This is a genomic window from Actinomycetospora sp. 2LY8.5 (assembly GCF_057180585.1).
Genome location: NZ_JBXUHE010000048.1, coordinates 1 through 41,653, shown reverse-complemented (window position 1 = coordinate 41,653; position 41,653 = coordinate 1). Strand labels below are relative to the sequence as shown.

General features: G+C 73.9%; 42 protein-coding genes. 18 read left to right on the top strand and 24 right to left on the bottom strand.

All coding sequences use genetic code 11. From position 1 onward, the window contains the following. Window positions 1-1,745: beta strand repeat-containing protein (locus AC2A1K_RS31240; RefSeq protein ID WP_483900250.1), on the bottom strand; the 1,745-nt coding region annotated here is incomplete at its 3' end. 218 nt (window positions 1,746-1,963) lie between these two features. Then, window positions 1,964-4,612, bottom strand: coding sequence for a helix-turn-helix transcriptional regulator (locus tag AC2A1K_RS31235; RefSeq protein WP_483900249.1), 2,649 nt, complete (start codon window positions 4,610-4,612; stop codon window positions 1,964-1,966). A gap of 380 nt (window positions 4,613-4,992) precedes the next feature. Between AC2A1K_RS31235 and AC2A1K_RS31230 the strand changes: the two genes are divergently transcribed. Genes AC2A1K_RS31230 through AC2A1K_RS31220 form a run of 3 tightly spaced genes read left to right on the top strand, consistent with a single transcriptional unit; the run spans window position 4,993 to window position 7,869 of the window. Beyond that, window positions 4,993-5,739: a (Fe-S)-binding protein gene (locus tag AC2A1K_RS31230; protein WP_483900248.1), complete on the top strand. Its 747-nt coding sequence runs from the start codon at window positions 4,993-4,995 to the stop codon at window positions 5,737-5,739. Window positions 5,740-5,789: 50 nt separating this feature from the next. After that, window positions 5,790-7,241 carry a LutB/LldF family L-lactate oxidation iron-sulfur protein gene (locus tag AC2A1K_RS31225; RefSeq protein ID WP_483900253.1) on the top strand — a complete coding sequence of 484 codons (1,452 nt, stop codon included), beginning with the start codon at window positions 5,790-5,792 and terminating at the stop codon, window positions 7,239-7,241. Next, entirely contained in the window at window positions 7,228-7,869 is a 642-nt protein-coding gene (locus AC2A1K_RS31220; RefSeq protein ID WP_483900247.1) for a LutC/YkgG family protein, read from the top strand. The genes AC2A1K_RS31225 and AC2A1K_RS31220 overlap by 14 nt, the downstream gene beginning before the upstream one ends. 41 nt (window positions 7,870-7,910) lie before the next feature. On the opposite strand, the gene AC2A1K_RS31215 is transcribed toward AC2A1K_RS31220, so the two are convergent. Both AC2A1K_RS31215 and AC2A1K_RS31210 read right to left on the bottom strand, forming a co-directional pair. Further along, a complete protein-coding gene (locus AC2A1K_RS31215) occupies window positions 7,911-9,431 on the bottom strand; it encodes a class I adenylate-forming enzyme family protein (protein WP_483900246.1) in 1,521 nt (506 codons plus the stop codon). Further along, the gene (locus tag AC2A1K_RS31210) at window positions 9,428-10,399 is read right to left on the bottom strand and encodes a phosphotriesterase family protein (RefSeq protein WP_483900245.1); all 972 of its coding nucleotides are present in this window, start codon (window positions 10,397-10,399) and stop codon (window positions 9,428-9,430) included. The genes AC2A1K_RS31215 and AC2A1K_RS31210 overlap by 4 nt, the downstream gene beginning before the upstream one ends. 88 nt (window positions 10,400-10,487) lie before the next feature. Between AC2A1K_RS31210 and AC2A1K_RS31205 the strand changes: the two genes are divergently transcribed. The 4 genes from AC2A1K_RS31205 to AC2A1K_RS31190 are packed head-to-tail and all read left to right on the top strand — an operon-like array spanning window position 10,488 to window position 12,575. Further along, window positions 10,488-10,823, top strand: a complete 336-nt coding sequence (locus AC2A1K_RS31205; protein ID WP_483900244.1) for an ArsR/SmtB family transcription factor — start codon at window positions 10,488-10,490, stop codon at window positions 10,821-10,823. Further along, window positions 10,820-11,323, top strand: coding sequence for an SRPBCC family protein (locus AC2A1K_RS31200; RefSeq protein WP_483900243.1), 504 nt, complete (start codon window positions 10,820-10,822; stop codon window positions 11,321-11,323). The genes AC2A1K_RS31205 and AC2A1K_RS31200 overlap by 4 nt, the downstream gene beginning before the upstream one ends. Next, window positions 11,320-12,066, top strand: coding sequence for an SDR family oxidoreductase (locus AC2A1K_RS31195; protein WP_483900242.1), 747 nt, complete (start codon window positions 11,320-11,322; stop codon window positions 12,064-12,066). Before AC2A1K_RS31200 ends, AC2A1K_RS31195 begins: the two co-directional genes overlap by 4 nt. After that, complete coding sequence (locus tag AC2A1K_RS31190; protein WP_483900241.1) at window positions 12,063-12,575, top strand: class I SAM-dependent methyltransferase; 513 nt, start codon at window positions 12,063-12,065, stop codon at window positions 12,573-12,575. Before AC2A1K_RS31195 ends, AC2A1K_RS31190 begins: the two co-directional genes overlap by 4 nt. Here AC2A1K_RS31190 and AC2A1K_RS31185 read toward each other — a convergent pair. From AC2A1K_RS31185 to AC2A1K_RS31170, 4 genes are all read right to left on the bottom strand, one after another. Continuing rightward, window positions 12,563-12,775 carry a hypothetical protein gene (locus AC2A1K_RS31185; protein ID WP_483900240.1) on the bottom strand — a complete coding sequence of 71 codons (213 nt, stop codon included), beginning with the start codon at window positions 12,773-12,775 and terminating at the stop codon, window positions 12,563-12,565. The two genes, AC2A1K_RS31190 and AC2A1K_RS31185, sit on opposite strands and share 13 nt — an antisense overlap. Before the next feature lie 487 nt (window positions 12,776-13,262). After that, window positions 13,263-14,066, bottom strand: coding sequence for a thioesterase family protein (locus tag AC2A1K_RS31180; protein ID WP_483900239.1), 804 nt, complete (start codon window positions 14,064-14,066; stop codon window positions 13,263-13,265). Further along, window positions 14,056-14,334 (bottom strand): hypothetical protein, encoded by a 279-nt coding sequence (locus AC2A1K_RS31175; protein WP_483900238.1) that lies wholly within the window; start codon window positions 14,332-14,334, stop codon window positions 14,056-14,058. Before AC2A1K_RS31175 ends, AC2A1K_RS31180 begins: the two co-directional genes overlap by 11 nt. After that, a complete protein-coding gene (locus tag AC2A1K_RS31170) occupies window positions 14,331-14,810 on the bottom strand; it encodes an Lrp/AsnC family transcriptional regulator (protein ID WP_483900237.1) in 480 nt (159 codons plus the stop codon). Before AC2A1K_RS31170 ends, AC2A1K_RS31175 begins: the two co-directional genes overlap by 4 nt. Window positions 14,811-15,096: 286 nt before the next feature. Here AC2A1K_RS31170 and AC2A1K_RS31165 point away from each other — a divergent pair, with 286 nt between their 5' ends. Further along, complete coding sequence (locus tag AC2A1K_RS31165) at window positions 15,097-18,546, top strand: indolepyruvate ferredoxin oxidoreductase family protein (RefSeq protein WP_483900252.1); 3,450 nt, start codon at window positions 15,097-15,099, stop codon at window positions 18,544-18,546. Here AC2A1K_RS31165 and AC2A1K_RS31160 read toward each other — a convergent pair. The 8 genes from AC2A1K_RS31160 to AC2A1K_RS31125 all read right to left on the bottom strand — a co-directional run bounded on the left by AC2A1K_RS31160 (window position 18,513) and on the right by AC2A1K_RS31125 (window position 23,527). Continuing rightward, the gene (locus tag AC2A1K_RS31160; protein ID WP_483900236.1) at window positions 18,513-19,031 is read right to left on the bottom strand and encodes an OsmC family protein; all 519 of its coding nucleotides are present in this window, start codon (window positions 19,029-19,031) and stop codon (window positions 18,513-18,515) included. The two genes, AC2A1K_RS31165 and AC2A1K_RS31160, sit on opposite strands and share 34 nt — an antisense overlap. Next, on the bottom strand, window positions 19,031-19,423 hold the full coding sequence (locus tag AC2A1K_RS31155) for a DUF3224 domain-containing protein (RefSeq protein ID WP_483900235.1): 393 nt from the start codon (window positions 19,421-19,423) through the stop codon (window positions 19,031-19,033). The genes AC2A1K_RS31160 and AC2A1K_RS31155 overlap by 1 nt, the downstream gene beginning before the upstream one ends. A 36-nt stretch (window positions 19,424-19,459) precedes the next feature. Beyond that, on the bottom strand, window positions 19,460-20,293 hold the full coding sequence (locus AC2A1K_RS31150; protein WP_483900234.1) for an SDR family NAD(P)-dependent oxidoreductase: 834 nt from the start codon (window positions 20,291-20,293) through the stop codon (window positions 19,460-19,462). 176 nt (window positions 20,294-20,469) lie between these two features. After that, a complete protein-coding gene (locus tag AC2A1K_RS31145; RefSeq protein ID WP_483900233.1) occupies window positions 20,470-20,751 on the bottom strand; it encodes an antitoxin in 282 nt (93 codons plus the stop codon). 159 nt (window positions 20,752-20,910) lie between these two features. Then, complete coding sequence (locus AC2A1K_RS31140) at window positions 20,911-22,062, bottom strand: DUF3500 domain-containing protein (protein ID WP_483900232.1); 1,152 nt, start codon at window positions 22,060-22,062, stop codon at window positions 20,911-20,913. A 49-nt stretch (window positions 22,063-22,111) separates the two neighbouring features. Continuing rightward, complete coding sequence (locus tag AC2A1K_RS31135) at window positions 22,112-22,444, bottom strand: putative quinol monooxygenase (RefSeq protein WP_483900231.1); 333 nt, start codon at window positions 22,442-22,444, stop codon at window positions 22,112-22,114. 59 nt (window positions 22,445-22,503) lie between these two features. Continuing rightward, window positions 22,504-23,016 (bottom strand): DUF308 domain-containing protein, encoded by a 513-nt coding sequence (locus AC2A1K_RS31130; protein ID WP_483900230.1) that lies wholly within the window; start codon window positions 23,014-23,016, stop codon window positions 22,504-22,506. 16 nt (window positions 23,017-23,032) lie between these two features. Further along, window positions 23,033-23,527: an inorganic diphosphatase gene (locus tag AC2A1K_RS31125; protein ID WP_337712761.1), complete on the bottom strand. Its 495-nt coding sequence runs from the start codon at window positions 23,525-23,527 to the stop codon at window positions 23,033-23,035. A gap of 151 nt (window positions 23,528-23,678) precedes the next feature. Here AC2A1K_RS31125 and AC2A1K_RS31120 point away from each other — a divergent pair, with 151 nt between their 5' ends. Next, window positions 23,679-24,713: a YihY/virulence factor BrkB family protein gene (locus AC2A1K_RS31120; RefSeq protein WP_483900229.1), complete on the top strand. Its 1,035-nt coding sequence runs from the start codon at window positions 23,679-23,681 to the stop codon at window positions 24,711-24,713. Here AC2A1K_RS31120 and AC2A1K_RS31115 read toward each other — a convergent pair. After that, window positions 24,631-25,386, bottom strand: coding sequence for a hypothetical protein (locus AC2A1K_RS31115; protein WP_483900228.1), 756 nt, complete (start codon window positions 25,384-25,386; stop codon window positions 24,631-24,633). The two genes, AC2A1K_RS31120 and AC2A1K_RS31115, sit on opposite strands and share 83 nt — an antisense overlap. A gap of 183 nt (window positions 25,387-25,569) precedes the next feature. Here AC2A1K_RS31115 and AC2A1K_RS31110 point away from each other — a divergent pair, with 183 nt between their 5' ends. Continuing rightward, complete coding sequence (locus tag AC2A1K_RS31110) at window positions 25,570-26,835, top strand: protein kinase family protein (RefSeq protein WP_483900227.1); 1,266 nt, start codon at window positions 25,570-25,572, stop codon at window positions 26,833-26,835. Window positions 26,836-26,954: 119 nt separating this feature from the next. On the opposite strand, the gene AC2A1K_RS31105 is transcribed toward AC2A1K_RS31110, so the two are convergent. Together AC2A1K_RS31105 and AC2A1K_RS31100 are read right to left on the bottom strand one after the other, a co-directional pair. After that, complete coding sequence (locus AC2A1K_RS31105; RefSeq protein WP_483900226.1) at window positions 26,955-27,509, bottom strand: YceI family protein; 555 nt, start codon at window positions 27,507-27,509, stop codon at window positions 26,955-26,957. Window positions 27,510-27,621: 112 nt separating this feature from the next. Next, window positions 27,622-28,053, bottom strand: coding sequence for a hypothetical protein (locus tag AC2A1K_RS31100; protein WP_483900225.1), 432 nt, complete (start codon window positions 28,051-28,053; stop codon window positions 27,622-27,624). 200 nt (window positions 28,054-28,253) lie between these two features. On the opposite strand from AC2A1K_RS31100, the gene ilvD reads away from it, so the two are divergent. From ilvD to AC2A1K_RS31085, 3 genes are all read left to right on the top strand, one after another. Continuing rightward, entirely contained in the window at window positions 28,254-29,948 is a 1,695-nt protein-coding gene (ilvD, locus tag AC2A1K_RS31095; RefSeq protein WP_483900224.1) for a dihydroxy-acid dehydratase, read from the top strand. Next, entirely contained in the window at window positions 29,941-30,357 is a 417-nt protein-coding gene (locus tag AC2A1K_RS31090) for a GNAT family N-acetyltransferase (protein ID WP_483900223.1), read from the top strand. The genes ilvD and AC2A1K_RS31090 overlap by 8 nt, the downstream gene beginning before the upstream one ends. 130 nt (window positions 30,358-30,487) lie before the next feature. Further along, on the top strand, window positions 30,488-31,234 hold the full coding sequence (locus AC2A1K_RS31085) for a hypothetical protein (protein ID WP_483900222.1): 747 nt from the start codon (window positions 30,488-30,490) through the stop codon (window positions 31,232-31,234). Between the two features lie 127 nt (window positions 31,235-31,361). Here AC2A1K_RS31085 and AC2A1K_RS31080 read toward each other — a convergent pair whose 3' ends face one another. Then, the gene (locus AC2A1K_RS31080; protein WP_483900221.1) at window positions 31,362-31,673 is read right to left on the bottom strand and encodes a protealysin inhibitor emfourin; all 312 of its coding nucleotides are present in this window, start codon (window positions 31,671-31,673) and stop codon (window positions 31,362-31,364) included. Between the two features lie 37 nt (window positions 31,674-31,710). Next, the gene (locus tag AC2A1K_RS31075; protein WP_483900220.1) at window positions 31,711-32,811 is read right to left on the bottom strand and encodes a M4 family metallopeptidase; all 1,101 of its coding nucleotides are present in this window, start codon (window positions 32,809-32,811) and stop codon (window positions 31,711-31,713) included. A gap of 198 nt (window positions 32,812-33,009) precedes the next feature. On the opposite strand from AC2A1K_RS31075, the gene AC2A1K_RS31070 reads away from it, so the two are divergent. Then, window positions 33,010-34,617 carry a DEAD/DEAH box helicase gene (locus AC2A1K_RS31070; protein WP_483900251.1) on the top strand — a complete coding sequence of 536 codons (1,608 nt, stop codon included), beginning with the start codon at window positions 33,010-33,012 and terminating at the stop codon, window positions 34,615-34,617. 329 nt (window positions 34,618-34,946) lie between these two features. Here AC2A1K_RS31070 and AC2A1K_RS31065 read toward each other — a convergent pair whose 3' ends face one another. Continuing rightward, window positions 34,947-35,453 (bottom strand): Hsp20/alpha crystallin family protein, encoded by a 507-nt coding sequence (locus AC2A1K_RS31065; RefSeq protein WP_483900219.1) that lies wholly within the window; start codon window positions 35,451-35,453, stop codon window positions 34,947-34,949. Window positions 35,454-35,634: 181 nt separating this feature from the next. Then, the gene (gene xylB / locus AC2A1K_RS31060; RefSeq protein ID WP_483900218.1) at window positions 35,635-37,032 is read right to left on the bottom strand and encodes a xylulokinase; all 1,398 of its coding nucleotides are present in this window, start codon (window positions 37,030-37,032) and stop codon (window positions 35,635-35,637) included. A gap of 80 nt (window positions 37,033-37,112) precedes the next feature. Here xylB and AC2A1K_RS31055 point away from each other — a divergent pair, with 80 nt between their 5' ends. Continuing rightward, window positions 37,113-37,415, top strand: coding sequence for a hypothetical protein (locus AC2A1K_RS31055; protein WP_483900217.1), 303 nt, complete (start codon window positions 37,113-37,115; stop codon window positions 37,413-37,415). Between the two features lie 51 nt (window positions 37,416-37,466). Next, window positions 37,467-37,940: an SRPBCC family protein gene (locus AC2A1K_RS31050; RefSeq protein ID WP_483900216.1), complete on the top strand. Its 474-nt coding sequence runs from the start codon at window positions 37,467-37,469 to the stop codon at window positions 37,938-37,940. On the opposite strand, the gene AC2A1K_RS31045 is transcribed toward AC2A1K_RS31050, so the two are convergent. Beyond that, window positions 37,937-38,935 carry a LacI family DNA-binding transcriptional regulator gene (locus AC2A1K_RS31045; protein ID WP_483900215.1) on the bottom strand — a complete coding sequence of 333 codons (999 nt, stop codon included), beginning with the start codon at window positions 38,933-38,935 and terminating at the stop codon, window positions 37,937-37,939. The two genes, AC2A1K_RS31050 and AC2A1K_RS31045, sit on opposite strands and share 4 nt — an antisense overlap. 277 nt (window positions 38,936-39,212) lie before the next feature. Between AC2A1K_RS31045 and AC2A1K_RS31040 the strand changes: the two genes are divergently transcribed. Both AC2A1K_RS31040 and AC2A1K_RS31035 read left to right on the top strand, forming a co-directional pair. Then, entirely contained in the window at window positions 39,213-40,535 is a 1,323-nt protein-coding gene (locus tag AC2A1K_RS31040) for an ABC transporter substrate-binding protein (protein ID WP_483900214.1), read from the top strand. Between the two features lie 52 nt (window positions 40,536-40,587). Further along, a complete protein-coding gene (locus AC2A1K_RS31035) occupies window positions 40,588-41,535 on the top strand; it encodes a carbohydrate ABC transporter permease (RefSeq protein WP_483900213.1) in 948 nt (315 codons plus the stop codon). Window positions 41,536-41,653: the final 118 nt, after the last annotated feature.

Below are 41,653 nucleotides of genomic sequence, written 5' to 3'. Positions count from 1 at the left end.
CCGCCGCCGGAGCTGCCGGTGTTGGCCTGGTTGACCCCGCCGCCGGTGCTGCCGGTGTTGGCCTGGTTGACCCCGCCGCCGGTGCTGCCGGTGTTGGCCTGGTTGACCCCGCCGCCGGTGCTGCCGGTGTTGGCCTGGTTGACCCCGCCGGCGCTGCCGGTGTTGGCCTGGTTGACCCCGCCGGTGCTGCCGGTGTTGGCCTGGTTGACCCCGCCGGCGCTGCCGGTGTTGGCCTGGTTCACGCCAGTGCCGCCGCCGGTGTTGGCCTGGTTGACCCCGCCGCCGGTGCTGCCGGTGTTGGCCTGGTTGACCCCGGCGCCGCCGCCGGTGTTGGCCTGGTTGACCCCGCCGCCGGTGCTGCCGGTGTTGGCCTGGTTGACCCCGCCGCCACCGGCACCGGTGTTGGCCTGGTTCACGCCACCGGTGCCGCCGGTGTTGGCCTGGTTGACGCCACCGGTGCCGCCGGTGTTGGCCTGGTTCACGCCACCGGTGCCGCCGGTGTTGGCCTGGTTGACGCCACCGGTGCCGCCGGTGTTGGCCTGGTTGACCCCGCCGCCACCGGCACCGGTGTTGGCCTGGTTCACGCCACCGGTGCCGCCGGTGTTGGCCTGGTTGACCCCGCCGGCCCCACCCGTGTTGGCCTGGTTCACGCCAGCGCCGCCACCCGTGTTGGCCTGGTTGACGCCACCGGTGCCGCCGGTGTTGGCCTGGTTGACCCCGCCGCCGGCCCCACCCGTGTTGGCTTGGTTGACCCCGCCGCCGGCCCCACCCGTGTTGGCCTGGTTGACCCCGCCGCCACCGGCACCGGTGTTGGCCTGGTTCACGCCGCCGGCCCCACCCGTGTTGGCCTGGTTGACCCCGCCGGCGCCGCCGCCGGTGTTGGCCTGGTTGACCCCGCCCTGGCCGCCGGTGTTGGCCTGGTTGACCCCGCCCTGGCCGCCGGTGTTGGCCTGGTTCACGCCACTCTGGCCGGCGGTGTTGGCCTGGTTCACGCCAGCGCCGCCACCCGTGTTGGCCTGGTTGACCCCACCGCCACCGGCACCGGTGTTGGCCTGGTTGACGCCACCGGTGCCGCCGGTGTTGGCCTGGTTGACCCCGCCGCCACTGGCACCGGTGTTGGCCTGGTTGACCCCGCCGGCGCCGCCGCCGGTGTTGGCCTGGTTGACGCCGCCGCCGGCCCCACCCGTGTTGGCCTGGTTGACCCCGCCGCCGCTGGCACCGGTGTTGGCCTGGTTCACGCCGCCGCCGGTGTTGGCCTGGTTGACGCCGCCGGCGCTGCCGGTGTTGGCCTGGTTCACGCCAGTGCCGCCGCCGGTGTTGGCCTGGTTGACGCCGCCGGCGCTGCCGGTGTTGGCCTGGTTGACGCCACCGATGCCGCCGGTGTTGGCCTGGTTGACCCCGCCACCCTCACCGGTGTTGGCCTGGTTCACGCCACTCTGGCCGCCGGTGTTGGCCTGGTTCACGCCGCCGCCGTGCTCGGCGTCCCACTCCTGCTTGTTCTCGCAGGTACCGGGGCACATCGAGTACACGGTGTGGATCGGGCAGGTGTAGCCGGCCAGGTCCGGGGCGAGCCCGGTGTTGGCCTGGTTGATCCCTGCATCGATGGCCGCGTTGGCCTGGTTGACCCCGGTGCCGCCGGTGTTGGCCTGGTTGACCCCGCCGGCGCCGCCGGTGTTGGCCTGGTTGACGCCGCCGGCACCGCCGGTGTTGGCCTGATTGACCCCGCCGCCCACGGTCTCCGTCATGTCTGTTCCTCTCGTCGTGTCGGGCCGCAGACCCCGCGCAGCGCGTCGGCGCTGGTCGGTGGCGCACACGACCCCCGAGGGGGGAGCCGGTCCGGGCCGCTGGTGACACCTGAGAGCTTGGGCACTCGGGGGAGAGGGGTCATGAGTACTGCGGTACTCAACTCGCGGTGCAGGGCCGCATTGCCCTACTCGGCGGATGCGGCAACGCCCTGCTCATCTCAGCGGGAGGTGCGGATGCCGCTGACCTGCGCGAGGTCGCCTCGCCCGGACACCCCGAGCTTCGCGTAGACCATGCGCAGCGTGTTGTCGACCGTGCGCACGCTGACCACGAGCTGGCTCGCGATCGCCTTGCTCGTCAGACCGGAGGCGGCGAGCGACGCGATCTCCATCTCGCGGCGGGTGAGGTCCGCGACGCCTTCGAGCTGCTCGAGGGCGGGCGTCGAGGCGCCCTCGCACTTCTCCGCCCACGCCCGGGCGCGCGAGGCCGAGCCGCCGGCCGAGCCGCCGGCCCCGGCTGCGCGGTAGGCAACGGCGGCCTGGGCGGCCGCGTCGGCGGCCTCGAGGAGCAGACCGCTGTCCGCGAGCCGGTCGGCGACGTCGTCGAGCGCCTCGCCGTCCCCGCCCGCGAGGGCACGGGCGTGGTCGGCGTAGAGCAGGGCCATCGGATTGGTCGAGTCCTTGGCGAGGGTCTCCAGACAGTCGGTGACGGCGCCGGTGATGCCCAGGCGGACCGCGGTGTGCAGGGCGCGCAGCCGGAGTCCGAGCGCCGTGCGCCCGTCCGCCGTCTCGAGCGCGATCCGCTCGGCTTCGGTCGTCTGCCCGACCACACCGGCCAGCCAGACCTGGGCCGGGCCTGCCCAGCCGGGAATCGGACCGTCGAGGGCGAGGTCGCCGGCCTCCTCGAACACCGACCTCGCCCGCGCGGCTTTACCCACCGAGGCGACCGCGACGGCGAGCTCGCTGACCAGCGGCACGGTGAACACGAACTGCTCCGAGGGGACGCCGGCCGCGGCCTCCAGCAGCCAGCGGGTCGCCGTGTTCATGTAGCCCCGCCGGGCGGTCGCGATGCCGACCCACGTCGCGCTGAGAGCGGTGACGGTGCGTTGCTCGTCGACGATCGACCGGGCGTGTGTCTGCAGGGCTACGGCCTCGGCGTCGTCGAGCCGACCCTCGCTGAGATCGGCGTACCACCGTGCGCAGGTCAGCTCGATCAGCATCCAGCCGCCGGTCGGGTCCTCGGCCTTGCTCTCGAGGCCCTGCTCGGCGTAACGGCGGGCCTGGTCGGGCCGGTTCGCCCGCAGCGCCGCGGTCGCGGCGATCGTGAGCGCGCCGATCGGAGGTGCGACACCGACCGGCTCGGCGAGGGCGGGTGCCACCGCCTCGGCCGCCTCGAGGTGCCGACCGGCGAGCAGGAGCCCGAACGCCCGGAGAACCGTGCTGTCCTCGCCGTCGGGAAGGTCGGCGCGGCCGGTGGCCGCCGCGATCATCTCCTGTACGTCGCCGACGTCCCGGTGCCCCCAGTACTGGTTGTAGGCGCGGGCCAGGGCGGCGGCGACCGCGATCTCGCCGGACACGGTCGCGTCGCGGCACAGCGGGGCGAGCGTCTCCTCCGCCTCGCCGGTGTGGCCCAGCCGGATCAGGACCCGGGCGTGCTGGAGGCGCGCCGCCGGGTCGCCGGTGGCCGCGGCCTCCCGCAGCAGCCGCTCGGCGAGCAGCGGGTTGGTGCCGACCGCCCCGGCGGCCGCCGCGAGCAGCTCCTCGGACGGGATCGCGGCCCCCTGGCCGGTGCGCCAGTCCAGGAGACGCCAGCGGTCCTCCTCCCGGCGGACACCTCGGGCCTCCAGCGCGTCCGCCAGGTACTGGTAGGTCTGGCGCTCCTGGAACGCCGTCGCGGCGTGTCTCAGGACCTCCGTGTGCAGCGGGTGCGCCAGCGCGACCTCCACCCGTCGGCCCGTGCGGCGCGAGGTGATGATCCCGCGCTCCTCCAGGGCTGCGACCGTCTCCGACGAGGTGAGCTCCGCCGCCAGGTCGCCGCCGAGCGGTTGGCCGAACGCGAGCAGGCGCATGAGGCGCTGCTCGAGCGGTGCCGAGCCGTCGGTGCGCTGTTGCATGATCTCCGCGAGCCGTGCGGACACCGGGATCGTCCCGTTGGTGTGCCACACGCGGCCGGTGGGCTTCAGCGCCCCGCTGGCCCGCGCGCCGCGCACCAGCTCCCGCAGGAACAGCGGGTTGCCCAGCGAGAGGGACCAGAGCCGGTGCAGCGTCGCGGCGTCGACGTGACCGCCCAGCACCGTGACCACGAGGTCGTCGGCCTCCTCGCGGGTGAGCTCGGGAAGGTCGATCCGTTCGACCAGCGACTCCTTCCAGAGCGCGAACACCGGTTCCGGCACCGACACGCCGGTGGGCGCGCTCAGGACGAGGAAGGCGTCACCGGAGGATGCGAGCTGGTGGAGCAGGACCGCGGTCGTCTCGTCGAGCAGGTGCACGTCGTCGACACCCAGCAGGAGCCGCGCCGTCCCCTTGGCGCGCAGCAGCACCTGTCGGGCCTCGTGCAGGAGCCACCCGGGGCTCCCGTCGCCGGGGTCGTGGTCCGGCAGCAGGTGGCTCAGCGCACCGAGCGGGATCCGGGTCGTCGCACGGGAGGCCACGACCCAGACCGGGTGCCAGGACGGGCCGTCCGGGTGGCCGTCGCCGGGCCCGGTCGAGCCGACGCCGACCAGGGCCGCCCGGGCGAAGCGCGTGCGCCCCACCCCCGGCGGACCGATCGCGAGAATCCCCGCGCGCTCGTGGCGCACGGCGATGCGGCTCACCGTCTTCAGGGCGTCACCGCGACCCGCGAGCGGCCACTCCTGCTCGTCGCTGTTCACCGGACCACCCCGGGCGTCCGCAGGGAGGACGTGTCCATGTCGCCTCCCTGCCGATGGGACGACCCAGTGTCGTCCTGAGTCCCTGTTTCCGGAATGGTTCGGCGCCTCGTTACGTCGTCCTACGGATGTCGGGCCATCGCCCCTGGTCGTCCGGTGTGCCGTCGTCCGCGCATGCCGCAGCGGACGACTTCTTGATCGCTTGCCCGAGCAGTGTGGTCATCCCGCCGCTCGTCCGATAGCACTACGGCAGGCTTTGCGTAGTCAGGGCTGCGCAATGCAGGTAACCGGGGGTTACAGGTACTGCGGGAGTCCCCGATCCTGCGGCCGCGGGTCCGGTCGGGGGACACTGCTCGGACCACCACCACCCTCCGAGGAGCTCCGTGAGGATCGCCCTCGTCGCCACGTGCCTCGGCGACGCGATGTTCCCGCAGGCGCCACGGGCCACGGTCGAGCTGCTCGAGCGCCTCGGGCACGAGGTCGTGTTCCCTGCGGACCAGACGTGCTGCGGGCAGATGCACGTCAACACCGGCTACCTCGACCTCGCGCTCCCGCTCGTGCGCCACCACGTCGACGTGTTCTCGGGCGTCGCGGACGTCGTCGTCGCCCCCTCCGGCTCGTGCGTGGGCTGCGTGCGCCACCAGCACGCGATGGTCGCCCGCCGCGGCGGCGACGAGAAGCTCGCGCAGGCGGCGGAGGATCTGGCGACTCGGACCTACGAGCTCTCCGAGCTGCTGGTCGACGTCCTCGGCGTCACCGACGTCGGCGCCTACTACCCGCACCGCGTCACGTACCACCCGACGTGCCATTCGTTGCGGATGCTGCGCGTCGGCGACAAGCCGCTGCGGCTGTTGCGGGAGGTCCGGGGCCTGATCCTGACCGAGCTGCCCGACGCCGAGGTTTGCTGCGGGTTCGGCGGGACGCTCGCGGTGAAGAACGCGGACACGTCGACGGCGATGCTCGCGGACAAGATGGCGAACGTGCTCTCGACCCACGCCGAGGTGTGCACCGCGGGGGACACGTCGTGCCTCATGCACATCGGCGGCGGGCTCTCGCGGCTGCGCTCGGGCGTGCGCACGGTGCACCTCGCGGAGATCCTGGCGTCGACCACCGAGGGAGCGCCCGCGTGACCGTCGAGCCGGGACGCGCAGCGCAGAGGAGCCGGACCACCGCGTTGGGCATGCCGACCGTCGCGTCGGACCCCCACCACCACCTGCGCGGCACCGAGACGTTCCCCGTCGCCGCGCGGCGGGCGTTGACCGACACCCAGCTGCGCCAGAACCTCGGGCATGCGACCCGCACGATCCGGGCCAAGCGCGCCGCCGTCGTCGGCGAGGTCGACGATTGGGAGGAGCTGCGCCGCGCCGGCGAGTGCCTCAAGGCCGACGTGATGGCGCGGCTGCCTGAGCTCCTCGAGCAGCTCGAGGCGTCGGTGACCGCGCGGGGCGGCGTCGTGCACTGGGCGCGCGACGCCGAGGAGGCGAACCGGATCGTCGTCGACCTCGTGCGGGAGACCGGGTCGGACGAGGTCGTCAAGGTCAAGTCGATGGCGACGCAGGAGACGGGGCTGAACGAGGCCCTCGGCGCGGTGGGGATCGCAGCGCTCGAGACCGACCTCGCCGAGCTGATCGTCCAGCTCTCCGACGACAAGCCGTCGCACTTCCTCGTCCCCGCGATCCACCGGAACCGCTCGGAGATCCGCGACATCTTCCTGCGCGAGATGCCCGGCGTGGACCCCTCGCTGACCGACGAGCCGCGGAGGCTCGCGATGGCCGCCCGCGCGCACCTGCGGCGCAAGTTCCTCTCGGCGAGGGTCGGCGTCTCCGGGGTCAACTTCGCCGTCGCCGACACCGGGACGCTCTCGGTGGTCGAGTCCGAGGGCAACGGGCGGATGTGCCTGACGCTGCCCGACACCCTGATCACCGTCATGGGCGTCGAGAAGATCGTGCCGACGTGGTCGGACCTCGAGGTGTTCCTGCAGCTGCTACCGCGCAGCTCCACCGGCGAGCGGATGAACCCGTACACGTCGACGTGGAGCGGGGTCACGCCGGGCGACGGGCCGCAGGCGTTCCACCTGGTGCTGCTCGACAACGGTCGGTCGAACGTGCTGGCCTCGCCGGACGGGCGCCAGGCGCTGCACTGCATCCGCTGCTCGGCGTGCCTCAACGTCTGCCCGGTCTACGAGCGCGCCGGCGGGCACGCCTACGGGTCGGTGTACCCGGGCCCGATCGGCGCGGTGCTCTCGCCGCAGCTCACGGGCATCGACGGTCCCGACGACGTCAACGCGTCGCTGCCCTACGCGTCGTCGCTGTGCGGGGCGTGCTTCGACGCGTGCCCGGTGCGCATCGACATCCCGCACCTGCTCGTGCAGCAGCGCGCGGCGGCGGTCGAGGCGCACGGGCGGCCGAGCGCGCAGGACCTGGCGATGCGCGCGGCGGCGGCCGCGATGGCATCGCCGGGGCGGTTCTCCCTGGTCGAGCGGGCCGTGAAGCTGGGCCGGCTGCTCGGTCGGTCGGGGCGCATCCGGTCGGTGCCGGGGCCGGGCGCGTCGGCATGGTTCGGGGCGCGGGACATGCCGGCGCCGCCCGCCGCGACCTTCCGGGAGTGGTGGGAGCGCCGTGGCCGCGCGTGACGAGGTGCTCGCCCGGCTCCGGGCGGCGCGCGACGCCGGCGGCGCGACGCCGCCGGACGTGCCGCGGGACTACCGCCACCACGGGGTCTTCGCGCCCGGGAGCGCCGACGCCGTCGAGCGGCTCGACGAGACGCTGACCGACTACCGGGCCACGGTGCACCGGGTGAGCACCGAGGACGAGGTCGCCGGTGCGGTGGCGGCGGTGCTGCGCGACGCCGGGGCGAGGTCGGTGGTCGTGCCCGCCGGGCTCCCCGCCGGCTGGATGTCGTCGTACGACGGCGAGATGCGCACCGACGACCCGCCGCTGTCGGTGGCCGACCTGGACGCGACCGACGCCGTCGTCACCGGCGGGGCGGTGGCGATCGCGGACACCGGCACCTTCGTCCTCGACGCTCTCGCCCCGGACCAGGGGCGCCGCGCGATCAGCCTCGTCCCCGACCACCACGTCTGCGTGCTGCGCGCGGACGCCGTGGTGTCGTCGGTGCCCGAGGCGCTCGCCCGCCTGGACCCGAACGGGCCGCTGACCTTCGTCTCCGGTCCGTCGGCGACCAGCGACATCGAGCTCGACCGCGTCGAGGGCGTCCACGGCCCCCGGCGCCTCGACGTCGTCCTGGTCGGCCCTATGTGAGCACTTTCCCGGCCTGTAGGCCGGGAAAGTGCTCACATACGTCAGCGGCCCCGGACCGGCGGGCCCCAGTCGGTACCCTCGCGCAGGGTCCGCTTGAGCAACTTGCCGCCCGGGTTGCGGGGCAGCGGGTCGGCCGAGACGACCACGTACTGCGGGACCTTGAAGTCGGCGACCTGCGTGTCGAGGTAGGTGAGCACCGTGTCGACGTCGATGTCCGACCCGACCAGCACCGCGCCGACCTTCTCGCCCATGACGTCGTCCGGGACCCCGACGACCGCCGCGTCGGCCACGCCGGGCGCGCTGGCCAACGCGTTCTCGACCTCCACCGAGTAGACGTTCTCCCCGCCCCGGTTGATGACGTCCTTGGCCCGGTCGACGACCCGCACGATGCCGTCGTCGACGCGCGCGAGGTCGCCGCTGTGCAACCAGCCGTCGACGAAGGTCCGCGCGGTCGCGTCCGGCGCCGCCCAGTAGCCGTCGACCACGTTCGGGCCCCGGATCAGCAGCTCGCCGACGCCGGCGTCGTCGACGTCGGCGAGCGCGAGGTCCACGACCGGCGCCGCGAACCCCACCGAGTCCGCGTTCTCCGCGGCCCACTCGTGGGGCAGGAACGTCGCGATCGACGAGGTCTCGGTGAGCCCGAACCCGTTGCCCAACCGGGCTTGCGGCATCCGCTCCATGAGCCGCCGGACCAGCGCGGGCGCGATCGGAGCGCCGCCATAGGAGATCCGCTGCACGTGCGAGAGATCGGCGCCGAGGTCGTCGCGGGCCAGCGTCAGGCCGTAGATCGCCGGGACGCTGACGAGCGTGTCGATGCGCTCGTCGACGATCGTGCGGACGAACGTGGCGCCGTCGAACACCGGGAGCACCACCGTCGTCCCGCCGAGGGCGAGCTGGACGAGCAGCTGCGAGTTGCACCCGGTGACGTGGAACAGCGGCACCGACACGAGGTTGCGCGACGTCGGACCGACGGACCGGTCGATCCCGATGACGCGGATCGCGGTCTCGACGTTGGACAGGAAGTTGCCGTGGGTGGTCCGCGCGCCCTTGGGACGGCCGGTGGTGCCGCTCGTGTAGAAGATCGCGGCCAGGTCGCCGGGGACGAGGTCGTCGAGGGCCTCGGGATGGCCCGTCGGCAGCGCCTCGCCGGGCCGGAGCACCGCCGCCGCGGCGCTGTCCTCCAGGACGTAGGACACCTCCGGTGCGGCGAAGCGGGTGTTGACGGGCACCGCGACGGCCCCGGCGAGCAGCGTGCCGAGGAAGCCGACCACCCACTCGAGCCCGGCGGGCAGCAGCGAGGCCACCCGGTCGCCGCGCCGGACCCCGCCGCCGACCAGGCCGCCGGCGACCCGGGCCGCCCGGTCCCAGAGCTCGGCGTAGGTGACCCGCTCGCCCCCGACCTCGACGAGCGCCTCGACGTCGGGGTGGCGCTCCACCGACGCGCGCACCATCGCGACCACCGACGGCGCGAGGTGGTCGTAGCGCGCGATCCCGTCGCGGCCGCGGGTGATGCCGGAGAGGTCGAACGGCGCGGGGCCGCGATCGAGCGGGGTGGGGCTCACGAGAAGTACCGCCGCGGGTTGTCCACCAGCATCGTGGTGATCTGCTCGTCGGTGACGCCCTGCGCGCGCAGCGCGGGCAGCACGTCGTTGTGGATGTGCTCGAAGTGCCAGTTCGGCAGCATCTGCTCCTTGATCGCCTGGTGGGCGCCGGAGAAGAAGTCGATGTAGCAGGACGCGTCGTGGGCCAGCACGATCTTCTCGGCATAGCCCTGCGCGCAGAGCGCGGCGATGGTGGCGACGCGCTGGTCGGTGGGGTTGAAGACGTCGATGCCGAATCGGTCGGCGCCGATCGTGGCGCCGCGGTCGGCGATCTCGCGGAGGTAGTCGAGGTCGTTGCTGTCGCCCGCGTGGCCGATGACCACCTTCGTGAGGTCGACGCCCGCCTTCTCGTAGAGGTCGAGCGCGAGCCGCCCGGTCCGGTGCGCGGCGTTGGTGTGCACGGTGATCGGCACGCCGGTCTCCACGTGGGCGTCCGCGATGGCGTGCTGGATGCGGGTCTGGTCGGGCGTCAGGCCGCGCTCCTCGACGACGCCCTTGAGGAACGCCGCCTTGATGCCGGTGCCGCCGATGCCCTCGCGGATGTCCTTGAGGAACATCTCGGTCATGGGCTCGTCGCCGCCGAGCACGGTGCCCGGGCCGCGATAGTGCAGGAAGTGCGGGATCTCGTCGAACGTGTAGAGCCCGGTGGCGACGACGATGTTGAGGTCGACCCGGGCGTTGATCCGGGCGACGCGCGGGACGTCGCGACCGAGCCCGATGACGGTGGGGTCGACGATCGTGTGGACCCCGAGGTCGCGCAGGCGACGCAGCTTGTCGATGGCGTCGGCGACCCGGACCTCCTCGTCCCAGTACTCGTCGCCGTGGTTCTGCATGACGTCCGGGCTCAGGACGAACACGTGCTCGTGCATCAGGGTCGTGCCGAGATCGTCGACGTCCACCGGACCCCGCACCGTCTCCACCGTGGGCATCGCCGGAACCTCCGCCTCGTCGCCTGTGACCCAGAGCACTCTAGTTGTTCGCTTGTCGGCTATATAGCTTGATGGCAAAGTTGCTCGGGTGGACGTGTTCCAGGCGGTGGCCGACCCGGTGCGGCGCTCGATGGTCGAGCGCCTCGCCGACCGGGGTGAGGCGACCGCCGGCGAGCTCTCGGCGCTCGCGGCCGAGCTCTTCGGCATCCGTCAGCCGACCGCGTCCAAGCACCTCAAGGCGCTGCGCGAGGCCGGGGTGGTCACCAGCTCGGTCGACGCCCAGCGCCGCGTGTACCGGCTCGAACCCGGCCCGCTCGACGACCTCGCCGGCTGGGCCGCGCGCCAGGCGCGCTTCTGGACGGGGCGTCTGGATGCGCTCGAGCGCCACCTCGATCCCACCGATGACGACAGGAGTCCGTCGTGACCGACCTCCGGGGTCTCGTCGACAGCGCCACCGGCGTCGTTCATCTCGAGCGCCGTCTGGCCGCGCCCGTCGAGCGGGTGTGGAGCGCGCTCACCGACCCCGCGCGGCTCGGCGACTGGCTGGCGCCGGTCGAGTCCGGCGCGCCGGGCCCCGACGGCCGTTTCGTGCTGTGCATGAACGTCGCCGAGACCGCGACCTGCACGGTCGTCGGGTGGGACCCGCCGCACGAGATGCGCCTGACCTGGGACTACACCGGCGAGTCGGCGTCCGAGCTCACGCTGCGCCTCGATCCCGACGGCACCGGCACGCTCCTGCGTCTCGACCACACGCGGATCACCGTCGACGTCGTGCGGTACGGCGCCGGGTGGCACGTGCACCTCGACAACCTCGACGTGCACCTCGCCGGCGGGAACGTCCGCTCCGAGGGCTGCTCGGGGCCGGCGTTCCTGGCGGCGTGGGAGGCCCTGGCGCCCCGGTACGCGGCGACGGACCCGGCATGAGCACGGTCGCTCTGGTCACCGGGGCCGCGCGGGGCGTCGGCCGCGGGGTGGCGCTGGCGCTGGCCGACACCGGGGCGACGGTGCACGTCACCGACCGGGAGTCGCGAACGCGCCGGCGCTCGACGCTGCCGGGCACGGTCGAGGACACCGCCGAGCAGGTCGACGCCCGCGGCGGACACGGGGTGCCGCACGTCGTCGACCACGCTTCCGGGCCGTCGGTGCTCGAGCCCGTCGTCGCCGCGATCCGGGACGCGCACGGCGGGCTCGACCTCGTGGTGGCGAACGCCTTCGACGGCAACGCGCTCCCGTTCGCGCCGGCGCCGTTCTGGGAGCTCGACCCGGCACACTGGGCGAACATGATCGACGTGGGCCTGCGCAGCCACTACGACACCGCGCGCGCCACGGCGTCGCTGGTGATCGCGCGGCGGGGTCTGCTCGTGCTCACGGGGTACGCGTCGGACTCCGCTGACGAGGTGCTCGGCGGGCACGCCGTCTACGACCTCGCGATGACGGGAATCGCGCGCCTGGCGCGCTCGGTGCACGCCGACCTCGCCCCGCACGGAGCGACGGCCCTGTGCCTCTCGCCGGGGTTCACGGCCACCGAGGCGATCGTCGCGGCCCTCGGCGACGATCTCCCGCCCGGGGTGGACGACGTCGAGGCTCCGGGCCGGGCGGTGTGCGCGCTGCTCGCCGACCCCGACCTCGCGCGGCGCGGGGGCCGCACGGTGCCGGTCGGCTCGTGAGGGTGCCGCCCCGGCTCTCGGCGGCGGTCGACCTGGTCGACCCGCCTCCGGACGCTCGGGTGCTCGAGGTGGGGTGTGGGCGCGGCGTGGCCGCCGCGCTGCTCCTCGACCGGCTGCCGCGGGGTCACTACGCGGGCATCGACCGGTCCGCCGTCGCCGTTGCCGCCACCGCCGCCCGGCTCGGCGCGGGTGAGGTGCTCACGACCCCGCTCGCCGCGTTCCGACCGGAGCCCGGCGCGTTCGACCTCGCGTTGGCGATCAACGTCAACGTGTTCTGGACGGATCCGGCGCGCGCGGAGCTGGCGGTGCTCGCGACGGCGTTGCGCCCCGCCGGGGTGCTGCATCTCGTCTACGGCTCCGACGGTGGTGCGGCACCGCGCACGGACGTCGTCGACCGGCTCCGCGACCATCTCGTCGCGGGCGGGTTCGCGCCCGAGATCACGACGCCGACGCGGCGCGGGATACGGCTGCTGCACGTCCGCGCCGCGTCCGGCGGTCAGGACCGGTAGGCCAGCAGGCGCACGCCGAGGGCGGACTCGGTGCGCTGGATCTCGGCGAGCTGGTCGGCGCTCAGTTCCGCGTAGGGGCTCGCGGCCTCGTACGCGACGACCGGGGTGCCGAGGCGCTCCTCGAGGCGGTGGAGCTCGCCGAGCGCGGTGTCGTCGAGCGCCGCCGGGCGCAGGTCGGGGCCGGTGGACGGAGCGGACACGGGAGCCTCCTGCAGAGGGTCGAGCTGTCGGTCGGTGTGACCGGCGACACCGCCGGACGTCGGCGAGTATCCCGCGCACGAACGGCCCAATCACCCCGGGTGGGCGAAAATCGCGTCCCTGCCGCCCGTGTCCTCTACTGGAGGTAGCCGACTGCTCCGCACCGTGTCAGCGGCGTGGCGTCGCTGACGTCGAGTGTCCGTAACGCCACGCGCTCGACCGAGGCCATGGGCGTGTCGGAGCCGGGCGTGTCGGAGCTCGGCGTGTCGGGTAGGCGCGGAGCCATCGCACCCGGTGCCCGTATCGACACACGCTCGTTCGGCGAGCTCGCCGAGCGCCGCAGGTCGGCGAGCCTCGGCCGACTCCTTGATCGCGGGGGACGTGCTGACCTTCGCCGTCGGCGTGGCCGCCACGCTGACGACACCACGTGCGTCGCCGCTGCTCGCGGTGACGGGACCCCTCACATCCGACGGGCATCGTCACCGGTCCTCAGAGGAGGAGCGCCAGCTGGCGTGACTGCGCGACGAGCACGCCCCGCGAGTCCCAGACCTCGACGTCCTCGTCGTGCAGGCCGTGGGCGAGGTGGTTGCTCACCGTGCGGCAGCGCAGCGGACCGGGTGCGGGGTGCTCGCGCAGGTGCACGGTGAGCTGCGCCGTGCTCGAACCGCGCCCCACCTCGAGCACCACCGGCGCCGCGCCGTCCACGACGAACGCCAGGTCGGTCAGCGTCGCGTCCGAGCCGTCGGCGAAGGCGAACCAGAACTCGGCGGTGGGGTCGCCGGACGGCTCGCCGCGCACCCAGCCGGGCAGCTCACGCACGCCGTACCGGATCCGCTGTCCCACGGAGGCGCCGTCCGGCGGAGCCTCCGGCCCCCCGAAGGTCCGGCACTCCTCGAACGGCGGCAGCGGCGGCGCCGTGGTGCGGTCAACGGGATCGGCGGGCGAGGCGGCCAGGTCGGCGAAGGTGGCCTCGAGCCGCAGCACTTCCCGTTCCTCACCGTCCGGGCCGCCCTGCACGATCCGCGAGGTCCCGGTCGCCAGCCGGCGTCCGGTCCGGACGACGGAGGTCAGCACCCGCGCCGGCCCGGGCCACGCGGGGCGGAGGTACGACGCGGACGCGACGACCGGGTCGGGCAGCGGGATCTCCGTCGCGAGCGCGCGCAGCGCCACGCTCAGCTGGTAGCCGCCGTTGAGCCGGCCGTCCAGCAGTCCCCAGCGGTCGGACAGCACGATCTCGTGGACACCGTCGCCGACCCGCTCGGCGGCGCTGTCGAGCGCGAGCTCACCGATCATGGTCCTGAGTAGACCACCACGCGCGCAGGGCCGCCGACTCCTCGTCGTCCAGCTCGACGTCGAGCGGGGTCGGGCGGACCAGACGCCGGCTCACCCCGGGCGCGAGCCGCATCACCACGAGCTGGCCGGTGAACGGCGAGGCCGGCCTGGTCGACGACGGCGCCGTCGCGCGGTGGCAGCGGCACCGGCATGCTCGCGCCGAACCCGACGTCGACGAGCTGCTCGTCCACGATCGGCGCCCGGTGACCTCGAGGGCGGTTCGGGTCAAGCGCCCCGACGCCTGCGGGGCAGGGCGCGCACGAGCGGCAGGACGCGGTGAGCGACCCGCTCGGTGAGAGCGATCTCCGTGCGCGTGCGCTCCACCCCGGGGGTGCCGATGATCCCCTGGACCACCTGCTCCAGGTGCGCGTTGGTCCGGGCGACCACCCGGGCCCAGAGGTCGCCGTCGCCGGTGATGCTGTGGGCCTCCACGACCTCGGGGATCGTCGCGAGGTGCTCGGCCACCGCGTCGAGCCGTCCCTGCGTGATGTGCAGGGTGACGAACGCGTGCACGTCGTACCCGAGCGCCTCGGGGTCGACCCGCGGCTCGAAGCCGACGATCACCCCGCGCTCCTGGAGACGCAGGAAGCGGGCCTGCGCGGTGCCGCGGGCGATGCCCAGCGCCCGCGCGTGCTCGCGCAGCCCGACCCTGGGCCGTTCGAGGAGTGCGAGCAGCAGCGCCCGGTCGAGGTCGTCGAGGTCCATGGGCTCGTCCAATGGCCGAAGCGGATCAGTTGAGGGGCGCCGATACTGGACCAATGGCTCAGTTAGCGAACACAAGGATAGACCACTGGCAAGTAACTCCCTACCTTCTGCGTCACCGCCACGACGTGTGGCCCGGCACCGGGGACCCACCCCGCGCCCGCGTGCCGGACCACCCAGGAGGTCCGCCATGACCGTCGACGTCCGTCCCCCCGCCTTCGACGTCCCGTCCGGCGGCTCCGACGACAGGGAGCCGCGCCGTCCGGTGTCGCTGCGTGACCGCTACGCGATGACCCGCGGGCGCATCCACCTCACCGGTGTGCAGGCGCTGGTCCGCCTCCCCCTCGACCAGCACCGCGCCGACCTCGCCGGCGGCCTGCGGACCGGCGGCTACATCTCGGGCTACGAGGGCTCCCCGCTCGCCGGCTACGACCTCGAGCTCGCGCGGCACCGCGACCTGCTCGCCGAGCACGACGTGGTCTTCGCGGCGGGGCTCAACGAGGAGATCGCCCTGACGGCCGTCGAGGGCACGCAGCTCGCCGCGGCCACCGGCGGCCTGACGCGGGACGGGGTCGTCGGCTACTGGTACGGCAAGGCGCCAGGCCTCGACCGCGCCACGGACGCCCTGCGCCACGCGAACCTCACCGGCACCCACCCCCGCGGCGGCGCGGTGGCGTTCGTCGGCGACGACCCGGCGGCGAAGTCGTCGAGCGTGCCCTGCGCCTCCGAGGCCGCGCTCGCCGACATGGCGGTGCCCGTGCTCTACCCGGCGGACTCCCAGGACGTCCTCGACCTCGGTCGCCACGCCGTCGCGCTCTCGCGGGCGAGCGGGCTGTGGACCGCGCTGAAGATGGTCACGGCGGTCGCCGACGGGTCGGGCACCGTCGACGTCGACCCCGACCGCCTGGTCCCGGTCGTCCCGGACACGACCATCGACGGGCGCCCCTACGTGCACACCCCGTCGGCGACGCTGCTCCAGCCCGCACTCGGCCCGATCGAGCGCGACCTCTACCGCGCCCGCCTCGTCATCGCGCAGCGCTACGCGGCAGCGAACCGCCTGAACACGATCGTCGGCGACGGCCCGGCCCGGGTCGGCGTCGTGGCCGCCGGCAAGAGCTGGCTCGACCTGCGCCAGGCCCTCGCCACGCTGGGTCTCGACGACGAGAGCCTCGAGCGACACGGCGTGCGCCTGCTGCGCGTCGGCATGCCCTGGCCGCTGGAGCCCGGCATCGTCGAGGAGTTCGCCGAGGGCCTCGACGAGATCGTCGTCGTCGAGGAGAAGCGGGCGTTCCTCGAGACCCAGATCAAGGAGCTGCTCTACGGCCGGTCGGACGCGCCGCGCGTGTTCGGCAAGCGCGGCCTGACGGGCGCCCCCATGTTCCCCGAGGCGGGCGACCTCGACCCCGACGTCGTCGCGCGCCGTCTCGGCGAGCGCCTGCTCGCCCACGGCGACGTGCCGTCGGTGCGCGCCTGGCGCGACGAGAAGGCGCGCCAGGCCGGTCAGAGAAGCCGTATCGACCTGTCGCTGACGCCCGTCGACGGCGCGAAGCGCTCGCCGTTCTACTGCTCGGGCTGCCCGCACAACACGTCGACCACCGCGATCCCGCAGGGCTCCCTGGTCGGCGCCGGCATCGGCTGCCACACGATGGTGCTGCTCATGCCCGAGGAGCAGGTCGGCGAGGTCACCGGCCTGACCCAGATGGGGGGCGAGGGCGCGCACTGGCTGGGCATGGCGCCGTTCGTCGAGGCCGACCACTTCGTTCAGAACATGGGCGACGGCACCTTCCACCACTCGGGCTCGCTGGCCGTCCGCGCGGCCGTCGCGGCCGGCGCGCACCTGACGTTCCGCCTGCTGCACAACGGTGCCGCCGCGATGACCGGTGGACAGGACGCCGTCGGGGCCCTGCCGATGCCGGCGCTCACGCGGTCGCTGGCCGCCGAGGGCGTCACGCGGATCATCGTCACCACCGAGGACCGCTCGCGGTACAAGGGCGCGCGCCTCGCGAAGGGTGTCGAGGTGTGGGACCGCTCCCGGTACGAGGAGGCCCAGCGCGTCCTCGCCGACACCCCCGGCGTCACGGTGCTCATCCACGACCAGGAGTGCGCGGCCCAGAAGCGCCGCAAGCGCAAGCGCGGCCTGCTGCCCGACCCGAGCACGCGCGTGATGATCAACGAGCGCGTCTGCGAGGGCTGCGGCGACTGCGGGCAGACGTCGAACTGCCTGTCGGTGACCCCGGTGGACACCGAGTTCGGCCGCAAGACCCGCATCCACCAGGCGTCCTGCAACAAGGACTACTCCTGCCTCGACGGCGACTGCCCGGCGTTCCTTACCGTGGAGCCCGGCACCGCGGCCGCGCCGCGCGGGCTCGAGCCGCTCGACGCCGACATGGCGCCGACGCCGCCGGCGGTCGTCGACGACCGGGAGTTCACGGTCCGGCTCGCGGGCATCGGCGGCACCGGCGTGACCACGGTGTCGCAGGTCCTCGCCACGGCCGCGCTGGTCGCCGGGCGTCATGTGCGCGGCCTCGACCAGACCGGGCTGGCCCAGAAGGGCGGCGCGGTGATCTCCGACATCAAGATCAGCCGCGGCGCCACGGAGGCCGCCGGCCGGGCCGCCGAGGGCGAGTGCGACCTCTACCTCGGCGCCGACCTGCTCGTCGCCGCCGAGCCGTCGAACCTCGCCACCTGCGCGTCGTGGCGCACGGTCGCCGCGATCTCGTCGGCGAAGGTCCCGACCGGCGCGATGGTCGTCGACCCGACGGTCTCGTTCCCCGACCCCGACGCGGTGCTCGCGCGCATCACCGAGCGGGTCCGCCGCGACGTCGGGGTGGTCGTCGACGCCCGGGCGCTGGCCGACGCGCTGTTCGGCGACGATCAGTTCGCGCTGACGATCCTGCTCGGCGCCGCGTTCCAGGCCGGCGCGCTGCCGCTGCCGGCCTCGGCGGTCGAGGAGGCGTTCACCCTCAACGGCGCCGCGGTGGAGAAGAACCTGCAGGCCTTCCGCCGCGGGCGCCAGTCGGTCGCCGACCCGGACGCGTTCGCGATGGTGGTCGCGCTCGTGACCGGCACCGGACCCGACACCGGGATCCCCGGCCTCACCGCGCGCGGTGCCGCCGAGGCCGCCGAGATCGTGGCGTCGGTCGGGGCGCCGGCCGGGAGCGAGCTGGAGCGCCTCGTCGGCATCCGGGTCCCGGAGCTCGTGGCCTACCAGGACGCGTCGTACGCGCGGGAGTACGCCGACGTCGTGCGGGGGTGCGTCGACGCCGACCCGCGGCTCGCCGAGGCGATCGCGACCGGGCTGTACAAGCTGATGGCGTACAAGGACGAGTACGAGGTCGCGCGCCTTTCGCTCGATCCGGCGCTCGAGGCCTCGGTGCGCGCGCAGTTCGGTGACGGCGCGACGTACGCCTGGAAGCTGCACCCGCCGGTCCTGCGTGCCATGGGCATGCAGCGCAAGATCACGCTGGGCCGCTGGTTCCGCCCGGGCTACCGCACGCTGCGTGCCATGCGCCACCTGCGCGGCACCCGCCTCGATCCGTTCGGCGTCGCCGAGGTGCGTCGCGTCGAGCGGGAGCTGGTGGGCGAGTACCGGGCGCTGGTGCCGGCGCTTCTCGACCTCGACGACACCGACCGCGCCGTCGAGATCGCCGGCCTGCCCGACATGGTGCGCGGCTACGAGGACATCAAGCTCGGCAACGTCGCCCGCTACCGTGCCCGCCTGGCGGAGCTGCTGCCCTGATCGGCTGACATGAAGGTGACCATCGGCTCCACGGCCACCGGGGTGGCGAGGCTGTTCGCGACGTAGCACTCCTGGTGGGCGAGGTGCACCAGGCGCTCCACGCGCGGGACGCTCGGGCCCGGCGCCACGGTGATCCGCGGGCGGAGCACGATCGCCGCGATCCGCACCGGGCCGTCGTCGTGCGACATCGTCGCCTCGGCGTCGTCGCGGTACTCGGTGACGTCGATGCGGGCGCGGGCGGCGATGGCGAGGAACGACAGCAGCTGGCACGACGCCGCCGCCGCGAGCACCAGCTGCTCGGGGTCGAGCCGGCTCGCGTCGCCGCCCATCGCCGGATCGTTGGAGAGCTCCAGGGTCTCCGATGCGGGTGGCGCCTGGACCCGATGCGCGCGCTCGTAACCGTCGTAGCCCGCACCGGTCGAGCCCGACCACGTGCAGGTCGCGGCGTAGCGGTGGGTGCCGTCGGGGTCGGTGGTGAAGGCCATCAGGGCAGCTCGTAGTCGAGGGTCAGCAGCTCGTGGGCGATGACGCCGGTGCCCGTCAGCCCGGTCAGCCCGCCGGTGCCGGAGCCGGCGACGACGAACGCCCACCGACGCATCTCCTGACCGTCCCCGCCGGAGGCGCCGTGCTGCAGGACGAAGCTGCCCGCGCGGCCCTCGAGCTCGCCGACCACGCGCTCCTGCGCGAGGTAGGCGGCGCCGGCCTCGCCCTGGGTGGTCAGCAGCTCGGTCACCGAGGTGCCCACGAGCGGTCCCGAGTAGGTCTTGCGGACCTGGGCCCGGCCGGTCGCCGGGCCCCGGCCCTCGGGCTCGGCGAGGGCGTCGCCCTCGGCGGGCGCCCAGAGGTCGATCGTGAACGGGCTCTCGAGGTGGGTCACCCCGTCATCCTCACCGGTGAAGGCTGACACCTTCCGTCAGGGGCGGGTCAGCTCGTCGGCGATCGCGCGCAGCCGCGCTCGCGCGAGCGTGTCCAGTGCCTGCGGCTCGGGCTCCGCCTCGCGCAGACCGTTGTAGTAGCGCCCGGTGACCCCGGCGAGCTCCGGGCCGACCGCGAGCCGCGCCGTCGCCTTGACGCCCTCGGCGATCGTGCTGATCGGCGATGGGACGATCTTGGTGGGCATGTAGGTGGCCGGGTGCAGGGCGGTCGCGGTGACGACGGCCGGGTCGAGTTCGTCGGCGAGGTCGAACGCGTCGAGGATCTGCGCGAGCTTGCTCTGGCCGTACGCCCGCCGGCCCGAGTAGCCCTTCCGCAGCATGAGGTCGTCGAAGTCGAGGGCCGCCTGACCCGCCGACGCCACCATGACGATCCGCGCCGGCCCCTGGGCGCTCGCGGCGCCCGCCGCCTTGAGCGGCTCGAGCAGGCGGTGCGCGAGCAGGTGGCCGGCGAGGAAGTTGACCGCGAGCCGCAGCTCGTGGCCGTCGGCGCTCTCCTGGCGCACGCCACCGCCGGGCACGTCGGCCCCGATGCCCGCGTTGTTGACGAGCACGTCGAGACGGGGGTGGTCGGCGGCCACACGGTCGGCGAGGTCGCGGACCTGCGCGAGCTCGGCGAGGTCCGCCCGGTACCAGGACAGGGCCTCGTTGCCCGTCGCCTGTCGGATCTCGTCGACCGCGGCCTTCCCGCGCTCGTCGTCGCGCCCGTGCAGCAGGACCGTCAGCCCGCGGCCTGCGAGGTCCTCCGCGAGGCCGCGCCCGAGGCCGTCGGTCGCGCCGGTGACCAGGACGGTGGCGGGGACGGGGGCGCTCACGTGGTCCACCGGTCGTGAGAGGCCGGCAGCGGGTCGTTGTGTCCCATGGACGTCCTGTGCCCGCTGCCGGCGTGCGACTCACCTCGGTTATCCCGGCGACAGTGATCCCGGCGACGAGGAAAGGCAGGACAGCCCTGCCTTCCCGCGCCTCGGTCGTCCCGGCGACGAGGGGGAGCCTAGGGACGGTCGGTGCGCTGGCTCGGGTAGCGCGTCGCCGACTGCGGCCCGTAGTACTGCGGCTCGGGGAACGGCACGGTGCGGCCGGGGACGCTGGTCTGCTTGCGGACCTGGCGCACCGCGGAGTCGACCTGCTTCTGGTACTTGCCGCCAGTGCGGCTGTTGACGAACGCCGCGGCCTGGTCGGCGTAGCGGTTGACCTTCTCGGGGTTCTGCTTCGCGTAACGCCGCGCGGCGGCGACGGCGGCGCCGAGCGCCGCAACCCTGCGCATCAGGGGCATCGGTTCCTCCTCGGGGGAACGGTCCTTCACCGTCGAGTGTGCCCGTTTCGGGTCGGTGAGGTGACGGCGGCGGTGTCCCGCATCGTCGCGGCGACGTCGCCGTCCCGCCGCCGGCCGCGGATCCGGCCGCCGGTGACCGCGACGACCGGCTCGGGGAGGTCACCCGAGGTGGTGCTCGACGAGGTGCTCGCCCAGCAGGTCGAGCCCGAAGTCGTGCCCCGGGTCGCGCCAGACGGAGTGGGCGTGGTTCACCCCGCGCTGGGTGTTGTCCCACTCCGCGAGCAGCCGGGGGCCCTGCAGCCGGTAGTAGTGCGGCTCGCCGCGCTCGGCGCCGCCGGCCCAGGCGAAGTGCACGGCGTCGAGGGCGTCACCGTCGAAACGGGCCCGCTCGCGCTCGACGAGCCCCGGCGGCATCCGGCCGACGTAGGTGTCGAGCAGCGCGCGCAGGATCTCCCGCTGGCCCGTGCCGAGGTCGGCACCGGCGACGCCCCGTGGGTGCGCGGTCAGCTCGGTCGCCGCGCGGTCGGACTCGGTCACGCCGAGCTGACGCTCGAGGCCGTCGTGCATCGACCAGAGTCGGTCCTCGAGACCTTGCTCGAAGTGCCCGCGCCAGAGGTCGGGCAGCGGGATGAGCCGGTCGCCGGGACGGGGACGCACGCGGTTGGCACCGATGATGTCGGCGGGCGCGGTCGGCGTGAGCAGCGCGCGGGGACGCTGCTCGCCGTCGAGGGCGTGCAGCAGCTCCCGGGCGAGGTCCTCGATGCCGCCGAGGGGGCGCAGCTCCCGGCCGCCGAGCAGCGGCGAGACCATCGGGTCCGCGCCGAGGAAGCAGGGACTGCCCGCGACCGCCTCGCCGCCGGCGACGAGGTGGTTGACCGACACGTGGTGCCCCCCGAAGCGCCACGACCAGGGCACGTCACCGGTCGGGTCGCCGAACACCCGCAGGTAGTACATGCCCGGGTCGCGGCCGCGGTCGCGCGCGAATGCGGTGGTGAAGCCCTCGGTGCGGTCGAGGACGTTCTCCAGGCCCATGATCGTCGACGCCGAGACGTACCCCGCCTCCGAGAGCCCGGTGGCCAGCAGCCGCATCGCCGCGCGCTGCTGGTGGGGTCGTTGCTCGTGCAGCGTGAGCCCGCCGTGGTCGGTCGGCGTGTAGAACCAGAGCACCCGCTCGGCGTCGGCGGCCTTCGAGCCGGGCCAGTCCCAGACGCCGGTCGCGCGCTGCCCCTCGTCGAGGGTGTCGATCCACGCCGCGGCCGCCTCGGCCATGGCCGAGGCGACCGTGCGCGGCGTGGCGGGGCTGGAGTTCATGGTCGAGCTCCCCCGTCGGCGTGCTCGGTCTTCTGCTGCGTCTCCGGCGTCACTTGATGCGCTGCAGCTGGGTGATCATCAGCCCATCGGACCCGCCGACGAGGTACTCGTCGAGCTTGCCGGCGAACTCCACGAGGTGGCTGTTGGCCAGGTGGGCCTCGAGATGGCCGCGGCTCTGCCAGTTCTCGTAGAACACGAAGGTCGCCGGGTCGTCGACGGCGACGTGGAGGTCGTAGTTGACGACGCCGTCCTCGGCGAGCGTCGGCTCGACGAGCTGCTCGAGCTCGGCGCGCAGCTCCGCCTCCTTGCCCGGCAGAGCGGTCATCCTGGCGACGACCGTGAGCAGGCTGCGGTCGTTCTCGGTGGGTGTGGGGGTCGGCACGCGAGGCCTCCAGGGGTCGACAGCGACGTCGAGAGCCCGATACCCGGGTCCCGGACGGGTCACGCGTCCCGGCGGGGCGGGTCGTCCTCGTCGGTCGCCGACCCGGTGCCGTCCTCCTCCTCGGAGATCGACCGCGACGAGCGCCGCCGTTCCGAGGCGCTGTCGGCGTCCTCGGGCTCGGCGTCGATGACGACGGGCTCCTCGGCCTCGTCCGGGCCGCCGGACTCCGGCGAGTCGACCGGCGCTTCGGGGTCGCGGGACCGCAGGTCGGCGGCCCGCGGTGACCCTGCGGGCGGGGCGGGCGGGCCCGGCGGGCCCGCCGACGGGGGTGCCGCGGGGGGTGGCGGCGTGTTCGTCAGCGTCCGGGAGGCCCGGATCGCCGAGCGCGCCCGCACGTGCTGCACCCCGACCAGCCCGGCGCCGAGGACCAGCGCCAGCACGCCGAAGATGATGATCGCGGACACCGTCGCGAACGCCCCGACGATGATCGCCAGTGCACCCACCACCGCCCAGACCATGCCGATGGTGCGCATGGTCGCGATGGTCGGCGGCGGGTCCGGGGGCTCGGTCACGGCGTCAGGTCCGGGGTCACGTCCGATAGCCCGCCTTCTCGGCGCGGTCCAGGGAGGCCCGAACCTCCTTCTCGGCGTCGGCGCGGCCCACCCAGGAGTGCCCTTCGACCTTCTTGTCGGGCTCGAGCGCCTTGTAGACCTCGAAGAAGTGCTGGATCTCCATGCGGTGGTACTCGTCGAGGTGGTGGATGTCGCGCAGGTGCTCGAGACGCGGGTCGTCGCTCGGCACGCAGAGCACCTTGTCGTCGCCGCCGGCCTCGTCGGTCATGCGGAACATCCCGATCGCGCGGCTGCGCACGAGGCACCCCGGGAACGTGGGCTGCTGGACGAGGACGAGCGCGTCGAGCGGGTCGTCGTCCTGGCCGAGGGTGTTCTCGATGTAGCCGTAGTCGGCGGGGTACCGCGTCGCGGTGAACAGGGTGCGGTCCAGCCGCAGCCGTCCCGTCTCGTGGTCCATCTCGTACTTGTTGCGGCTGCCCTGCGGCACTTCGACCAGCACGTCGAACTCCACGCTGCTCCTCCCGGTGACGGCGGCATGTGGGGCCGTCAGTGTCGCGTCCCGCCCCGGGGGCCGGCCACTGCACCCCTGCGCCGGGCGACGGGAGGGTGGATACCCACCCCGGCGGGGTATCAGTGATGCAGGTGGGTCGGGAGGTGATGCGGTGGGCGTGTCGCGGCGGTTCGACGCCTTCCAGCGCCGTCACCGGTGGGCGGCGCTCCCGATCGCGGTCGTCTACAAGTTCGTCGACGACCAGGGCGCGTACCTCGCCGCGCTGCTGACCTACTACGGGTTCCTGTCGCTGTTCCCGTTGCTGCTGCTCGGCGTGACGGTGCTGGGCTACGTGCTCCACGGGGACCCGGTGGCACAGCAGGCGGTCGTCTCGTCCGCGCTGCGCAACGTGCCGGTGATCGGCGACCAGATCCGGGAGAACGTGCACACCCTGAGCGGGAGCACCGCCGCGCTCGTCGTCGGTGTCGTCGTGGCGGTGTACGGCGCCCTCGGCGTCACCCAGGCCGCCCAGCACGCGCTCGACGAGGTCTGGGCGGTGCCGCGCGCGGAGCGCCCGAGCATCTGGGCGGCCTACGCCCGGGGCGCGCTCGTGGTGCTGCTCGTCGGCGTCGGGATGATGCTCACGGCGGCCCTGTCGGCCCTGGCGACGTCGGCCGGTGAGACGACCGGGCTCGGCGGGCTCGGGCGCGGCACGGCCACCGCGGTGGGCGTGGTGGTCAACATCGGCCTGTTCTTCCTGGCCTACCACCTGCTGCCGGCCCGGCGGGTCGGCGTGCGCGACCGCTGGATCGGGGCCGTGGTGGCCGGCGTGACCTGGCAGGTGCTGCTCTCGGCCGGGACGTGGCTCGTGGGCACGCGACTGCAGGGCGCCAGCGCGAGCTACGGGTTCTTCGGCATCGTGCTCGGCCTGCTGGCCTGGATCTATCTGGCGGCTTCGGTGTTCGTGCTGTGCGCCGAGCTCGACGCCGTCCTCGCCCGCCGCCTGCACCCCCGCAGCCTGTTCAGCATGTATCCCGACGACCGCGACACCACGGCCGCCGACCGCCGCGCCTACGCGTCGTACGCCGAGTCCGAGCGGCAGAAGGACCACCAGACGGTGGACGTCACCTTCCACGAGGAGCCGGCCCCGGGGGTGCCGAGGCCGCGGGCGCCGCAGGAGCCGCCGCAGCGGGCGCCGTCCGAGTGAGCGCCCGGCGCCGCGCGACCCCGACCACGACGAGGACGACCACCTCCAGCAGCGGCGCCGGGAAGCCGAGCACGGCGGTGAGGGCGACGTCGCCGACCGGAGCGAGGACCCCGGCGGCGACGAGCGACGCCCCGGCCTGCGGGAGCTTCGTGCGACCCCGCGCCCGATCGCGCCGTGCCACCGGTGTGCGCGACCACGGCTTCGCCACCGACAGCCACGCCTGGACGGCGACCGCCGACGCCATGGTGCTCGCGCCCGCCACCTGTCCCGCGGGCGCCGGCGCGCCACCGGCGGCGAGCTCGTCGAGCACCGGCGAGAGGATCGCGATCCCGGCGTAGAGCTGCACGAGGGTGATCGCCGCCTTGGCCGCGACCCACCAGTGGTGCACCAGGCCCCACGACGTCGTCCACGCCAGCACGAGACCCGTGGTCGTCGACGCGTTGGCCGCGACGGCCAGCAGGTACACGTCGAGGTGGCGCGCCATGGCGACCGCGGCGCCGGCGACGGCCGGGTCGCTGCGCGAGAGGCCGAGCAGGATCGCGAGCGCGGCGGCCCCGGTCATCCAGGCCGTGGAGCTGACGACGTGCAGCCACACCAGCAGATGGCGCCAGTGCCTGGTGGCCCGGAGGGTGGTCACGACGACCAGCGTCGTGATCACGGGCTCCCGGGACATCGGGGCGATCCCGGGGACGCCCCCGACGGCGTGTACGCCGGTCGACGTAGGGCCCCGATCGCGTGGAGTCGGGGTTCCAACGGCACGGCGAGTGGTACTCGGGGTCGTCGCGACCTGATGATCAGGCCCGTCTCCGCTGCACCTCCGCGGCGTCCACTCCTCCCCGTCCGCGAAGGAGCCCGCGTGGCGAGTGCGTCCCCTCCCGATCGCTATCGCCTCCACGAGCGCCTCGGAGGAGCCACGAGCAGCGTCCACCGGGCGCGTGACGTCCTCCTGCAGCGCGACGTGGTGATCAAGTCGTTCCCCGGGGCCGACGGGCGGGATCGATGGGAGCGCGACGCCCTCCTGCGCGAGCGGCTCGGTCCCGACCGGGCGATGGAGGTTCTCGACGGCGCCCCCGACGGGGCCGACGGGCCGTTCGTCGTCATGCCGCTCGCCCGCGACGGGAGCCTCGACGACGCCGGTCCGCGGGACCCGGAGGCGGCCGCCGTGCTCGTCGCCCGCCTCGCCGTGGGACTGGGCCGTCTGCACCGCCGCGGTCTCGCGCACGGCGGCGTCCGCGCCGACGCGGTGCTGCTCGACCCCGCCCTCGGCCCCCGCTGGACCGGTGGCGGCGCACCCGCCCCGGCCGACGCCACGCCGGAGGACGACGTCGCCGGGCTGGCGCACGTCGCCGTCGTCGCCGCGACCGGCCGGCTCCCGGTCGTTCCCGCGGCGTCGGACGAGGTCGTCGACGCCGTGCGCGCCCTGGTGCTCGACGCCGCCGACACCGGCGCGCGGGAGCGGTTGCGCGCCGGCCTGGCGGCCCACGCCGCGGCGGTCGCCGGGCGCGGGCGACCCCGGCAGTGCGCCGCCTCCCGCGGGCTGTCGGCCCGGCGCCGGTCCGGTCGCTCCCGGGTCACGGTGCTCGCGGCCTTCCTCGCGGCCGCGATCCTGGGTGGAGCGTTCGGCGCGGGCGTCGGCAGTGCCCCCGCCTCCGTGGTCGCCGGCACGATCGGCGAGCCGGCGGTGCTCGGCCCCGGCCCCGGGCTGGCCCCGGCCCGTGCCCTGCTGGTGCCCGACCCCGACCCCGACCCGGGACCCGATGCCGCGGCCGCGGATCCGGAGGCCGCGCCGTCGCCCCCGCCGCCCGGGGAGAACCGGGCCGGTTCGGGTGGCTCCTCGTCCTCGGGTGTGCGGGCCGCGTCCTCCGTCCGGCACCGCTCCGAGAGCCGGTCCGAGAGCCGGTCCGAGAGCCGATCCGGGAACCGCTCCGAGGAGCGGCCGGAGAGCCGCTCGGAGGAGCGATCGGACGACTCCGACGAAGGCTCCGCCGGCTCCGACACCGAGGAGCAGGACACCGACTCCGGCAGCGGCGCCGACGACGGGGACGGCGCCGGCGACGACGGGCGCTCCGACTCCCGCGCGGGCCGCGGTCTCGTCGGCGGCCTGCTCGACGCGGTGCTCTGACGTCCCGCTCCGGCCGTCCCGCTCCGGCCGTCCCGCTCCGGCCGTCCCGCGAAGGCACGACGGCCCGCGTCCCCGGTGGGGGCGCGGGCCGTTGTCGGTGCCGCCGCAGAGGTGGAGCGTCAGGCCTGCTTGATGGCCGAGACGTCGAACTCGAGGCCGATCTTCTCGGAGACGAGCACGCCGCCCGTCTCGAGCGCGGCGTTGAAGGTGATGCCCCAGTCCTTGCGGTTGATCGTGGTGGCGCCCTCGAAGCCGGCGCGGACGTTGCCGAACGGGTCCTTGGCGAGGCCGGTGAAGTCGAACGGGACGGTCACGGACCTGGTGGTGTCGCGGATCGTCAGGTCACCGGTGATGGTGAAGGTCTCGCCGTCCCTCTCGACCGAGGTCGAGCGGAAGGTGATCTCCGGGTAGACGTTCACGGCGAGGAAGTCGTCGCCCTGGACGTGGCCGTCGCGCTGCTCCTGGCCGGTGTCCAGGCTGTTGGCGGCGATGACGATCTCGGTCGACGACAGCGACGCGTCCTCGCCGATCGAGGCGGTGCCCCGGAACTCACCGAACGATCCGCGGACCTTGGTGACCATGGCGTGCCGAGCGGTGAAACCGATGCGCGTGTGCGCGGGGTCGATCTGGTAGTCACCCGCGAGCTCGAGGGTCGGCGCGGCGGTCTCGGTCATGTCGTCCTCCGTGGGACTTGAAGCATCAACTTTCAGGGCACAGCTTAGCACTGTCGGTTGAGCCGTCAACTATGAGGCCGCGCTGTGACGGGGGTCTCGTCGGGTGCGGGTGTCAGGCCAGGGTGCCGAGGTCCCCGTCGCCCACGACGACCGGGCCGTCCCAGCGGGCGGTGACGGCGCCGGCGAAGGCCTCCGCGCCCGTGCCGCGCACCTGGACGATCAGCCGGTCGCCGGCCAGCCCCGTGGCGCTGCGGGCGAAGCGGGCGATCGCGTCGGGCTCCCAGGCCGCGGGGACGACGCTCACCGCGACCCGCACGGTCGTGGTCGCGAGCAGAACGGCCAGCGCCTGCGCGGTCGCAGGCCAGTGGTGGCGTTCCGGGGCGCTCTCCGCGCCGCACGGGATGACGACCACGGCGACGCCGTCGGCCTCCGCGGCGCGGGCCCGGTCGAGCATCGCGTCGAGGTCGCGGGATCCGCCCGCGGGGGTGACGAGACCGTGGTCGACACGATCGAGGACGACCACGCTGGGCGGGGCGAGGGTCACGGTGCTGGGCTCCAGAGCAGGGGTCGCGAGGGGACACACAACAGGGCACCCACCCGGACGGGGGTGCTCAGGCGGTCCGGCGACAGCGCTCGTCGAAGGCGTCGTACCGACGGCTCGGCCAGAACGGCTCGAGCGTCTCCCCGGTCATGCGCGCGAGTCTGCCCCCGGCCCCGGAGAGGGACAAGCGTTACCTTCGCCTCATGGAGCAGGCCGACCTCAAGCCCCGCAGCCGCGACGTCACCGACGGGATGGAACGGGCCGCGGCCCGCGGGATGCTGCGCGCGGTCGGGATGCGCGACGACGACTTCGCCAAGCCACAGATCGGCGTCGCGTCGTCGTGGAACGAGATCACCCCGTGCAACCTCTCGCTGGACCGGTTGGCCACTGCGGCCAAGGAGGGCGTGCACCACGCCGGCGGCTATCCCATGGAGTTCGGCACGATCTCGGTCTCCGACGGGATCTCCATGGGCCACGTCGGCATGCACTACTCGCTGGTGAGTCGTGAGGTCATCGCCGACTCGGTGGAGACGGTGGTGTCCGCCGAGCGCCTCGACGGGACGATCACGCTCGCCGGCTGCGACAAGTCGCTGCCCGGGATGCTCATGGCCGCCGCGCGCCTCGATCTCGCGTCGGTGTTCCTCTACGCCGGGTCGATCATGCCGGGCACCGTGGATGGCAAGGAGGTGTCGATCATCGACGCCTTCGAGGCCGTCGGTGCGTGCGCGCGCGGCCTGATCACCCGGGAGAAGGTCGACGAGATCGAGCGTGCGATCTGCCCGGGGGAGGGCGCCTGCGGCGGCATGTACACCGCGAACACGATGGCGTGCGCCGCCGAGGCGATGGGGATGTCCCTGCCCGGATCGTCGTCGCCGCCCTCGGCCGACCGCCGGCGCGACGGGTTCGCCCGCGCCTCCGGCGACGCCGTCGTCGGCATGCTCCGGCGCGGCCACACGGCCCGCGACATCATGACTCTCGAGGCCTTCGAGAACGCGATCGCGATCGTCATGGCGTTCGGCGGGTCCACCAATGCCGTCCTGCACCTGCTGGCGATCGCGCGGGAGGCCGGCGTCGCACTCGAGCTCGACGACTTCAACCGCATCGGCGACAAGGTCCCCCACCTCGCCGACGTCAAGCCGTTCGGGCGCTGGATGATGAACACCGTCGACCGCGTCGGCGGCGTCCCGGTGGTCATGAGGGCCCTGCTCGACGCGGGGCTGATCCACGGCGACTGCCTCACCGTCACCGGGAGGACGGTCGCGGAGAACCTCGAGGAGCTGCGCCCCGAGGGCCTCGACGGCGAGATCCTGCGTCCGCTGTCGAACCCCATCCACCCCACCGGCGGGCTGACGATCCTGCGCGGCTCGCTGGCTCCCGACGGCGCGGTCGTGAAGTCGGCGGGCTTCGACACGGCGTCGTTCGAGGGTACCGCCCGGGTCTTCGACGGCGAGGCGGGCGCGATGGCGGCCGTCGAGGCGTCCGGCCCGGACGGGCTGCAGCCCGGCGACGTCGTCGTGATCCGCAACGAGGGCCCGCGGGGCGGTCCGGGCATGCGCGAGATGCTCGCGGTCACCGGCGCGATCAAGGGCGCGGGTCTCGGCAAGGACGTCCTGCTGCTCACCGACGGCCGCTTCTCCGGCGGCACGACCGGGCTCTGCGTCGGCCACGTCGCGCCCGAGGCCGACCACGGCGGCCCCATCGCGTTCGTCCGCGACGGCGACCGCATCCGGCTCGACCTCGCCGCCCGCACCCTGGATCTGCTGGTCCCCGACGAGGAGCTGGCGGCGCGTCGCGAGGGCTGGACCACACCGCCGCCGAAGCACCGCACCGGCGTGCTCGGCAAGTACGCCCGCCTCGTCGGGTCCGCGGCCGAGGGTGCCGTGGTCGGGTTTGCCTGAACGGGCGCGCTTCGAGGACCTCCGGATCCGCGACCTCTACGACCTTCTCGCGCTGCGGGTGCGCGTGTTCGTCGTCGAGCAGGGCTGCGCCTACCAGGAGCTCGACGGCCTCGACGCCGCCGCCGAGCACGTGTGGACGCGCGGGCCGTCGGGCGAGATCGCCGCCTACCTGCGCGTGCTCGACGACGGTGGTGACGTGCGGCTGGGGCGGATCGTCACCGCGCCCGAGCACCGCGGCACCGGCGCCGGAGCGGCGCTGATGCGCGCAGTACTGTCGGGGATCGAGGGCCCCGTGGTGCTCGGCGCCCAAGTGCAGGCGCGGGGGTTCTACGAACGCCTCGGCTTCGCGGTCGACGGCCCGGGCTACGACGAGGACGGGATCCCGCACGTGCCGATGCGGCGGCCCTGAGCTCCCGGTTCGTCCGACCGATGGGCACCTCCGGTCGGGTAGACGGGCGAGGGGTGCCCCTCGCCGGAACGTGCCGATCACCCAGGTGCCTCACAGCCGCCTCTCAGGACCCGCGGGGATCGTGGGGAGCGTGGAACTCCTGCTCATCGTTCTCGTCATCGGCGGCCTGCTCGCCCTCGTGCTCACGCGCGGGCGGGGACGGGGCACCACCGCCCAGAGTCAGCTCGGCGACGCCGAGGCCGAGGCCCGCCGCTGGTACGAGCGGCTCGGCGGCCAGGTGCTGAACCTGACCGGCTCCGACGACCCGTCCAAGCAGGCGCTCGCGGACGCCGCCGAGCGCTACACCGCCGCCGGCTCCCAGCTCGAGCAGGCGACCACGGCGCCGCAGTACCGCCTGGTCACCGACACCGCGCTCGAGGGCCTCTACTACGTGCGCGCCGCGCGCACGGCGATGGGCATGGACCCCGGCCCCGAGCTCCCCGGCTCCGCCGAGCGGTCCCGCGCCGGGGCGCTGGACGCCGAGCAGTCCGTCGACGTCGAGGGCCGCAGCGTCACGGGTTCGCCGCAGCCGTCCGCGCAGAACAACCACTACTACCCGGGCGGCATGGTCGGCGGGCGCCCCGTGCCCGCCGGCTGGTACTCCGAGCCGTGGTGGAAGCCGATGCTCCTCGGCGGCGTCGGCGCCGTCGGCGGGATGATGGTCGCGAGCGCGCTGTTCTCCGGCTTCGGCGCCGCGGCGGTCGGGGGCGACGCGATGGCGGCCGACACGGGCGACGGGTTCGACGGCGGCACGGACCCGGGGATGGATCCCGGGATGGACGCGGGTTCCGACGGCGGCGACTTCGGCGGCGGAGGCTTCGACTTCGGAGACTGGTGACCCGGTCTCTGCGAGATGCGGCGCCCGCGCGTGGGCGACGCCCAGGAACTCGTGCTCCGGGAACAACCGGGTCGTGGTCCCGCCGCCTCGCGGCGGTCGACCCGTCGCCACCGCGGTTCCTCGACCATCAGCGTCCCAGTCGTCGATGTCCGTGCGGGCCGTCGATCACCCACGCCACCAGGGCATCCGCCCCGGGGGGCGCGCCGCCCTGACCGAAGCGGGTGCGGCGGACGGCGCCGTCGTCGCCTTCGACCGCGAGCTCGTAGGCGAAGGCGTCGGCGACCCCCGTGGTGGCGGCGGGCTCGGGGTCCGGGAACTCGCAGGCGTCGACCAGCCCGGTCAGCTGCGCGGTCGCGTCGGCGTCGAGCTCGCCGGCGTCGACCTCCACGGTGAGCACCATGCCCGCGACGCCCCCGGAGCGGACGACCCTGACCTTCATCGCTCCGGCTCCGCTTCGCGACGCGTCGAAGCCACCGTCATCGCGGGTCCGCGGCGAGCCGGACCTTCACCGTCTCCCACCCGCCGCGCACGGCCTCCTGCTGCGCCGAGCCCACGCCGTAGCGCTCGCCGGCCGCGGCGACGGTGAGCGCCGCGCAGGCGGCGAAGTCGGCGGTCGGGGCCAGCTGTCCGCCCGTGAGCACCGCGTACCAGACCGGGCCGACGGTCTCCCACGCCTTCCCGCCCAGCTCGCGGGCGGCCTCGGCGAACGCGCGGTTGGGGATGCCGGAGTTGACGTGCACGCCGCCGTTGTCGTTGCGCGGGTCGTCGTCGGCGGGTAGGTCGGCGTAGGAGTCCATGTCCGCGGGCTGGTCGTCGCCGTCCCACGCCGTGCCCGGCGCGATCATGTTGCGCAGCGCCCCGCCGAGCGCGGGCTCGAGGATGCCCTCGCCGACGAGCCACGTGGCCGCCGTCGCGTCCGTGCTCTCCGTGCGCTGCCTGACGAGCACCCCGAACACGTCGGAGAACGACTCGTTGAGCGCCCCGCTCTGCCCCCGGTACTCCAGGCCGGCACTGAACTGGGTGACGCCGTGGGTCAGTTCGTGGGCGACGACGTCGAGCGCGCGGGTGAGCCCGCCGGCGACGAACACGCCACCCCCGCCGTCGCCGTAGACCATCTGGTCGCCGGTCCAGAACGCGTTGTCGTAGCGGCGGCCGAAGTGCACCGACGAGACGAGGTCGAGCCCGCGGCCGTCGATCGAGTCGCGCCCGAACACCTCGCGGAAGAAGCTCGCCGTGGTGGCGGCGCCGTCGAAGGCCTCGTCGACCGCGGCGTCGCCGGTCGGGGGGTCGTCGGTGCCCCGGACCCGCCGGCCCGGCAGCGCCGACTCCTCGCCGCCGGCGACGTCGAAGACGGTGTTCTCCGGGCCGTCCGCCGCGGCCTCGGCGGGCAGGAAGGCGAGGTCGGCGGGGGACAGGCCGAACCGCCTCAGCGTCGGGCCCAGCGCGGAGCGTCGCGAGCGGAGCTCGGCCGAGAGCAGGAGCGTGCGCAGCGCCGCGTCGCGCTCCCGGCGCCCGCCGCGATCCGCGACCGTCAGTAGCAGCGTGGGCGGGGCGATCTCGCAGCGGCAGCCGATCACACCGGTCAGTCTGCCCGAGACCACCGACACCCCCCGTGCTCCCACCCGCGCGATCGATCTCTGGGAGACTGGGGGAGTACGCGGCGCCGCACCGGCGCCCGTGGGTCGTCAGCACACCGCGCCCGGCGCGGTCTCCCCTCCACGACGGACGGGCCGACGCTCGCGGCCCCCACCGTTCCCCGTGGAGAGGTCTCCGACATCCCGACGACGTCTGCCCCCCGCTCGCCCTTCGCGTCCCTCGGCTTCCCCGCCGCGGTCGTCGACGAGCTCGCGGCCCGCGGCATCACCGACCCCACCCCGATCCAGCAGGCCGCGATCCCGGACGCCCTGTCCGGCCGGGACCTGCTGGGACGGGGCCGTACCGGCAGCGGCAAGACCCTGGCCTTCGGGCTGCCGCTGCTGTCCCGCCTCGCCGGCGGGCGCAGGATCTCCAAGCGGCCCCGCGGCCTCGTGCTGCTGCCCACCCGCGAGCTCGCGAGCCAGGTTCGCGACGCCCTCGCGCCGCTCGCCGAGGCCCTCGGGCTACGCCAGACCGTCGTCTACGGCGGCGTCGGCCAGGGCCGCCAGGCCGAGGCGCTGCGCGGCGGGGTCGACCTGCTCATCGCCTGCCCCGGACGCCTCGAGGACCTGCTCGGGCAGGGTCTGGTCGACCTCGACCGTGTCGAGGTCACCGTGCTCGACGAGGCCGACCACATGAGCGACCTCGGCTTCCTGCCGGCCGTGCGCCGCCTGCTGAGCCGCACCCCGCGCGACGGCCAGCGGATGCTCTTCTCCGCGACACTCGACGGCGAGGTCGACCGCGTGGTGCGGGAGTTCCTGCACGACCCGGTGACCCACAGCGTCGACACCGCGCGGGAGCCGGTGCCCGACATGACCCACCACGTCTTCACGGTCGACCCCACCCACCGCACGGCCGTGGTCAACGAGCTCGCCGCAGGCCACGGGCGCAGCATGCTGTTCACCCGCACCAAGCACGCGGCCCGCAAGCTCTCCCGCCAGCTCACCGCGGCCGGGATCCCGGCGACCGAGCTGCACGGCAACCTGTCGCAGCCGGCCCGAGACCGGAACCTCGCGGGCTTCGCGTCCGGGGACGTGCGCGTCCTGGTGGCCACCGACATCGCGGCGCGCGGCATCCACGTCGACGACGTCGCGCTGGTCGTGCACGTCGACCCGCCGGCCGAGCACAAGGCGTACACGCACCGGTCCGGGCGCACCGCGCGCGCCGGGTCGGCCGGTGACGTCGTCACGCTCGTGCCGCCGGCCGAACGCTCCGAGGTCGCGTCGATGACGCGCAAGGCGGGGATCACGCCGCGGACCGCGACCGTGACGCCGGGTGCGCGCGAGATCGTCGAGCTCGTCGGCGAGCCCGCGCCCCGCGTCGATCCCGAGAACGGTCCCGAGTCGGCGTCCCGCAAGCCGGCGCCGCCTGCGCCGGCGGGCGGCTCCGGCGGGTCGCGTCGGGCCGGGCGCTCCGGGTCCGCCGGGGGCGGCGGTGGTGGCGGCGGTGGTGGCGGCGGTCGCTCGGGTGGCGGTCGCTCGGGTGGCGGTCGCTCGGGTGGCGGTCGCTCGGGGGGCGGTCGATCCGGCGGGGGTCGGGGTTCCGGTGTCGGTGCCTCGGCCGGTGCTTCGAGCGGCGGGGGCCGTCCCCGGCGCGGCGGGTCGTCCGCGGGCTCGTCCGGTGGCGGCCGTGCCCGGTCGGGGTCGTCCTCCGGCGGCGGTCAGGGCTCGACCCCGCCGGCCGCGCACTCCGCGGCGGCGCACTCCGCCCGGTCGAGCGCGGGCCGGGGCCGCGGCCGAGGACGCTGACCGATTTCTCACCGTGCGTAGCTGATCTCTGCGCCGTGAGCGTCGTCGCGCTCCGAGGTTGGCGTGGTGCGTCCGCCTGGTAGCCACGCTGACGGTGAACGGCAGGACATCCACCAGCTCGATCGGTCGCTCCCGGTACGGGCGATGCGGCATCGCTGGCGTCCGTCGCCAGGACCGCCACACCGTCGCTCGCCCGACACGCCGACACGGCGACGCCCGCGGAGCCGGATGGCTCCGCGGGCGTCGGGGTGTCCCGTCAGGTCGTGATCAACGGGGACTTCCGTGCGTGTCGTCGCAGCGAGATACCCGTTCGCTGTGGCGCAGGGGCGTCAGGCGGCTGCGCTGCCCGCCTCGTCCGTCGACGTGGGCGACTCGGCGGACTCGGTCGACGCGGCGGCATCGGGGCTCGCGACGCCGTCGATGGCGATGCGCCGGGCGCCGGGCTCGGTGGCCTCGGCGTGGGCGCCCGCGACACGCAGCGTCAGGACGCCGGCGTCGTAGGACGCGGAGACCGCATCGGCGTCGACGTGCTGCGGCAGGGTGAAGCTCCGGCGGAACGAGCCGTAGCGGCTCTGGCGGAAGCCCTCGCCGGACTGCTCGTCGCGGCGCTCACCGCGGACGCTCAGGCGGTCACCGTCGACCTCGACGGTGACGTCCTTGGCGACGTCCACGCCGGGCAGCTCGAGGCGAACGACGGCGTCGTCGCCGTCACGCACCACGTCGGTGGTCGGCGCGAACCAGGCCTGCCCACGGCTCGGGCCGGGACGGCGGAACAGGGCCGGGGCGACGGCGAACGGGTCGACGAAGCGCGGGCCCCAGGGGATCAAGCTGGTCATGATGGGTTCCCTCTCGATGCGAAGGCGGCCCGTCCTTGCGGGCCCTCGACTCATGCAACATGAGTCCGGCTCGCTCAATTCCCTGAACGCCAAGAAACCCGGTGCTGGCCGAGCTGGTGGACCTCCCGACGTTGAACGTCAGCGTGGCCGCCGGGCCGAGGCGGCTCGTACGCGAGGGTGACTAGTGGGCGCGGCCGTCGCGGACGTCGGCGTAGCGGGCGCGCACGGTCCCGGAGATCGAGGAGTCGGTGACCTCGCGGGTGGTCTCGCGCGCCACGGTCCAGCCGGGCTCCTCGCCGTGCAACGCCCAGGCGGCCTGGCGTGCGGCGCCGAGAGCCACGTACTCCTGGGGCGAGAGCACCTCGACGGGCAGGCCGAGGATGTCGGGCGCGAGGTCGGCCACCGCGCCCGAGCGCGAGCCGCCGCCGATCAGCAACGCCCGGCGCGCCGGCACCCCCTGTTCGACGAGGGCGTCGACGGCGTCCGCGAGCCCGCACAGCATGCCCTCGACGGTCGCGCGCGCCAGGTTCTCGCGGGTCGCGTTGGTCGTGGTCAGCCCGACGTAGCGCCCCTGTGCCTCGGGGCGGTTGGGGGTGCGCTCGCCGTCGAGATACGGCAGCAGGGTCAAGCCGCCCGCGCCCGGGGACGCGTCCAGGGCGAGCGCGTCGAACCCGGAAGGATCCACGCCCAGCAGTGCCGCGCCGGCTCCGAGCACCCGGGCGGCGTTGAGCGTGGCGAGCAGCGGCAGGTAGCCCCCACGCGCGTCGGCGAACCCCGCGACGAGCCCGGAGGCGTCGGTGGAGGGCCGGTCGTGGCCGGTGAACACGGCGCCGGAGGTGCCGATCGAGATCACGATCTCGCCCGGCCCCGGCCCGATCGCCAGCGCCGCGCCGGCGTTGTCGCCCGTGCCCGCGGAGATCGCCAGCCCGTCCGGGGTGTGGCCGACGACCTCGCCGGGCCCGGCCACCCGCGGCACCGCGAGGTCCCGCCCGAACGCCAACTCGAGCAGGTCGGGGCGGTACTCGCCGGTGACCGTCGACCAGTAGCCGGTGCCCGAGGCATCGCCGCGGTCGGTGGTCGGCTCGGTCGGGGCGCCGGCGAGGCGCCACGTCAGCCAGTCGTGCGGCAGCATCACCGAGCGCGCCCGGGCGGCGTTGTCGGGCTCCGCCCGCGACGTCCAGCGCAGCTTCGTGGCGGTGATGCTCGCGACCGGGACGGTGCCGACGGCGTCGGCCCACGCCGCGGGACCGCCGAGCTCGTCGATCAGCGCCCGCGCGTCGGGCGCCGAGCGCGTGTCGTTCCAGAGCAGCGCGTCGCGCACCGGCTCGCCGGCCTCGTCGAGCAGCACCATCCCGTGCTGCTGACCGGCCACCCCGATCGCCGCGACGTCGTCCGTGCCGACCTCGCCCAGCGCGCCGGCCAGCGCGTCCCACCAGGCGCGCGGGTCGACCTCCGTCCCCTCGGGATGGGGCCGCCGCGCCTCGCGGATCACGCTGCCGTCGGTCGGATCGACGACGAGGACCTTGGTGGCCTGGGTCGAGGAGTCGACCCCGGCGACGTACGTCGTAGAACGCGCCATGCCCGCAGTATCCCCAGGACGAGGGTCCGTGAGGTGATCGGCGAGGGTTCCGGGAGCGGTTCGTCGTCGCCGGCGAGGACATGCTCTCGCTGCGCATGGTCGACGCGCTGGTCGGCCAGGGGCCACGGGGACGACGGAGGTCGTCGTGCTCACCCGCGCCCGGCGGGGCCGACGTCGGGTCGGCGACCTCGGTCGCCCTGGTCCACCGCGACGACGTCGTCACCATCCGCCCGGGGCTGCGCGTCCAGGAGCTCGCGCCCGCCACCCGGCTCGAGGTCCGTCTCCACGCCCCGGCGCCATCGGGGCGGATCCGGGGCGACCGGCGTCACCCGCGGTGGGCTGATCGACGGGCGCCCCCGCCGCACATGATTGTCCTTGACTGAAATCGCACGATATCGTTACAGGACTTTCGACGAACGAAGGGGAGTCCCACGATGGACACGGTCACCGACGTCCTGAGCGTGACGCGGCGGATCGACGCACCGGTCGGAGCGGTGTTCGCGGTCCTCGCCGACCCGGCGCACCACGCGGCGATCGACGGCACCGGCTGGGTGCGCGAGCCGCTGGACGCGGACGCCATCACCGGCGCCGGGCAGATCTTCGGCATGGGGATGTTCCACAGCAACCACCCCGACGGCGACTACCGGATGCACAACCGGGTCGAGCTCTTCGAGCCGCCGCGGGCCATCGCGTGGCAGCCGGGCCAGTACGGCCCGGACGGGGAGATCGGCTACGGCGGCTGGACGTGGCGCTACGACCTCCTCGCCGTCGGCCCGGACGCGTGTGAGGTGACGCTGACCTACGACTGGTCGGCGGTGCCGGCGTTCCTCCGCGAGCACATCAGCTTCCCGCCGTTCGGCGAGGACCACCTGCGCCGGTCCTTGGACAATCTCGCAGGCCTGAGCTAGCGCGGGCAGCCGCACGACTCCCGGATCCGCAGCTGCGGCGCGATCCGCCGGGTGGTGGGCGGGGTGTCGGGGTCGGCGATCCGCGCGAGCAGCAGCTCCACGGCCGTGGTCGCGATCTCACCGAACGGCTGGGCGACGACCGTCAGGCGCGGCGAGAACAGGTCGGCCCAGGGGAAGTCGTCGAACGCCGCGACGGCGACGTCGCACGGCACCTCCAGCCCGGCTTCGCGCAGCGCCTGCATCATGCCGATGGCCATGCTGTTGTTCCCGGCGACGATCGCGGTCGGCGGCTCCTCGAGGCCGAGCAGCTGCTGCGTCGCCGCGCGGGAGGGCTCGGTGGCCGAGGACCCGCTGACCTCGAGGTCGGGGTCGACGGGCAGGCCGCGGGCCGCCAGGGCATCGCGGTACCCGTCACGCCGCTCAACGGTGGTGGCGAGCCCTTCGAGGCCGGTGATCAGCGCGATCCGCGTGTGGCCGTGGTCGGCGAGGTGGCCGGTCAGTGCCGCGGTGGCTTCGCGGTTCTCGGTGCCGACCTGGTCGTGGGCGGGGTCGATCAGCCGGTCGAGCAGCACCGTGGGCACCTCGTGGCGCCGCAGGTAGGCCAGTGCCGCCTCGGGTCGCGCCGAGGGCGCCACGACCATCCCGTCGACCCGGTGGTGGTGCAGCCGCGTGACGACGGTCAGCTCGTAGTCCGGGTCCTCGTGCGGGTCGACGAGCAGCAGCGTGTAGCCCGCCGCGGCGGCCGCGTTCTCGGCGGCGCTCAGCAGCTCGCCGAAGTACGGGTTGGAGATCGCCGAGAGCACCAGGCCCATCGTCGTGGTGCGCGCGGTGGCGAGCGAGCGGGCGACGGTGTTCGGCGTGTAGTGGGTGGCCGCGACCGCCGAGAGGACGAGCTCGCGGGTCCGGGCGCGCACCGGGCGCGTGCCGTTGAGGACGTGCGACACCGTGGCCGTGGAGACGCCGGCCATCCGCGCGACGTCCGCCATCGTGGCCATGGCGCGGCTCCTGTCTTCCGGCGATGTCGTCCGATCAGCGGCGACCGTCGATGTGTGTTTGTACCCCGACCTGGACGGTCGGCGCTTCCCGCGCCACTGACGCGGTTAAGCGCTTGCATGCTACTGAGAGCACCTTTACGGTCACCCCACCGCACGTGGCCCACATCACGGTCGACGGGCGGCGGTCGGGTGGGATCGGCGGACACGGCGGGCGGGAGACGCGATGCGCGGCGCGGCGCGGCGGGGGCGGAGCCGGCTTCCGGCGGTGCTCGGAGCGATGGTGGCGACTCTCGGGCTCCTCGCCGGGTGCTCCGGAGCCGGCGCGCTCGGGGCCGAGGAGGGCGTCGAGACGGTCACCGTCGCCATCGTGTCCAACCCGCAGATGGAAGACGCGATCTCGATGGCGCCGGAGTTCGAGGCCGAACACCCGGGGATCCGCCTGCGCTTCGTCTCACTGTCGGAGAACGAGGCCCGCGCCAAGATCACCGCCTCGGTGGCCACCGGCGGCGGCGAGTTCGACATCGTGATGATCTCGAACTACGAGACGCCGCAGTGGGCGCAGAACGGCTGGCTCACCGACCTCGAGCCCTACATGGCCGCCACCCCGGGCTACGACCGCGCCGACTTCATCCCGACCGTGCGCGATTCGCTGTCGTACGAGGGCCGGATGTACTCGGTGCCGTTCTACGGCGAGTCGTCGTTCCTCATGTACCGCAAGGACCTCTTCGAGCAGGCCGGCATCCAGATGCCGGCGCAGCCCACCTGGCAGCAGGTCGCCGAGTACGCGGCGCGTCTCGACCAGGGCCCGGGCCAGCAGCGCGGCATCTGCCTGCGCGGCAAGCCCGGCTGGGGCGAGGTCATGGCCCCGCTCGACACCGTCATCAACACCTTCGGCGGGCGCTGGTTCGACCCGCAGTGGCAGGCCCAGCTCACCTCGCCCGAGGTGCGCAACGCCGTGCAGTTCTACGTCGACCTCGTCCGCCAGCACGGCCAGCCCGGCGCCTCGCAGTCCGGCTTCTCCGAGTGCGCCACGCAGTTCGGGCAGGGCCAGGTCGCCATGTGGTACGACGCGACGTCGGCCGCGGGCACCGTCGAGGACCCGGCGGAGTCCACGGTCTCCGGCCGCATCGGTTACGCGCCGGCGCCGACCGTCGCGACCCCGTCCTCGGGCTGGCTCTACACCTGGTCGCTGGGCATCCCGCAGACGTCGCCCCGCAAGGACGCGGCCTGGCAGTTCATGTCCTGGATGACGAGCAAGGACTACATCCTGAAGGCCGGCACCAACCCCGACGTCGGCTGGACGTCGGTACCGCCCGGGTCTCGGCAGTCGACCTACCAGGTCCCGCAGTACCAGCAGGTGGCGAGCGCCTACGCCCCGCTGATCCTCGACGGTCTGCAGCGGGCCAACCCGCAGCAGCCGACCGTGCAGCCGGTCCCGTACCAGGGGGTGCAGTTCGTCCGTATCCCCGAGTTCCAGGACCTCGGCACCCGCGTCAGCCAGCAGATCAGCGCCGCGATCGCCGGTCAGATCACCGTGGACGAGGCCCTGGAGCAGTCGCAGAACTACGCGGAGACGGTGGGGGAGAGCTACCAGCGATGAGCGACACCAAGCAGTCGGCTCAGCACGCCGACAGGGGAGCTGGAGCCGGCCGATGACAGCCACACTGGACGAACGCCCCGCCGCGCCGGAGAGCGCAGGCGGCAAGCCGATGGTCGACAAGGCCGAGGGCTGGCGACGCCGGGGGCCCCTGCTGCCCGCGCTGATCTTCACGATCATCGTCACTCAGATCCCGTTCATCCTGACGCTCTACTACTCCCTGCAGTCGTGGAACCTGGTGCGGCCCGGGTCGCAGGAGTTCGTCTGGTTCGCGAACTACCTCGACGTCTTCGCCGACAGCCAGTTCCGCCAGGTCGCGCTCAACACCGTGGTCATGACGCTGGGCTCGGTGCTCATCGCCGTGGTCCTCGGCCTGTTGCTGGCGCTGCTGCTCAACCGCCAGTTCCTCGGACGCGGGGTGGTGCGCACGCTGCTCATCACGCCGTTCCTCATCACCCCGGTGGCGGCCGCGCTGCTGTGGCGCACGGTGCTGCTCGACCCGACGCTGGGTCTCGTCAACTTCGTGCTCTCGCCGTTCGGGGCGTCGGGCACGGAGTGGATCAGCAACTACCCGCTGGCCTCGGTGATGGCCGCGCTGGTCTGGCAGTGGACGCCGTTCATGATGCTGCTGTTGCTCGCGGGCCTGCAGAGCATGCCGACCGACCAGCTCGAGGCGGCCCGCGTCGACGGGGCGAGTGCGTGGTCGACGTTCCGCGAGCTGACGCTGCCGCACCTGCGCCGCTTCATCGAGCTCGGTGTCGTGCTCGGCACGATCTACCTGGTCAACACCTTCGACACGGTCTACATGATGACCCAGGGCGGACCGGGTGTGGCCAGCGCGAACCTGCCGTTCTACATCTACCAGCGCGCCTTCCTGGGCTTCGACATCGGACAGTCGGCGGCGATGGGGGTGGTCGTGGTGATCCTGACCCTCATCGCGGCGAACTTCGCCCTGCGCCTGATCTTCCGTTCGTTCAGCGGCGAGCAGGAGGCAGCTGCCTAATGCTTCTGTCAAGCGGCTTGGACCGGCCGATGGTCGAGACGGTAAGGCTGGCGGGTGCGCAACATGGCGTGCAGGACGTTGACCCGCCGGCGAGCGAGCGCAATCACGGCTTGTTGAT

What these genes read in the sequence shown, in the direction of transcription:
- AC2A1K_RS31225 (WP_483900253.1), top strand. Translation starts at nt 5,790, where the DNA reads ATGCCGACCGTCGCGTCGGACCCCCACCACCACCTGCGCGGCACCGAG.
- AC2A1K_RS31210 (WP_483900245.1), bottom strand. Translation starts at nt 10,399, where the DNA reads ATGCCCACGGTGGAGACGGTGCGGGGTCCGGTGGACGTCGACGATCTC.
- AC2A1K_RS31195 (WP_483900242.1), top strand. Translation starts at nt 11,320, where the DNA reads ATGAGCACGGTCGCTCTGGTCACCGGGGCCGCGCGGGGCGTCGGCCGC.
- AC2A1K_RS31180 (WP_483900239.1), bottom strand. Translation starts at nt 14,066, where the DNA reads ATGATCGGTGAGCTCGCGCTCGACAGCGCCGCCGAGCGGGTCGGCGAC.
- AC2A1K_RS31170 (WP_483900237.1), bottom strand. Translation starts at nt 14,810, where the DNA reads ATGGACCTCGACGACCTCGACCGGGCGCTGCTGCTCGCACTCCTCGAA.
- AC2A1K_RS31165 (WP_483900252.1), top strand. Translation starts at nt 15,097, where the DNA reads ATGACCCGCGGGCGCATCCACCTCACCGGTGTGCAGGCGCTGGTCCGC.
- AC2A1K_RS31160 (WP_483900236.1), bottom strand. Translation starts at nt 19,031, where the DNA reads ATGGCCTTCACCACCGACCCCGACGGCACCCACCGCTACGCCGCGACC.
- AC2A1K_RS31145 (WP_483900233.1), bottom strand. Translation starts at nt 20,751, where the DNA reads ATGCCCCTGATGCGCAGGGTTGCGGCGCTCGGCGCCGCCGTCGCCGCC.
- AC2A1K_RS31140 (WP_483900232.1), bottom strand. Translation starts at nt 22,062, where the DNA reads ATGAACTCCAGCCCCGCCACGCCGCGCACGGTCGCCTCGGCCATGGCC.
- AC2A1K_RS31115 (WP_483900228.1), bottom strand. Translation starts at nt 25,386, where the DNA reads ATGTCCCGGGAGCCCGTGATCACGACGCTGGTCGTCGTGACCACCCTC.
- AC2A1K_RS31105 (WP_483900226.1), bottom strand. Translation starts at nt 27,509, where the DNA reads ATGACCGAGACCGCCGCGCCGACCCTCGAGCTCGCGGGTGACTACCAG.
- ilvD (WP_483900224.1), top strand. Translation starts at nt 28,254, where the DNA reads ATGGAGCAGGCCGACCTCAAGCCCCGCAGCCGCGACGTCACCGACGGG.
- AC2A1K_RS31080 (WP_483900221.1), bottom strand. Translation starts at nt 31,673, where the DNA reads ATGAAGGTCAGGGTCGTCCGCTCCGGGGGCGTCGCGGGCATGGTGCTC.
- AC2A1K_RS31065 (WP_483900219.1), bottom strand. Translation starts at nt 35,453, where the DNA reads ATGACCAGCTTGATCCCCTGGGGCCCGCGCTTCGTCGACCCGTTCGCC.
- xylB (WP_483900218.1), bottom strand. Translation starts at nt 37,032, where the DNA reads ATGGCGCGTTCTACGACGTACGTCGCCGGGGTCGACTCCTCGACCCAG.
- AC2A1K_RS31055 (WP_483900217.1), top strand. Translation starts at nt 37,113, where the DNA reads ATGCTCTCGCTGCGCATGGTCGACGCGCTGGTCGGCCAGGGGCCACGG.
- AC2A1K_RS31050 (WP_483900216.1), top strand. Translation starts at nt 37,467, where the DNA reads ATGGACACGGTCACCGACGTCCTGAGCGTGACGCGGCGGATCGACGCA.
- AC2A1K_RS31045 (WP_483900215.1), bottom strand. Translation starts at nt 38,935, where the DNA reads ATGGCCACGATGGCGGACGTCGCGCGGATGGCCGGCGTCTCCACGGCC.
- AC2A1K_RS31040 (WP_483900214.1), top strand. Translation starts at nt 39,213, where the DNA reads ATGGTGGCGACTCTCGGGCTCCTCGCCGGGTGCTCCGGAGCCGGCGCG.
- AC2A1K_RS31035 (WP_483900213.1), top strand. Translation starts at nt 40,588, where the DNA reads ATGACAGCCACACTGGACGAACGCCCCGCCGCGCCGGAGAGCGCAGGC.